The sequence below is a fragment of the Candidatus Tumulicola sp. genome, from assembly GCA_035601835.1.
In the GTDB taxonomy this organism is placed as follows: domain Bacteria; phylum Vulcanimicrobiota; class Vulcanimicrobiia; order Eremiobacterales; family Eremiobacteraceae; genus DATNNM01.
Window position 1 is genome coordinate 1 of the sequence record DATNNM010000010.1, and the last position, 57,252, is coordinate 57,252.

A 57,252-nucleotide genomic window follows, 5' to 3' on the forward strand; every position below is an offset into this window, starting at 1 on the left:
CAATTTCTTGGTACCCGTGCCCGCCTCGGCCAGCACTTTGGTGATCGCCGCCGTCAGCGTCGTCTTGCCGTGGTCCACGTGACCGATCGTGCCGATGTTCACGTGCGGCTTATTGCGCTGATATTTTTCCTTTGCCATTCGTCCTAGTCTCCGCTATCGGGGTTGTGTTTCCGGGGCTAAAGCCCCCGGCACTACAATTCTTGCATGCCACAAAGCGCCATGCTTGCGCACACCCCGGTTTCCGGAATGCGAAAGATGAAAATTCGCGCCCGAGAGGACTTGAACCTCCAACCTACGGCTTAGGAGTCCATCGCTCTATCCAGTTGAGCTACGGGCGCATGCGCTTTTGTAAAGTTTGTCGTCGGAGTCGGCGAGCCCTCGGCGGGGATTGAACCCGCGGCCTCGTCCTTACCAAGGACGCGCTCTACCACTGAGCTACAAGGGCGTCTGTTCGGAGCGGGCTTGAGTATAGTACCCCATGCGGCCCTGCGAGCGCAACCCTTGGGCCGCCAACTGAAGGGAGCCGGACCAAAGTCTGGCATACCACCTTATGCTGATCAAGCCAACCGACGCGCTGGTCGTCGTCGACCCGCAGAACGATTTCCTCCCCGGCGGTTCGCTCGCGGTCGCAGAAGGCGATCGCATCTTCGCCCCGCTCAATCGTCTCATGCCGCGCTTTTCGCATGTGTACGCCACGCGCGACTGGCATCCGAAGAATCACAAGTACTTCCAAGCAGAGGGCGGGATCTGGCCCTACCATTGCCTGCAGGGCACGCCGGGCGCCGAGTTTTCATCACAACTGAATGCGAGCGAGATCGACGCCGTCGTTTCAAAAGGCGTGGATCCCGAAACCGACGGCTACAGCGGCTTTGCCGGCACGGACCTCGAGCGGCGCTTGCGGGCGGACGGCGTCGGGCGCCTTTTCATCGGCGGCCTGGCGACTGACTTTTGCGTCAAGGCGACGGCGATCGAAGCCAAACAGCGCGGCTTCGATGTCGTCGTGCTGACCGATGCTATCGCTGCGGTGAAACTCAAGCCGGAGGCCGAGGACGACGCGCTTCGCGCGATGCGCGAGACCGGCTGCGAACTCGCCACCAGCGCCGAGGTCCGCTAAGCAGTGGCGCAAGCTGACGAAATCGCGACGTTCCATCCTCCGCGAGCCGGACGACCGACGGTCGTGCTGCTCGCCACGCTGGTCGCGGGCGCTTGGGTGTGGACCGATGCCGTTCGCGCGTTGCGCGAACGCGGTTTCGGTTGTCTCGTCCTCAAGCACCCCTATGCGGCCGAGCACGCCAGCGTCGCTCCGCTCGTCTCGCAAACGTTTGAGCTCATGGACCACTTCGAGATCGAGCGCGCGACGCTGATCGGCGCTTCGCTCGGCTCGCTCGTCGCGATCGAATGCGCCATCGCGCATCCCGAGCGCGTCGCGACGCTCGTCATCAGCGGCGCACCCACGCGTGAGCGGCCCGAGCTCGGCATCGTCAACACCGGCAAGGTGACGCTGCCAAATGCGTTTCACATCGCGGGCAAGCTCGTGGCCGATCGCGACTGCGTCAGCCATGCGGTCATCGAGGAGACGTTTCGCTATTTCAGCGACCGGCGGCGTTTGACGAACCTGGTCCGGCTGCTGCGAGAGAGCAGCGAGTACGACACCGCCGTACGCCTGCCGATGGTCCAATGCGACGTGCTGATGGTGTGGGGCGAAGACGACGAGATCAGCAACTGTGAAGGCTTCGCGCGCTTGGCGCCGCTCGTGCGGCGCGGGTCATTCGTGCGGCTGGCCGGCTGCGGTCATTCGCCGATGGTGGAAAGGCCTGACGAGTTCAACGCCGCGTTGTTCACGCATCTCGCGGCTGTGTCGGACGTCAACGTCTCGAGATCGACGTAGTCGAGTTCTTCCGGCTGAAGTCCGCACGCTGAGAAGAAACGCCGGCCGACCACGGCATCCTCGTCGGCGCGGCGCTGAAACTCTCGCGCGAGTCGCGGGTCGTCGTGGATGAGAAGCCATTCGTGCTGGATGAGCAGCGGCCAAAAACGCCGCGTCGGGTCCAAGAGCGCGTGCCGAACGCTTTCACCGTTTGCGGAACTGAGCGCGCCCTGAGCGCGGAACAACTCCACCAGTTCCTGCGCGACGAGGCGCATGACTTTGGCGTGGCGGCCATCGTCTTTTCCCATCCGCTCGGCGATTTCGCCAAGGACGGATGGCATTTCGTAACCGGCTTCCTCATTATAGCTGCGGATCGCGACCATCGCCTCGTATGCGCCCATGAACATCGCGACCAGCGCCGGATGTAATTCCGGCATCTCCGCGAGAAACGCGGAGAATAGCGGACTCTCGCCGGGCGCGGAAATATCGACGTTCGCATACTCCGAATCCGCGCGCGCCGCCAACTCGGTCATCACGGCGGTGTGCGATGCCTCGTCGTTGAGAACGCCGGCGATCGCGCGCTGGGCTGCTCCGGCCAGCCCGCTTGCTTGCGCGAAGGCGAGCAAGATATTCGCAGCGGCTACGGCGACCCGCTCACCCGCGAGCTGCACTCGAATGGCGCGTTTTCCGAACTCGACGAACGCCTGCAAGCGCCTGCCCTTGGCTCGCTGCGGGATGGGCAACAGCGGCAGGGACGACCACGAGAGATCGCTGAGATGCCAGTGATGCTCGAAGATCGCATCCGCCAGGCGATCCAAGTGGAAGGTGCGCGCGGCGCCCAGTTCATGAGCTCCGATCGTTTCGAGGATGCGTTCGCCTAGCGCCATATTTGTCGTGCCCTATTCTGAAGTCCGTGCTATTGGTGAAGCTGCAGCCGGCTCCGCGTGCGCCGGCGCTTTGACCAGGCCGTCGTCGAGACTCACGACGCGATCGACGACGTCTTCGATGCGAGGATCGTGGGTCGCGATGAGAACCGTCGCGCCATTTCGCTTGGCAAGCGTGCGCAGCAACTCGATCACCTTATGCCCGCTTGCGGCGTCGAGCGACGAGGTCGGCTCGTCCGCGATCAGCACCGCGGGTGAGCCTACAAGCGCGCGTGCGATGGCGACCCGCTGCTTCTCGCCGCCGGAAAGGTCACGAGGCCGGCACGCGACCCTGTCTCCGAGGCCGACCTCCTCCAAGAGCTCTCGCGCGCGCGCGCGCGCGGCCTTTCCGCGGATGCCCTTGATGCTGAGCCCGAGCTCGACGTTTTCCAATGCGGTGAGCGCGCTGAAAAGGTTGAAGCCTTGAAAGATGAAGCCGATATTGCGCAGCCGGAAGTAAGCGAGCTTCGAACGCCGCAGTTGCGTCAGCTCGGTCCCAAAAAACGTTACGACGCCGGCGGTCGGGGTGAGAATGCCGCCGAGCACGGAAAGCAGCGTCGTCTTACCGGAGCCCGATGGACCGCTGAGCAAGAGCATCTCGCCGCGATGAACGTCGAGCGAGACGTCTTTGAGCGCGTGCACGCGCTCGGCGCCGGAATCGTAGACCATCTCCACGCCTCGCGCGGTGATGGCTTCGGTGATCGACGCGAGCGGACGAAGGCGCGGTCGCATGCTACGCCTTGAACACGATCGCCGGGTCCACGCTGGTCACGCGGTGGATAGCGAAGAGGCCCGCGATGGTGCACATCGCGAGCGTGACAGCAAAGACCTCGAGCGCCGTGACCGGCGTGATGAGGATCAGAGTGTTGCGGTGGGTCGAGGTCCACCAAGCCAGCCACAGGCACAGCACGGTCCCTGCGATAAAGCCTGTGGCGGCGATGATCACCGCCTGCATTGCGATGAGCCGATAGAAAAGCCAGTCAGATGCTCCCATCGCCTTCAAGGTCCCGTATTCTTTGATGTGCTCCGACACCGACGTGTACAGGATCTGCCCGACGACGACCATGCCGACGAAGATGCCGACGAGGGCGCCGAGGCTGAGGATGAAGCCGACGCCGGTGCGCCCTAACCAGTACGAGCGCGTGTGCTGCGCCATCTCTGCGGCCGTATACCCCTGACTGTTGGGGATCGTCCCTTCGAGCAACTGCTTCATGAGCGCGGGGTCCATGTATCGCCGCATCTTCACGAGCACGTAGCTGATGAGGTCGCGGTCCTTCAGACTCACTCGTGGCGGCGGTGGTTCGCCCTTCAGCGTCGGCGGGCTCAAGTACACCTTGGCGCTTTCGAGCGAGGTGAACACGAACGTCGCCGAGATGATGGGTTGCGTTCCGTGGGTGAGGGCGACGATGCGCACGTCTCGGTTGTCGATCGTGCCATGGCCGCCGACACCCGTGATGCCGAGCGCTTTCAGATTCGCGGCATCGACGATGGCGGTGTCCGGGGCCTTCAACTTGAGCGCGTCCGCGCGCGAGATGTTCTTCGAAGCGAAGAGCGCGCCGTCCGGATCGACGCCGACCACCCGGATCGGCTCGATCGCGTTCTCGCCGTTGCGCCATATCGCCGCGCGAATGATGAGCGCTTCTGCGGAGGCCACGCTGTGCAGCTTGCGTACGGCTCGCAGCGCGCCGTACGGCATCGGAAACGCTATCTCGACGTTGAGCATCTCTTTTGAGGACAGCCAAACGTCGGCGCTCGAGTCATCGATAATGATACCGCTGGACTTGACAAAACCATTGTAGATGCCTGTTTGAATAGTGACCAAACAGACCGCGAAGGTAATACCGGCCAGCGCGACGAGGAAGCGCGCTCGGTCTTCGAGGAGGTTCTTGCGAGCGAGCACTGCCGAGTCCGGTTTCGACCCAGCCGCAGGAGCCGCCTCCGCTCACAGGAGTTTCTCATGGCCACCAGATTCTTGGGATTCGACCACGTGGACACGCGCGTGCCGTCGCTCGCCGCGGTCGAATCGTTCTACGACAAGCTCATGCCGGCGCTCGGCTTAGCCCGAAAACGTTATGCCAACGAGATCGCCGACGGCGAGTGGGACTACCTCGAAGCCGGCGCAGCGCACAACGTCGTCGAGTATTACGAGGAGGCTTCCAAGGGCCGGGCTGCCTTCTTCATCGGCTTCATCGAAGACGCGTCGATGACAGCCACCAAGACCCGTATCGCGTTTCGCGTCGGGTCACCCGATCATATAGGCAATTGGTCCGAGCTGCTGAGCACGATCGGCGCCCGCAACATCGAGCCCTCGGCGTCCGCCGCTTATCCGGCGATTTTTTTCGAAGACCCGGCGGGCACCAAGCTCGAAGTTGTGGCCCGGCTTCCGGAGTAAGGCTGGAGCGGGAGACGGGTCTCGAACCCGCAACATCCAGCTTGGAAGGCTAGCGCTCTACCAATTGAGCTACTCCCGCCCGCTCATATGCGGCTTTAGTCGCGCGCGCTCGCATTCCCTAGTTTCGCAGGGCTGCGCGAATGTGTTCGCGTACGACCCTTGACGAAAGGAGTTCCGCATGAAGGCGGTGCTTGCGTGCTTTTCAGTCGCAGCTTTGATCGGCGTTCCGGTTCTCGGCGCGGCGAAGGTGGAAGCTCCGCCCGTTCATCGGTGGCTGCTATCGCAACGCGTGAACGCGTGCTTCCCGTGGTATCTGTGGGCGCTGCAGCTCTCGACGAGCTCGCCCCCGAACGGCCTCACCGGAGCAAGAGAAGCCACGAGCTACCGCGTGGACGATCCCAACGTCGACCGACTGCTCGTTGGTGCCACGCAAGAAGAACGCCGCAAGCCCAGAAGCGACATGCTCAGCAGCGTGAGCGTCGTCTACGACGCCAAGTCGCACATCGTGCTCTTCCATCAGTTGGGTTACGAGGAAAGCGATATCGTTTTGATGGCGGAGGCGAGCGCACCGCCGCTGCGAGTCACGCAAGCCTCACTTGGATCGTATCACTCGAAGCTCGGCGTCCGGCTCGGCGTGCGCATGGCCGACGTCGCGAAGATCTTCGGCAAGCCCGCCAAACTCGTGCACGCGTGTGGGATGACGGCGTTGGGCTACGCGATTTCCAATCCGCCGCCGGCGCCCACAGGTTGCTTCTTCGATTATCAGTTCGTCTTCAAGAACGACAAGCTGGTCGCGATCTCGTACAGCGAATCGTGCTAGCGCTCATGGAACCTACGAAGAGTCTGGTGGGCAGGGTAGGATTCGAACCTACGTAGCGCTGAGCGCGGCAGATTTACAGTCTGCTACCATTAACCACTCGGTCACCTGCCCGTAATCGCGGGAATTTGACAATCGTGCCGTCACGGCCTTGAAACGAGCACATTGAAGCGGCCCGGCGATGTTGGCGCCGGGCCGCGCAGCTTGGCGTCGTCGAAGCGCTAGTTGAAGACCTGGACAGACAGACTCACGTTGCCGAAGAAGCTGCCGCACTGGTCGTTGTTCCTCGCATAGCCCTCGTTAGGACCGCGGAAGACGAACCCGAAGTTCGGCCGGCTTCCGAGCACCCATGCGCGCACCGCATCGCTCACGTCGATCTGGTAGTTTGTGCTGTTGGCGATCTTCACCGAAGGGTTGTTGACGTTGACGTTGGTCCCCGTCGGAAAGTCGCGGTAAGACTCGCCCTGGATGAGGTCCGTCGAGCCGCTCCAGTCGTTGATGCCGTACATCATCTCCGAGAGACACGTCGCCGGCGCAGCCGCGTTCGCGTTGGTCTTCTGGTTCATGAAGCTCAGCGTGGCTTTCCAGATGCTCTTGCCGGCAAGCGGACCCATGTCGAACTTGATGGCGGTGCGATAGGCGTGATCGATCTTCTCATAGCAGGCAACCGGTTGCGTGCCCGCATCCCAGAAATTTTCGAATCCGACCAGTATCTGCTGCCCCGATGGCGCGAAGCTCGGTCCAAGGCCGCGCGTGTAGAGACAGAAAGTCGAATCGAACCATTCGTGGCTGAAATGGAAGTTGTAGCGATAGCCGTTCATCGGCAGCTTGATGGTCGAGAAATTAACGATGCCGATGGTGGGCGTGCAGGTCGAATTGCTGTCAGCGGATTCGCTGCTGCCCTTGTACGCACGAACCACGTAGCACAGGTTCTTCGCATTGGCGGCCTTGATGCTGAGCGCTTTGCCGGTCATGCCGGACTGATGGTCGACCAGCGTGTGCGTGCCGCCGGAGACCTGATAGATCCGGAAGCCGTCGACCGTGTTCACGTCCGGATAATCCCAGACAAGGACGAGGTCGCCCTCGCTCAGCGCGGCGCCACAGATGAGGCCGCCGAACAACGGCGCCACGTGATCGCCGCAAACGCCCGGATTGGTAGTCGTCTTAAGGTTGGTCGGCGCGGCCGGAGCCGGCGGGGGCGGGGCACCGCAGGTCACCGAGAAATTGACTTTGTTGCTGTAAACGTCAGGCTGGCCGCCTTTGATCCCGTGCACCCATATTTGGTCGAACGTCGAGGCGGTCGCGCTGGCGCTGATGGGTACGGAGTCGTTGATCGAAAAAGTGCCGCCGGCGGGGATGATCTGACTACCCTGGTCGGCTATTTGCTGCGCACCGCTGATGTAGCGGTTGAATCCCAGCGAGAACGTCGTGCCGGACGTTCCCGTCACGGTGCCGTGGAAGGACACCGTCGTCGGGCACGGCCCCGTGTAGGTCGTCGGCGATGTCGCGGTGAGCGAAGCACTTGTGATGCCGGCCGCGGCGGGCGAACGGAGGCCGACGACGAGCGCGGCCAAGACAGCGAAAATGAGCGCGATTCTCAACACGAGTTGACACCCTTTCTTCAAGAAAAGCTAGACCCAGTAATAACGCTCTCAGTCACGATTCGGTTCCGCCTAGTTGCCGCCGGCCGGTGTGTGCCCCTCCCCCGATCCGCCGTCCCGCCGGCGCGGCAACGAATCTCGGCGGATATCCGTTACGCCGGTATGAGACATTTCGCAGCTCTACTCGCCGTCTTGCTGATGGCGGCGCCGGCGTTTGGGAGTCCAATGCCCATGCCGACATCGGACTGTGGATCCACACTCGATGTCACCGGGCAGGGCACCTTTACTCGGCAGCCTGATATGGCCCAGATCAACGTTTCGTTGGTCGCTAACGCGGATTCGGCCGATAAGGCGATGTCCGCGAACAACGCCAAGTACGAAACGCTCAAGTCCCGCGTGCGCGCACTGGGGCTCAGCGACAGCGATGTGAAGACCACCTCGCTGAACATCAATTATTTTCCGCGCCCGTACCCACAGCCGCTCCCCATGTCCGGCTCGGCAGTAGGCTCCCCGCCACCCGCGCCCGCGGCGATCGCGCAACCGGCGCCCGCATACCCATACTGGCAACCGCAGCTAAGCGGTTATGTCGCGACGCGCACCGTCGTGATCACCACACTGAAGCCTGACACCGCGGCGAGTATCATGGATGCGGTCAGCGCGTCAGGCGTCAACGCGGTGAACGTCCAATTCGGCTTGCAAAACCAGCGCGCCCTGTACCTAGAAGCGGTGTCGCTTGCGATGAAAGACGCCAAGCAAGAGGCGCGGGCGCTGACCTCCTCGGGAGATCTTCACCTGGGTCGCGTCAAGAGCGTGCGCATCGAGCCGACCTACGGCTACCCCCAACCGATGATGGGCAGAGCAGTACGTCCGGGCGTGCCGCCGGTCCCGACGGAGATCACGCCGCAGGAGATCACCGTGCGCGCCAGCGTCACGGTCACGTACTACATCAAGTAGCGTCTACTCGGCGAACGTGCTGCTCAAGGTGCCTGACCCGTCACTCGTGGTCGCGCCGTTCTCAAAGAAGCAATCTCCGCCAAATGAGAGTCCGACCGCATTGACTTTCGCAACAGCTTGCGCGAAATCAGCCGGGGCAGTCGTGCCGGATTGGCCGTTGAAGTCCGACCACTGACTCGGGTCACCGAGGCTCGCGGTTATCGTGGCCGATCCGTTGGCAAGCGTGTACGAGATAGGGTTGGACCACCAGAAATTCACAAATTCGAAGCCCGGCGTCGTGAAGAAGAAACGCACCGCCGGAGGGTTGCCGCAGCCTCCACCATTCTGGGTCACGAAGGTTGCGCCCGCCGACACACCGCTCACGCTTATGGTGTCGCTCAACGTGTGACCGCTAAGGTCGCCGGTCAGCGCTTTGTCTTTGGTGGTCAACAGTGCGGTGAAAACACCGCTAGCGAAGTTGAATGAGGCTGTGCCGCCCGAGACGGATGCCGGTTCCGGCGCTAGGGCTCGACCTGATGGATTGTAGACGAACTCGGTCCAACCGCCGGTAGACTTGCTTGAATCCATCGATATGGCTCCCCGGGTAGCGGAGGCCGGAGCCGACGGAGATACGCCTGCGCCACCGCTGCACCCAGCAACGATGATCGCGGCAGCAACGCAAAAAACTAGTCTGCGCATTTCATGCAAACACTTTCAAGACCCAGTAATCGGGTCTACTTTCATTCTACCCCACCGTCTTACGGACTACACTCTTAGATGTGGTAGCGCTGCTCCACCACCAGCAGCGAGCCGCTGAAGTTGGGCGACGGTCCTCCCGGCTGCGAGGGCAAGCCCGTGAAGGTCGTCTGGCGCACTTGCACGAGGAGCGCGCTGCGCGGCGATTCCGCGAACTGCGCGCCGACGAAGGCGACGTTTTGATGATAGTCGACGTTGGTCAGCGCTCCAAACGCCCACGAGCCCCGCATCGCATATCTCCCGTAACCCACCGCCCCCAGCGCGCGCTTTCCAAAAGGACGGGAGTAGGTGAGGACCACCTGCGGCGCTTGATAGGACACCGCGTCTTCGGGGTGGGCCGGCAGAAAATTTCGATGCATGGTGTCGTTGACGTAGTCCAGCGTCACGTCGCCGAATGACGGATGCCAAGCGGTCCACAGCGCGTACTGATGCTGCACGCCAGCCGTCGCCGAATCGTCGAATTGCGGCAAGAAAAAGCCCTCCACGAAGCCGACCTGGCTGAGGTGGCCGAGACTTGCACGCACGATCTGATCGAAATGCGAGTACCCCGCGTGGATCTCGATAGGCCCTTTGTCGAGCGAGTAGCGAAGGCGGAACCCTTGGCGGTTCGCTCCTATCGCGGTGTTGTCGTCGACCTGATAGGTCGACTTGAGCCACTGGCCGGGCCACGACCATGCCACGCTCCAGACATTTTCCGGAACGCCGTACGGCAGGATGACCGTGGCAAAGCGCGGTCCGAAACGATAGAGGTCGGCCGCAACCGCGGCTCGACCAAATGGATGCGTCAACCCGAGATGATAGAAGCCGCCCGGAGATTGGGTCCCAGGCCTCAGCACGTTCTGCGCGTCGTACCAAGCGATCCCAAGCTCAACGATCGCGTCGAGCGATCGGGCGGCGTGAAACGCGCCGCGTAGGCCCGCGAGCGTCTGTTGTTGTCCGCCGAGATCGCTCGTGGGTAAGGGTCCTTGGGGCCCGGGATGCGTCATCGCGTTCGCGCCGAACATCGTCGAGCTCAGCAGCGCGCCGCCGGTCGAGACATGCGCGACTTCCGCGGACCAGCGCGTGCCCTCGCCATGATCGAAGACGAGCGAGCCGATGGTGACGCGCGCTGAGGTGCCGGGCAAAGCGGGCAGCGCCGCGTTGCTAAGCTCCAAGGAGGCGATGCCGCGGCGCGCGACCAGATCGAGACCGTTGAGCGGCAAGCCCGGCAGCGCCGCGGGCCACGCATCCAATGCGGGCGGGCCGTTGCCGAGCGTTTCGGCGGTCTGCAGTCCGATCGACGGCGTCGCGTTGGTCAGCGCCGGCTGGACGAACACGAACTTGTCCGTTTGCGCGAGATCGAACCAACCGCCGCGCAGGACCAGCGAATCGTCCGGCGCGCCGATGGAGCCGGACAGCAATGACAGCCGCGCGGCGTGCCCGTCATCCTGACCCGCGTGCGTCGGAAACGCGACCTGATACGGCAGCGCCTGCGCTCCAAGATGCGGATTGAGAGACGGTAAGAGACTCTCCGTCCAATACATCGCGGCTTGCATGCTGCCGCCGGCGTAGCCGAGTCCGAGCGTCGCCGACGCCTTGATGCCCCGACCCGAATAGAGCGCTCGCAGGTTGAATTGCGCGACGCCGGCCACGCCCGGCGTGAGCGGCGCGCTCGAGAACGTGTCGTACGGTGTCATCGGCGCGAGCGGCGCGCCCGCGATGAAGCCGGGTGCCTCCGGCGGCACAAGACCCGGGCCCGCTTGCGCGACGTCGCCGAACGACACGAAGCCGTCGCCGGAATAGCGCATGCCGTGGATTGGAGTTGGCGATGGGCTCGGGCTAGGCAATGGGGTCGGACTCGCCGGTGCCGGATCGGCGCTCGCGGGCTGGGCCAGGACCGCCGCAAACAAAACCGCGGCGAGCGCCAAGAATCTCACGCAGGCCTCTGCTCTTTTGGTCAGGTCGCGACCTGCCGAATGCCTAGAACAGGAAGAACTTGTCGGACCAGGCCGAGACGCGCTCGTAGCGCTCGCACACTGCATCGTAGGCGCGGAGCAGCGCAGCTGCTGCACGCCGGATCAAAAAGTTGGTCATAACACGAATCTCCGATTTAGAGTACATAAATAAAAACGCCGTTGCGATCCTCGTAACGGCGTGGCTTCACGGAATCTCTTGCCATTATACTCCGCTCGCTCGCTCTGTCAACCCCGACTGTTCTTGGAGGTATCTATACCCGGGTAGGATATACAGTAGAGGCGCCTCGAACGTCAACGCATGAGCCACACCGTACGCAAGAAAAACAAACTGTTGCACCGAGCGCGGCGGATCCGCGGCCAGGTCGAGGCGATCGAGCGGGCTTTGGGGGAAGAGGCCGAGTGCGGCGCCGTTCTCCAACGCATCGCGGCGGCGCGCGGTGCGCTCGACAGTCTCATGTCCGAGGTGCTCGAAGATCACGTCCGCCTGCATATCCTCAACCCGAGCATGCACGGCCGGCGCGAGGCGGCCGATGAACTCGTAGACGTCTTGCGGTCCTACCTCAAGTAGCCGGCGTGCATCAGCAACTGCTGCTGGTGCTCGCGGTCCTGGCCGTCGGCATCTTTCACACGCTGGTTCCCGACCACTGGCTGCCGATCACCGTGCTCGCCCGCCAGGCGAAGTGGAAACGTCTGCAGACAGCTGGGGCCGCAGCGCTGGCCGGCGTCGGCCACACGGTTTCGACCCTCGCGATCGGCGCGCTCATCTGGGCCGCAGGCGCGGTATTCGCCTTGCGCTTCGGGCATATGGTCTCGATCGCATCGAGCGTAGCGCTCGTGATCTTTGGGGCTTGGTTTGCGTTTACTGCGTTGCGCGAGCTGCGGCACGGCGGGGAAGCCGGACTAAAGTCCGGCATACCACATCCTCTCCTCCATCACGACGTCGTCGACACCGAGGCGGCGGCGAAGCTGACCGGGCACTTGAGCGCGAGCAGCCGAGCGCGTCTGACGCTGCTGCTCATCTTGGGCTCATCGCCGATGATCGAGGGACTGCCGGCCTTCCTTGCAGCAGGCCGGTTCGGACCTGGACTCCTGGCGATCATGTCGATCGTGTTCGGGCTGTCGACCATCGCGACGTACGTCTTCATGTGCGACCAATCGACTCGCCTGCTGCAGCGCTTCTCGTTCGGACCGCTCGAGCGCTACGGCGAGGTGATCAGCGGCTGCGTCATCCTCGCCGTCGGCATCGCGTCCTTCTTCTGGCTCTGACCAACAAGAGAAGCACTCGATCAGAGGAAGTCGGGGGAGCTCACTTTCAGTTCGGTGCTGACATTCAACGCGCCGGCCCGGACGCCACGGATTCGGACCGTCGCGATCCCGTCTCTGACGGGTACCGACGCGGTCGTGCCACCCGTAGCCAGATCTGCGGCGCCGCTGACGGAGAAGACCACCACGGCGGTGTCCTGCGGACCCAGACCCTCGATGTGAAGGGTAACGCTGGCGACGCTGCCCTGCTTCAAGGGCGGCAGCGGATCAAATCGCTGCACGACGACCCTCGTCGAAAACGCGTTGAGCGCTCTGCCGTCGGACACCACGCTCACCATTTTCGCCCCGGGTGCAGCGCCGTCGTGGATCTTCCCCACCATGCTGCGATCCGATGCGGCTAGCGTGTCGACATTGTTGTCAGATCCGTCGAGAAGGATTTTCGCGTTCGCGGGATTCGTGCCGCGGGTCTGCAACTGCATCAATCCGCCGCGCGCGTACGACGAATTCGCTTCCAGCACTGCTGGGCCGTTGTTGGGCGCGCGCGCCACTATCTGGGTATCCGTCAGGTGCATCGGCCTGTCGGTGATCGCGCAGCGGACGCCCGGGTCGGGCCGGCCATTTCTGTCGAAATGCCGGAAGACGAACAGTTCCACCAACCCTGGCGCGAGCTTTGCGATATGGAAGTGGCCGAGTCTATCGGTCACGCTCTTGAAGAAACTCTGGCGGCCTGAGCCATCCACCGTTCCGACAAAAAAGTCCGTGGGTCCGGGTTTCTCGTCGGGGCCAAGAACGGTGCCGGAGATCTGGGACGTTGTGCCGGCGATCGACGGGAGCGCGTTGCCGGTTTCAGCGCCCGTGCCATCGCCTGGACTCGCGGGCACCGGTTGATATTTGTCCTCACCGCCGAGCGGGGGCAGCGGCAGCGGAGTGCGTGTCGGCTTGGGCGTCGGCGTGGGCGTCGGTGTCGGCGTCGGCTCCGGCGTCGGCGTCGGGGTATCGGTGGGCACCGGCGTCGGCGTGGGCTTGGGCGTCTTTCGCGGTGGCGGCGGCAAGCCCGGGTCCGTGGGCTCGGGCGTGGCGAACGCTTGGGTGAGTGAGTGAGCGGCGGAGTTTTGCGGGTACAATCCCGGCCCGCCGAGCAGCGCGACTACGAGCGCCGCGCAAACAAATACCATGAATTGCAGACGCATCAATGCACTCCCGGGCGACGCGCGTTATTTGATCGGCCAGTAGATCTCGGTCTTGAAGAGTTTGGGGTCCTTCACTTGACCGGGGTCGTTGGCGTAGACCTCCCACGGCCCGCCTGCGACCTCCTTGCCGTTGTCGACGACCCACTGCGCCGCCGCGCTGTGCGCGTCTTGAAGCCCCTCGTATGGCCCCGTATGAACGGTGCAGGCGGCGCTGACGCCGCCCAGTTGGCCTGCAATAACGCGATCGGTGCCTTGCGCGGGCGCCGCCACCGTCATGCCGGCTTCGATGTCGCAGTCTTGATCGCGCCACGAGGTATAGCGGCAAAAAGGCATGCCCGCGGCTTGGGCGCCAATCGCTTTGATGCGCGCGCCGACCTCCGGAAACAGCTTGGCCATGACCAAGCCGAGTTCGGCCTGCTTGCACGTGTGGCGGATGAACAATGCCGGCTGCGCCGGCACGTCGCGGACTTCGAAGTCGTATGCCATGAAGTTCTCCTAAGCGGCTGCGGCGATGGCGGCGCGGACCATCTCGTTTTGTTCCTTGGGATCTTGCCAGCGCTTTTGCGCAGCTGCGCCCAGTCGATCGATGGGGTCGAAATACAGGAACCATTGGTCGGGCTTGACGCTCGGCGCGCTGTACACGGCGATCCCGTTCTCGCGGTCGTAGTGGTCGAAACTATGCACGTCGCGCTTGCCGCCGCCGCCCGGCGCGTCGCACACGAAGGTCGGCGTGTTGTAGCCCGCCGTCCAGCCGCGCACGTGCTTCTCGATGTCGATGGCGGTCTGCACGGTGGTGCGCAGGTCCTCGACGCCCTTGACCATGTCGTGCATGTACACATAGTACGGGTGCACGTTGAGATAGCCCAAGCGTTTGACGAGCAGGCGCATAGTGTGTTCGTCGTCGTTCACGCCGCGGATCAGCACCGATTGGTTGCGCACGTGGATGGCGCGCTCGAAGAGCACCTGCATCGCCTTCTCGGTGATCCACGTGATCTCGTTGGGGTGATTGAAATGGGTGTGCAAGACGACGTCCTTGCCGACTTTGCGGCCCTGTTCGACGATGGATTCCAGCGCATCCGTCCAGGCGGCGTCGGTGAGGATCTTCATGGGCATGACCGCCGGGCCTTTGGTCGCGACGCGGATGCGCCTTACGTTCGGAATCGCCAGCAGCGCCTCGCCGATGAGCTTCAGGCTTTTGGCCGGCAATTGATACGCGTCGCCCCCGGAGAGGACGATATCCTGAAGCTCTGGGCGCGAGGCGATGTATTCGTAGGCGCGCTTCCATCGTTTCGGATCGGTGGCGAGCTGGGCTTTTTCCACCATATCCGTGTCGCCGCCGATCGCGTACGAGCGCGTGCAGAAGCGGCAGTACACCGGGCACATGTTGGTCGGTAAGAACAGCGCCTTGTCGACGTAGCGATGCACGAGTCCCGGTACGGGTGCGTCCTCTTGTTCGTGCAGCGAGTCAAGCGAAAGGCGCGGATGATCCGGCAGCAGGCGCGAGGCGAGCGGCAGGAACTGCGTGCGGATCGGATCCTTGTATGGATCGCTCCAATCGATCGACGCGATCATGTACGGGGAGATGCGCACCGCCATGGGCGCGCGATGGAACCCGGCGCGCACGTCTTCGTAGAAATCGGCGGGCACGAGGCCGTGAATCGTGGCCATCAGCTCTTCGGTCGTCTTGACGGACTGCTTGCCCTGCCAGAGGTGATCCATGAACGTGGCTTCGTCCACGTCGGCGTAGGCCGGGATGGCTTTCCAGAATTCGCCCTGGCGGATGTTCGTGTGCTCGAATGCCTCCGGCCCGGCCGGCGGCTTGAGCGCTATGACCGGCTCCGTGCCGATCGGAACGGTGGTGGTCGTTTCCGACATGTTGGTCCTCTGGTGTTTTCTGGTGGCTAGCCGACGCTGCGCAGGCGACGCGAAGCCGCCGGCTCGATGTCCGGCAGCGCGACGCCCTGTCGCTCATACGGCGTTGACAGCACGATGGTGGTCTTGGTCCTCACGATGCCTGGAACGAGCTTCATGCGGGAGAGGAAATCATCCAAGTGCGCCGTGCTCTTCGTCATGACTTTCAACAGGAATGACTCTTCGCCGGCGACGCTATGCACTTCGCACACTTCCGGGATCTTGGAGACGTTCTTCGTGAAGTCGTCGTAACCGGTGTCGGCCGAGATGAAGCATGCGACGAAGGCGGTCAGATTCAGACCGAGTTTGCGGCCGTCCAATTGGGCGGCGTAACGGCGCACGTAGCCGCGCGCTTCCAGCCGCTTCACGCGATCGTGCACCGAGGGGGGTTTCAAGCCCACCAGCTCGCCCAATTCGGCAAACGTCGCCCGTGCGTTGCGCTGGAGAGCGTCAAGCAGGCGGATGTCGAGGTGGTCCAAATCCTTGCAGTCGTTCATTCGGGCCATTCCATCACCGGGCATAGATTCGTTAGGCAATAATACTATACCATGCCGGATTCATCGGAACAACCCCTTGAGACGCGCCCGCCTGAGGGACGCCAAAGCCGACGGAGGGACTTGAACCCCCGACCCGCGGTTTACAAAACCGCCGCTCTACCCCTGAGCTACGTCGGCCTCCAGGGCGTGCTTCTTTGTCGTGCGCCGGATTCCCATTTGCGCGAAGGATTCGAGAGGTCGCGCCGGTCGGTCTCGGCGTAAGTCTTCCCATGAGGATCTTTTTGCTAGCGGTCTTTTTGTGCGTGGTTTTCTTGGACTCTGCGCGTCTCGCGTACGCCGCGGCGCCGACGGACGCGCGCGGGCATCTCTTGAGCGCGTACGCGGGCTCCTATCGCGGCTTGGCGCGCGGTCAGATCGAGACGATGGACATCGCGGTCAGTGCATCCCGGCTTTATGCCGCAACGCACGGCCAGTGGGAAAGTTGCTGGATCGCGAAGCCACTCGGACGCGGGATGGCGTTTGTCACCGGCTGGCCTGCGAGCTATGCCGATCAGAACGCGTTTGCGGTCGATACTTTCTGGGAGGTTGCATTGACCTCCACCGGCCTGCGCATCTACGACCAGGAACTTGGCGGCCCGCTGCAGGTGTACGCCCTCAAGCGCGTGGCGAACAAACCGAGGCAAGACATGCTGTGGGCCGGCAAGCCCAAGAAGCGCTGCTCGCCTAAGGTCTAACTCGCCTGTCTACCGTATGGCCATGCCCCAAGGACTGCTGATCCCAGTGGTGACCGAGCCCATCGGCGCGATGTTGCCGTTCGCGGACGACCCGAAAATCAGAACCGCGTTTGCACCTTCGTTGGTCACGAAGATCGTGCTTGCGCGATTGACCTGCACCACGGTAGGGTTAGCGAGCGTTGTCGCAACGCCCTTAATGGCGCGCGCCGGTACGACATTCCCGTCCTGCGTCGGTCCAAAGACCGATACCGCCTGAACGTTGTAGTCCGCAACGAGCAGCTCGCCAGCGGCGTCCACCGCGAGGCCGTAAGGATTGGTCAGCCCGGTGTTTAAGCCGGATATTTTGTGCAGTGGCGTCGGCGTGCCCGTCGCGGTCGCAGAAAAGGCGGCCACGATGCCCGTGTTTTCATCAGACAGCCAGAGGTTGCCGAGTGCATCGAATGTCGGATATTCGGCCCGCGTCATCCCTGCGCCGGCAACGCTAAACGTGCGCACGGGCGTGGCCGCAGCGTCCGCGCCAGGCGCAAAAACATACAGCGTGGTCGTGAGCGAGCCGACATAGGTGTTACCATCGGGCCCGACGCTTACGCCGAGAGGGTTGACCACCGTGGTGATGGTGTGGATCGGCGTCGAGCTGCCGTTCGCGCCGGGGGCGAACTCGAAGACCATGCCGTTGGTATATTGGGCCGCGAAGATATCTCCGGCGTTGTCCATCGCCAGCCCGTGAGCGCACGTAAGCCCTGCGGCGGTGATCGTGCGGGTCGGAGCGGTGTCGCCCGTGATCGCGGCCGGATACACGGTGATCGTATGGCTGAGACCGCAATTGCCGACGATCAGGGACTGCGGCCCTAGCGGTATGATCGGTGGGGTACTGGTGTTATTGCAGCCGGCTATGAAGGCGACGCTTAGAATGAAAAAGGGAGTTTACGCATTAGGTCCTCCATGACACGTAGAAATTAGCGGCCCTCTGAAGGTTTCGCCAGCCGCCGCGCCCACCCCTGCACGTGGAGCTTACAGGAACTGAGCGCTCAGCATCTTCAGGTGAAAGCGCAGCAGCGCCCTGCCAGTCTGCGTGCCCCGCACCTGCAGGCGTACGATGCCGTTCTCGACCGGCTCCGTCGCGCTTGAACTGCCATCAAGCATGAGCGCCGCGCCGCTGATCTCAAAATCCATCTTCGCCTGTTGATCCGGCGCCAGACCGTTCACGTGAATCGTGATCGTCTGCACGATGCCGGGCCGCGACGATCCAACCGGTTCAGGGGCCAACTGCACCACCCACAACGGCACGGCGTTGCTTCGCTTGGCGGCGGATTCCATGACCAGGTGGTGGGCCATTAGGGGTGTGCCGCGCGCGATCCAAAGAACGGCGCTGTTGTCGGATACGCCGAGGATGCGGACGGGCTTGCCGTCGAGCGTGAAACGCGTGTCCAACGGCGTGTTATTGGCGATATGCACGTTGACGATGTCGCCCGCCTGCGCCGCTGAATTTGTCTCCGTGATCCGAAGCCCGTGTGCAGGCGGATGCGCGACGATGTCGGTACCGGGAATGTGGCCGGGGTTGCCGATTTCGCAGCGCGAGCCGATCTCGGGGCGGCCGGCGGCGTCGATGCGCGTGACGAGCGATAAAGCCTTTAGCGCGCTGTGGTGGAGCTCGGCGATGAGAGCGACCTTTCCGGCGGCATCAGGCGTCGCGCGGAAGTAGCGCTTTTGCCCCTGCTCGTCTTCGCTGAGGAGCAACACGCCTTGCGCGCCGCCCTCCGGTGGGTTGGGGTCGATGTAGAACACGATCTGCGCGCGCGGTCCGGCGAACGGCGCCAGCACCGCGCCCTGCGTGTTGCTGGTTCCACCGTTCTGCCGCGGCCTGTCGAGTTTGAAGCCCGGAAGATCTTCGAGCTTGGGAAGCGGCACGGTCGGCGGCGGCAGCGACGGCGGTGGTCCGCTCCCGGTACTGGCTTCAACCGTTGGTTCAAGCTTGGTCCAGCCCGCTACGTCGCGCCAGTCAGGGAGACGCGCGCGGACGGTGCCGGTCGGCGTCGGGGTCGGCGCCGGCGTCACCGTTGGCGTGGGTGCGGGCGTCGGCGTGGCGTAAAAGCGCGTCTTGTCTTTCTTGATGTCGTCGGGCGTGACGCCGCTCAGCTTCTCCTTTGGGCACAGCTCGAAGAGCACCCACGCTGCTTCGACCGTTCTTTTCGCGCCGCCCAGCGTCTTTAACGCCTTTTGGAGTTTCGCACCGATCTCGGCCGTGCCGGCGGCGCTGTCCGCCTTGCTCAGCTCGTTTTGCGCGTCCGAAGCCCCCTTCTCGGTGTTATCCTCCGCTAGTTTGTACTCGCGCAACAAGCTCTTGAATCTTTCATAATCGCACTTCTTTGCCGCTTCCGAGAGAAGGTCGGAGTATTGGTCCGCAATGCCGGCATGTATCGCAGCAGCGCTAGCAGCGTCCTTCGCCTTGGCCGCGTGCGCGGCCGCGTCGCCCTCGTCGGAGGAAGCACCTGATATCGCTGCGACGACCAGAAAGGACGCTAGCGCGATGCACGTGGTGAGTCGTTTGACAAAGCTCGGCCGCAAGGCGGTGCCCCCGAAAAGCGGACTTACACGGCTCCTCGAAACGGTGAGGCCGTGGATGCGGACGTTCTAGGCGCCGGTCCGCCCATACCTGCGGCCAAGGCTCACCGTGCGTGACGACCGAACCGGCAGGCATGTCGCTATCAGTCGAGCAGATCGTGCCGATCGGATCGCTTCTGATCGCTTTCGCCACCGTGGTCTTCACCACGATCATGCTGGCGCGGCAATCGCGGCAGATGGAGCACGAGCGCAACGCGCTGGCGATGCTGGAAGCCATCGACCGCCTCTCTTCTGTCCACGTCGTGACCGTCTTCGAACATCTCAAAGGTGTCGAGGCACGCTACCCGACCGACAAGGACATCGCCGAGAAGTTTGTCGGCTCAGAGGATGAGCGTGCGTTCTTCGTCGTGGGCCAATACGTCGAGACGATCGCCTGCTTGGCGCGCCGGCGCGTTCTCGACGCTTCGCTGCTCGTGGACGCCATCGGCTACATGCTGCGTTTCCGCTGGGCGACCATCGAGAAGTTCGTGGCGCATTGGCGGCGCTACAACAACAACGAATTTCTGTTTGAGAACTTCGAGTGGCTAGCGCGGTACAGCAATTGGTGGAAAGACACTCCCAGGCCGCGCGACCCGAATTACGACCCCAATCAGTTCAGCAAATGAAAAACTGAGGCGCCCTTGCGGGCGCCTCAGTCGATTCTAGTACAGCTCGACTTCGCTGAGATTCTTTTCGATCTTGCGCTTGACGCGCTGCAGCGCGTTGTCGATCGACTTCACGTGGCGATTCAGATCGCGCGCCATCTCTTGGTACGATTTGCCCTCGAGATAAGACAGCAGCACCTGCGACTCGAGGTCGCTAAGGTTCTCCTGAATCCGCTCCTTGATGTCTTCCGACACTTCCTGGTTGATGACCAGTTCTTCCGGATCCGACATCTTGGCGCTGGCCATGACGTCGAGCAGCGTGCGCTCGCTGTCCTCATCGTAGATCGGCTTGTTCAAGCTGATGTACTGGTTCAACGGGATGTGCTTCTGGCGCGTCGCGGTCTTGATGGCCGTGATGATTTGACGCGTGATGCACAGCTCGGCAAACGCTCGGAACGACGATAGCTTGTCTGCCCGGAAGTCGCGCACGGCCTTGTAGAGGCCGATCATGCCTTCCTGGATGATGTCTTCGCGATCAGCGCCGATGAGAAAGTAGCTCTTGGCCTTGATGCGGACGAAGTTCTTATATTTGTTGAGCAGGAACTCCATGGCGAGATTGTCGCCACACTTCGCTGCATTGACGAGTTCTTCGTCCGCTCGCTCGCTATAATCCAGTGTATCTTCCGCTTGGCGGAGTGCTCCCAAAGTTTTTTCCTTGACCCCCGATTTTTGAGTATTACGCACCCTTAATGTCCCTACCGATTATAGGGTCCGTCCCTCATTTCGTCAAGGATTACCGGGACAATAGGGGTGTGCTATGTCGTAGCGGCCGTTTTGGAACGCTGACGCACTACCTCGTATAATACCACAGCCCCAGCGGATGCTGCGTTGAGCGACGCCACGCGTCCCAAAACCGGGATCCGGACCAAGCGGTCGCAGCGCTCGGCCACCAGCCGCGAGAGCCCCTTGCCCTCGGAACCGACCACCAGGGTGCACTTCCCTAGATAGTCGGCTAGGGTATAGGGAACGGCAGTCGGCAGAGTGGCCAAGCCGACGACCCAGTGGCCGTCTTCTTTGAGGTCTTCCAACGCTCGGACCAGGTTCGGCACGCGCGCGATCGGCAGGTGCGAAGCCGCTCCGGCAGCCGCCCTTCTCGCGGCCGCCGTGACGCCCGCGCCGCGCCGCTCGGGGATCACGACTGCTTGCGCCCCGGCGCATTCGGCATTGCGCACGAGCGCGCCGAGATTGTGGGGATCTTCGATGTGGTCGAGCGCCAGCACGAGCGCGCTCTCGTTTTTGCGCAGCGCGTCGCGAGTCGCGCGCCAGTCGGCGTAACGGAACGCCGGCAGCAGCGCCGCCACGTGCTGATGCCTGGCGTTTTGGAAGCGCGCGAACCAGCGCTCGTCTTCGATCGCGATCTCGATCTTATTCCGCTTTGCGGCGGCGACGATCTCGGCCAGCGCCTTGTCATGTTGCCGATGCGACGCGATGATGATCTTGCGCACTCGCTCGCCCGCCGCGAGCGCCTCCGCTACCGCATGCACGCCGACGATGACTTCGTCATCGCCCGGCATCAAACGACCATTCGGAGCCTGCCGGCGTGTCCTTCACCGAGATGCCCGCCCGGCTCAACGCATTGCGCAGCGCATCGGATTGCGCGAAGTTCTTGGAGGCGCGCGCGACGTTGCGCAGCGCGATGACGCGCTCGATCAGCGCGGTGTCGCTGGAAACGGCGTCACCCGCGATCTTGCGCAGCATCGCCCTGGCCTCGTCGCTGAGATGCGCGACGGCGGATTTGCGCTCGAGATCTGCTTCCGCAGCGCTGCGCGGCAAGCCGAGGATATCGAGGCAGCGCTGGACGACGCCGAGGATGCTTGCATCGCCTTTGCGGCGCGCATCGCGCACTTGGGTCTGCAGCCACGCGACCGCGCCGCCGGTGTTGAGGTCGTCGTCGAGAAATGCGTCGAAGTCTTCCGGGGCTAAAGCCCCGGCACTACGAACGTGGCTGGGAGTGGGTAACTTTCGCAGATCGTCCAGCTCCTGATACAGCCCATGCAAGCCTTTGGCCGCGGCGTCGATCGCCTCTTCGGTGAAGTTGGTGGGCTTGCGGTATCCGGTCTGCAGGAACAGGTAGCGGACCGCGGCCGTCGAGTGCCGTTCGAGCAGCTCGGTGAGCGGGATGAAGTTGTTCAGCGACTTGCTCATCTTCTGCCCGTCGACCATCAACAGGCCCGCATGCATCCAGATGTTCGCCATCGGGTGTTTGCCGGTGAAGCATTCGGTCTGCGCGACTTCGTTCTCGTGGTGCGGGAATATCAGATCGGCCGCGCCCCCGTGAATGTCGATTTGATCGCCAAGGTAACGGCGCGCCATCGCTGAGCACTCGACGTGCCACCCCGGGCGGCCCTCGCCCCACGGACTCGGCCAGGTGGGCTCGCCCGGCTTGGCCTTCTTCCACAAGGCGAAGTCGAGCGGACTGCGTTTGTCCTCGCGCACTTCCATGCGCACCCCGGCGCGCAGGTCTTCGATCTTCTGCCCGCTCAGCTCGCCGTAGTGCGGATCGGATTCCACGGAGAAATAGACGCCGTCGCCCGACTCGTACGCCGCGCCGCGCGCGATCAATCCGGCGATGACCTCCACGATCGCGGGGATCTCCCGCGTCGCTCTGGGCTCGACGTCAGGCGGCTTCAGGCCGAGCCGCTTCGCGCAAGCCTCGTATTCGCCGAAGAAGCGGTTCACCACCGCGTCCCAACTGGTGCCGTCCTTGCGCGCGCGATCGATGATCTTGTCGTCGATATCGGTGACGTTCTGCACGTACGTGACGGCGAGACCCTTGGCGCTCAGGTGCCGGCGCAGCACGTCGAAAGTCAGAAAGGTGCGCGCGTGGCCCAGGTGCGGATTGGATGAAGGCGTCATCCCGCACACGTAGATGCCGACCAAGCCCTGGACCAGCGGCTTGAGCTCGTCGAGCTTGCGGGTCAGACTGTTATAGAGTCGGAGTGCCATTGCGCTGTTCGAGTTGGCGAACCTGCGCTTCGAGCGCCTCGATGCGGCCGCTCATCGCGGCCAGCGTTTCGACCAGCGGGTCGGGCATGTCCACTTGCGGGATGAGGGGTTCGGGATGCGCGCCGTCTTTCACGCAGCGCCCGGGCACGCCGACGACGGTGCAATCGGGCGGCACGGACTTGACGACCACTGCGCCGGCCGCGATCTTCGAGCGCGCGCCGATGACGATCGCTCCGATGACCTTCGCGCCTGCGCCGACCACGACGTCGTCTTCCAGCGTCGGGTGCCGTTTTTCACGCCGCAGGCTCGTGCCGCCGAGCGTGACGCCCTGATACAGCGTGCAGTTGCGGCCGACTTCCGCGGTTTCACCAATGACGACGCCCATGCCGTGATCGATGAAGAGGCCGCTGCCGAGCTCCGCGCCCGGGTGGATCTCGACGCCGGTGAGGAAGCGCACCCAGTGCGAGAACAAGCGCGGGATGACGGGCACGCCCCAGCGCTGCAGCGGGTGGATGAAACGGTGCGCGACGACGGCGTGGAAACCCGGATAGCAGAGCAGCACTTCGAGCCAGTTGCGCGCCGCCGGATCGCGCTCGAAGCACGCGTGCCAATCTTGACGGATCTGGTGGAAGATGGATTCTCTGGACATTGCGGCGTGCTGTGTTGTTATGACAGCGGCCCCTTGCTCGCCTCTTGCGTCTGCGCGAGCGCGTTGCGGATGCGCGCGGCGAGGCGGCGTGGCCCGAGCAGGGGCAATAATAGGGCAAGTTCGATGCCGTGCTCCCGACCCGTCGCGGCGATGCGGATGGGCCGATACAGCGCGCGCCCCTTGAGATCGTGCTTCGCGCCGAGCAGCGCCAGCGCGTCTTTGCTCGTGCTGGCGGCCAGCGCGGTGCGATCCGCGCATTTCTCTGCGGTTTCTGCAAGTTCGGCCACGAGCGAGCGCGCTGCTGCGCCGGTCAGCGCATCCTGTGCGCTGTCTTCGATGACGATTTGGTCGGTGAGCAGTTCGGCTGCAAGCCGCGGAACCTCACCGAGCACTTCCACGTGGTCGCTGAGCGCGTCGACGAGCAGCCCGCGCCACGCTTCGTCTTTGAAATCGGACGCAGCGGCGACCTTCTCGTCCTGCGCGGCCCACTGCGCAAAAAGCTCGCTGCGCTTCTCCTTTGGTAACGCGCGCAGGTAGTGCGCGTTGAACCAGCGCAGCTTCGCGTGATCGAAGACCGCGGGGCTTTTGGCCACGCGATCGAGCGAGAACGCTGCGGTCAATTCCTCGAGCGTGAAAAATTCGCGATCGTTGCCCGGCGCCCAGCCCAGCAATGCGAGATAGTTGAGCAGCGCCGGCGCAAGATAGCCGCTCTCTCGATATTCCGCCACCGAAGTCGCCCCGTGACGTTTCGAGAGCTTCGTATGATCCGGCGCCAGGATCATGGAGACGTGTGCGAACAGCGGCAGCGGCAGCTCGAGCGCTTCGTACAAGGCGACTTGGCGCGGTGTGTTGGGAAGATGCTCGTCGCCCCGGATGACGTGACTGATGGCCATATCGCTGTCGTCGACGACCGCGGCGAAATTGTACGTCGGCCCGCCTTCTGACTTCATGATGACAAAATCGCCGATCGAACCCGCTGGGAAATGCACTGACCCGCGCACGAGATCTTCGACGAACACGTCGCGCTCGGGCATCGTGAACCGGATGGCTCCCTTGCGTCCTTCCGCCTCGCGCGCGCTGCGCTGCGAAGGCGTGAGATCGCGGCACTTGCCGGAGTATCTGGGCGCCTTGCCGGCTTGTTCGGCCGCCTTGCGTTCCGCCTCGAGTTCCTCGGGCGTGCAGTAGCACGGATACGCGGCGCCGATCTCCAGCAGGCGCGCGGCGGCAAGACCGTAGCGATCCCCGCGCTCCGTCTGACGATAAGGCCCGAACGATCCGCCCACGTCCGTGCCTTCATCCCAGTCGAGCCCCAGCCAGTGCAGGTCGTCCTGGATGATCTTCTCCGATTCGCCGGAGGAGCGCGCATAATCCGTGTCCTCCGAACGCAGGATCATGCTGCCGCCGTGCTTGCGCGCGAAGAGATAATTGAAGAGAGCGGTGTGGGCGCCGCCGACATGCAGCGTGCCCGTCGGCGCAGGCGCAAAGCGCACGCGCACGGAGGCCGTCCTCTGCTTCATCTCTTCGTCGTCTCGATGGCGGCGATGACGCAGGCCGCGATGCCGGCGCCTTCGCCGGTGAATCCGAGGCCTTCGGTGTGCTTCGCCTTCGCGCTGCACCGTGACACGTCGATCTCGAGCGCTGCGGCGAGCGCCGTGCGCATGCCGTCTAAGTGGGGCGCCAGCGAGGGGGCCTCAGCCAGGATCGTGCAATCGATATTGGCGACGCCGTAGCCCGCGCCGCGCAGCAACCCGACGGCTTTGCGCAAGAGCTGCATGCTGTCTGCCCCGGCGTAGCGCGAATCGCCCGCGGGAAAATGCGTGCCGCAATCGCCGAGCGCGGCGGCGCCGAGGATCGCGTCGATGGTGGCGTGCGCGACCACGTCCGCGTCCGAGAAGCCTTCGAGGCCGCGTTCGAATGGAATGCGGCAGCCGCCCAGAATCAGCGGGCGCCCGGCAACCAAACGGTGCGCGTCAAACCCGAAACCGACTCTCAACGACGCGTTGCCAGCAGACGTTCGGCGATGCGCGCCGCGACCTCCAAGTCATCGGGCGTGGTGATCTTGAGGTTCTCGTACGAGCTTTCGATCAGGGCGATGGGCGTGCTCTGGTAGCGCTCGACCAGCGCGGCGTCGTCGGTCGCTTCGAAACCGTCCGCCTGCGCGAGCCGGTGCGCCTCGAGCAGCGTCGCGTACGAGAAGACCTGCGGCGTTTGCGCCGCCCACAGGCGCTCGCGCGGCACGGTGCCTTCCACCGTGTCTTTGTCGGTGGCGAGCTTGATCGTGTCCTTTACCGGCACGGCGGCGATCGCCGCGCCCACGCGCGCGGCCGCGCTGATGACTCGACCGGTGAGCGCGGAGTCGATGAACGGTCGCGCGCCGTCTTGCACCAGCACGTAGTCGCAGGTCGCCGGCACGGCGCGCAGCGCTACGTGGACTGAATCCTGGCGTCTCGGGCCGCCGCGCACGATCGAGCGGACTTTGCCGGCCCCGAAGCGCTCGGCGAGTTCATCGAATTCGGTCCGCTCGTCGTTCTCACAAGCGATGACGATGCCTGACACTTCAGGCGTGTCCGCCAGACTCTCGAGCGCCCATGCGACGACGGGCTTGCCGGCAAGGTCAAGCAGCTGTTTGCGCCGGCCGAATCGATCGCCGCGACCCGCGGCCGCGAGAATCGCAAAAACGTTCAAGAGCGCCCCTTACGTCTTCTTCAGGCGCGCGAAGATCATGCGCCCGGCCGCGGTCTGCAGCACCGACGTGACATGCACGCCGACGGTTTCGCCGATGAGGCGCCGGCCGTTTTCGACCACGATCATCGTACCGTCGTCGAGATAGCCCACGCCCTGGCTTTGTTCCTTGCCGTCCTTGACGATATTTACCGACATCTCCTCACCAGGCAGCACCACCGGCTTCACCGCGTTCGCCAATTCGTTGACGTTGAGAATCTGGACCCCCTGCAATTTCGCCACGCGATTGAGATTATAGTCATTGGTCAGGATCGGCGCGCCCATCTGCTGCGCGAGGCTGACGAGCTTGCTGTCGACGTCGCGTTCGGGAGAATCTTTCTCGAGGATCTCAAGGCGCCCGGAGATGTCACGCAGCCGATTGAGGATCTCGAGGCCGCGCCGGCCGCGCGCTCTGCGCATGGCGTCCGCCGAATCCGCGATCGTCTGCAGTTCCTTCAAAACGAACTTGGGCACGAGCAGCCTGCCTTCTACGAATCCGGCCTCGACGATCTCCAGGATGCGCCCGTCGACGATGACTGACGTGTCCAGCAGTTTCGGCGGTGCTTCTCCGCCTCCGCCCTTGGCTAAAGTGACGAGGCGCTGGCGAAGGCCGACGCGCAGTCCCGTGTATCCGAAGAACAGCGTGATCAGCGAGTAGATGACGATGGAGACGATCGGGCCATAGCGGGGCAGTTGGCGCACCGGTAAGAAAATGTCGCGGATCAAGAAGGCGACCACGAGCCCGGTGATGAGGCCGACCGCGCCCGAGAGCGCTTCGTTGGCCGAGAGGCCCGCGATCTTCTCTTCGAACTGCGATTGCGTGCGGTCGAAGAGCCTGTAGAGCATCGGCGAGATGAGCACGCCGACTGCGAAGCCCAGCAACGGCAGGCCGATGTCGCGCACGCGCGCCATGACGCCCGTTTCCTCGGCGAGGAGCGGCGCGTGCAAAGAAGCTTCAACACCCGCGGCGACGCCGAGGAGGCCGAAGAGCAGCGCAAAGATGATGCGTAAGACCGTTTTGCTCAAAGTCCGGCAGGGGCCGGGAAGAAAGGATGTAAGAATTCCGTGCACACGCTGTTGGCCAGCAACCGACCGCGTGGCGTAAGCCTAGCCCCCGAACCGTCCACTTCGAGCAAGCCTGCTTCACAGCATTTTTTTCGCGCCGCGGCAAATATCAGTGGCGGATCCACTCCGAAGCGGTCCCGGAAGTCCTGGTCCACGATGCCTTCGGCGGTGCGCAAGGCCAACATGGCCGCCTCGCCGACGCGTTCTGGCCAAGCCAGGGTTTCCGTGTCCTCTGTCGCGCTTTGACCTGCCTCGATCGCCGCGCAGTACGCCTCGTAGGAGCGGGCGTTGCGCGTGCGCGCGCCGTCGCGGTATCCGCAAGCGGACATACCGAGCGCAAGGCAGTCTCTTTGCCGCCAGTAACCGATATTGTGCGCGCACTCGAAACCCGGCTTGGCGAAATTCGAGAGCTCGTAGTGCTCTAGCCCGGCGGCGGTCAACAGGTCGTGTGCGTTTTCGAGTTGTTCGGCCATCGCATCGTCGTCGGGAAAGGCTTTGGAATCTTTTTGAAACCAGGTCGCATAGGGCGTGCCTTGCTCGATGGTCAGTGCATAGACCGATACGTGGCCGGGTTCGCAGCTCAGCGCTCTTCGCAGGGTGCGACGAAAATTGTCGGCGCTTTGACCAGGCACACCGGCGATGAGATCGAGGCCGATGTTGTCATGTCCGGCTCGTCGCGCTTCTTTTATATAGCGTTCGGCCTCGGCGGCGCTATGGGTCCGCCCGAGCCGGTGCAACTCCTGGTCTTCAAAGGATTGCACGCCCACCGACAGCCGCGTGATTCCGGCCTCGCGGTAGGCTGACAGATCGACGCTATTTCTCGATGGATTCGCTTCTAGGGTGCATTCGATGCTGCCCGGCGCGAGACCAAAGCGTTGGAACAGCGCTGCCAGGAGCGTGTTGATCTGCTCCGCCGACAGCGCGGACGGCGTACCGCCGCCCAAGTAGATCGTCTGAACCCCGCCGGGCGGAATGTCCGCTCGCTCGAGTTCGGCATGCAGCGCGTTCAGATATCGCAGCACCCGTTCGGCTTTGAACTCGACGACTGCGAAGTCGCAGTATGGACAAATGCGATCGCAAAACGGCAGGTGCACGTAGCACCCTGCGCCTTTGTCGCTGGTATCCCAATGTGGCATGTACGGTAATGGTTCGATGCACGGACCTAAAGGTCCGTGGCTACGTTCGTTTTCGTTTTTACATTACGGGGTGAAGAAAACGCCCACGGCGCCGGGGCCGGCGTGCGTTCCCACCGTGGGGCCTGCGTTGCAGATGATGAGGAACACCGGATCGACCCGCTCGCGCACGCGCTGTGCGACCGACTCCGCCAACTCAGGCGCAACGGTGTGCATGATCGCGCAGCGCGCGCTCCCTTTCTTGGGCGCAGCGGCCACCGTGAGATCCACCACTTTGTCGACCGCGCGCGCAAACGTGCGCACCTTCGAGTGCTCGGCGACTAGCCCGTTTGCCAGCGTGATGATGGGGACGATTTTGAGCACGTTGCCGAGCAGGCCTTGCATCTGACCGATGCGCCCGCCGCGCGCCAGAAACGTCAGCGTCGGGATGGCTGCATATAAATGAAGGTTCTCGATGTCGCTGTGCACCGCCGCCAAGATCTGTTCGAGCGACTCGCCGCGCGACGCCCGGTCTCGCGCGTTGAGCACGAGCAGCCCGAGGCCTGACGCGACCCAGCGCGTGTCCACGACCGTGATGCGCGCGGGATCGACCTGCGTGGCGGCGATGACTGCCGAGTTGTACGTGCCCGAGAGCGCAGATGAGAGATGAAGCGAGAGCACGTGCTCGGCGCCGGCAGCGAGCAGGCGTTCGTAGGTTTGCGCGAAGAGCCCCGGCGGCGGTTGAGCGGTGATGGGATGATTCGGGTTCTTGCTTAGCTTCGAATAGAATTGGTCGGGTGTCAGGTCGACGCCGTCTTGGAACTGCTCGGATCCGAAGGTGACGGAAAGCGGAACGACGGCGATATCGTCACCGGCGAGCGCGCCGAGGTCGGCGGTCGAGTCGGTGACGATGGCGATCTTCGAGCTCACGAAGAGGCTTGCGCGGATGCCGGGGGTTCGAGCATGCGCGCGATAGACCCGACAAGATCCTGCCGCACGGCGCGCAGGGCCATGCGCACCGCGCTGTGCACGGTGTGGGCATCGGCGCGTCCGTGCCCGACGATGCAAATGCCGCGCACGCCGAGCACCGGCGCGCCGCCGTGCTCGCGGTGGTCCATGCGCTTGCGCACCGCGCGGAACTGCGGGCGCAGCAACGCGGCACCGATCTTGGCGCGCGTCGATTTCTGGATCGCCTCCCGCAGCAAGGTGAAAATGTACTCGCTGGTCCCTTCCGCGGTCTTCAGCGCGACGTTGCCCACGAAGCCGTCGCACACGACGACATCGGCCTCGCCGAGCAAGAGATCGCGGCCCTCGACGTTGCCGATGAAGTTGATCGGCGCGGCGGCCAACAGCGGAAACGCCTCGAACGTCAGGGCGTTGCCCTTGGTCTCTTCTTCTCCCACGGACAACAAGCCGACCTTGGGATCCGCAACGCCCAATACCGCGCGCGAGTACGCCGTGCCCATCAGCGCGAATTGCACGAGCCATTCGGGCTTGCAGTCCACGTTGGCGCCTGCGTCGACGAGCAGCATCGGACCGCGGATGGCGGGCCAAGCGGTCGCGAAGCCGGGCCGCGCGATGCCAGGCAGCGTGCGCAAACGTATCTGCGCCGTGGCCAAAAACGCGCCGCTGTTGCCCGCGGAGTACGCTGCGTGCGCGAGGCCCTCGCGTACGAGGTCGACCGTCTTCCCCATCGACGTTTCTGCGCCGCGGCGCACCGCCGCGGTCGGCGCTTCGTCCATGGCGACCACGCCCGGCGCGTGGACGGTCGAAACGTTGAGCGGATTGCCCTCGCGCTGCAGCAGCGGCTTCACGCGCGCTTCGTCGCCGACGAGCAAGATGCGGCAGCCGAACGATTTGGCAGCCGCGCAGGCGCCGGCGACTATTTCTTCCGGAGCGCGATCGCCGCCGAGCGCGTCGATGGCGATGATGACGTCTTTATCGTTCAACGGCGATCACATAATCCGATGAGGTTTGGCCGCCATAGTAGGCCTCGACAGTCGCATCCGGGTACGATTCGCGCAGCGCTGCGACGACGCCCTCCGCATCTTTGTGTTTGCGTGCGATGCCGTAGTACAGCGAGATCAATGACGCATCCGACGCACCGGCATCGCGCACCAGCGCGACTGCTATGCCTGCGGCGTTGCGCCCCTCAACAAGCCGCTCCGAGGTGCCGTCGCGCGCTTCGATGGCGCCGACCAGCTGACCCCGCTTGACCGCCACGCCGCCGATCGCAGCTTCGCGGCCGGCGGAGAAAATCGAACCGCTTGCCACGACCGATGACTCGGCGAGCAGCGCCTCTGACGTAACCGTGGCGTCATCGGGGTGATTGACGAGACCGAACATCGCGGCGATGCCGTCGGCGACCGTTTTTGTCGGCACGACGACAACGCGGCGTTCGGTGAGCGCGTCGATCTCTTTTGCGGCAAGGATGATGTTCTTGTCGTTAGGCAGCAGATAGACGACCGGCGCGAGCACCTTGTTGACCGCCACGAGCAGGTCTTTGACGGAAGGATTCATCGTGGCGCCGCCCACCACGACCACGTCTGCGCCAAGCTCCTTGAAGATCTTAGCGAAGCCCTCGCCCGGCGCCACCGCCACGATGCCGCGCGGCTTTGACTCGCGGTCCACTACGAGCACATTGTGCTGCTCTTCCATGTTGTCAACTTTGTAGCGCTGCACGTCCCCGAACTCGCGAGCCATATCCGCGACCTTATCGGGGTAATCGGTGTGGATATGCACGCGGATGGTGCCGTCGCCGCCGGCGACGATGAGAGAATCGCCGTGGGGCACGAGCATCGTGCGCATGGCGTCGGCGTCGGTCGTGGCTTTGGCGAGCACGAATTCGGTGCAGAAGCGATGCGTCTCGACCTTCTGCTTCGTGGTGAACGTCGTGCGGCGCACGGGGCGGCGCGGAAACGCGGTCGTGTAGGGAGCGCGACCCGGCAGCATGCGGATCACGCCTTCCATGAAATACACGAAGCCTTGGCCGCCGGCGTCCACCACGTTTGCTTCTTTGAGCACGGCAAGTTGATCGGGCGTTCTTTCCAGCGCCTCGTTGGCGGCACCGACCACGGCATGCAGGAGTGAGAAAAAATCGGGATCGCCGACCGCGTTCTTGAAGGCGGCGTTCGCGGCTGCGCCGGCAACGGAGAGGATCGTGCCTTCCACCGGCTTGAGCAGCGCTTTGCGCGCGGCTTGCACGGCTTCATTCATCGCGGTCGCGAGTTCGCGCGTGTTGATCGCGTCGCGGTGGCGCACTTCGTAGGCGAAGCCGCGGAACATCTGGGAGATGATGACGCCGGAATTGCCGCGCGCGCCCATGAGCGAGCCCTGCGCGGCGGCCGCGGCGACTTCAGAGAGGGGCTTCGTGCGCACCTTTCGCGCTTCGACCATCGCCGCGCGCACCGTGAAGAACATGTTGGTGCCCGTGTCGCCGTCGGGCACAGGGAAGACATTGAGATCGTTGATCACGGACCGGTACTTGCGCAGAAAATACGTGCCGGCAACCACAAAATCGGCGAACGTCTTTCCGTCGCAGCGGGTTATCTCCACCAGTTTGTTGACCCCATAACGGCGTTATGGTACGATAGCGCGGTCATTCTTGTTACTCGGAGAGGAACCCCTCATGGCCAAGCGATGCGATATTTGCGGCAAAGGGCCGGCGGCGGGCAACAACGTGAGCCACTCGATGCGCAAAACGCGCCGTCGCTGGCTGCCGAACCTGCAATCCGTGCGCGTGAAGCAAGCGGGATCGGTGAAGACCATGAAGGTCTGCACGACCTGCTTGAAATCGAACAGAGTCACCCGCGCCGCGTAATTTTTGGATCTAGAGTTTTTTAAAGTGATCGTAGCCGCCGCGCGGTAGCGGCTCGCGACGATCGCCGTCCAGCAGCCACACGTTTCCGGCGCCGCTCTCGAATCGTCCAACCGCGCAAAGCGGCCGGCCGAACTTCGCTTCGAACGAGCGCGCGACGTGCGGATATGCGCGCGTTTCCACCGCGACCAGCAATTCGTAGTCATCGCCGCCGTCGAGCGTGAGCGAACGCGCGTCAACGCCTGCGGCGCGTGCCGCCTCCGCGACCGCAGGATGCACCGACAGCGACGCGGCATCGACATGCGCATCGAGCGCCGATGCGCGCGCCATTCTCGCGACGTCGGTCGACAAGCCGTCGGAGATGTCCATCATCGCGTGCACCGCGCGGCGCGATCCCAAGAAACGTCCCTCGCGCAAGCGCGGCTCCGGCGTGAAGTAAGCGCGCATCAAGAGCGCGCGGCTCTCCGCCCGCAGCGTGTCGGTTTTTCGCGCATCCGATACGCGCAGCGCCGCTGCAGCCAGCCCTAACGGCCCCGTGACAACGATGACGTCGCCGGCGCGTGCGCCCGCCCGGGTGCGCAGATTGCTGCGCCGCACTTCTCCGACGATCGTCGGGGCGATCGTCAGCACCGGCGCGCGCACGATATCGCCGCCCGCGATGGCGCATCCGGTTCGTCTGCCCAGCCCCGCCATGCCCGTGTAGAATTCGCGCGCCCATGCCTCATCGACATCGGCCGTGATGCCGAGAGCGATCACCGCGACGCAGGGCCGGCCGCCCATCGCGGCGATGTCCGAAAGATTCTCGGCTAACGCTTTGTGACCGAGCGCCTGCGGTGAAGTCTCGTGTAGTCGGAAGTGCACGCCGTCCACCAACATGTCGGTCGTGACGAGCGAAAGATGGCTTGCCTTTGTCTTCCACACCGCGGCGTCGTCGCCGATCCCCACGCGCAGCGATCGCGGAGACTCGCCCAACGCGCCGGCGATCGCCGCCACGAGGTCGTCTTCGGTTAGAGCCTCGCGCTTTAGCGCGCGCATGCCTCGCGCACCCGGCCGATCGTCTGGTCGGGCGCCGGCGTGCCGAAAATGCCCGCCCCCATGACGACCGTATCGGCGCCGGCTTTGGCGACGGCCGCCACGTTGTTGAGCGTGATGCCGCCGTCGACTTCCAATTCGACTGAGAGGCCGCGCTTGTCGATCATGCTGCGCGCCGCAGCGATCTTCGCCGTCGAAGATTCGATGTAGCTCTGGCCGCCGAAGCCCGGGTTGACGCTCATGATGAGCAGCAGGTCGACGTAGGGCAAAATCTCTTCGAGGACGTTGAGCGGCGTCGCCGGATTGATCGACAGCCCGGCACGTGCGCCGGACTCTTTGATGTGATGCATCAAGCGGTTTGCGTGCACCGTGGCTTCCCAGTGGACCGTGATGATGTCTGCGCCGGCGGCCCGGAAATCGTCGACGTAGCGTTCGGGTTCGACGATCATCAGATGGGCGTCGAAGGTCAGGCGGGTGAGTTTGCGCAGATCTTTGATGATCTTCGGGCCCCATGTGATGTTGGGGACGAAGCGGCCATCCATCACGTCGAGATGGAGATAGTCGGCTCCGCCGCGTTCAACCAGCGCGATCTGCTCGCGAATGTTCGCGAAGTCTGCGGACAGCAGCGACGGTGCGACTTTTAGGCGCCGATCAGGCTGCCCGTCGCGAGCGGTGGTCATGAGGGAGGGTTCTCGGCGCGATTGCGCGTTTCCTCAAGACGCCCGAGCTAGCGCTCGGGACGGTACACCCGAACTTCGTTCGGGTCGCTACATTCATCCGGGGCTAAAGCCCCGGCACTACATTTGCGCTGTGGATCAAATCGGGGTGGAGTTCACCAGTTCGCCGTTCACGTAGGTCTCGACCGTGCCTGCGCCGGTGACGGTGACGTCGAACGACAACGTGAACCCGCCCGTCGTCATCTGATCGTACAGGTCGCGCGAGCCCGATGCGTCTTGCAACACCACTTTCACGCGCTTCGATTTGGCCGAACCCGGCAGCTGAACGGCGATGCGCAGGGTTCGCGCCTCGTTCGGTGAGGGCAGCGCGCTGGTCGGCGAGGGGCTTGGGGTGGGCGTCGGCGTCGGCGTTTGTTCTGGAATCGCGGTCGGCTCCGGCGACGGCGTTTCCGTGGGCCTCGGCGTCGGCGTGGCCGGCGGGCCCTTGCTCACCTGCAACGCGATGCGCTCTCCGGGGATGAGCGGCTGTCCGGGCAGCGGCTGCTGCGCCACGATGGTATCCTTGGGCCTCGCGCCTGGCGTGATCGGCAAGTAGGTCGGTGGATCGATGGTGAGATGGTACTCGTGCGCAATGGATTTCACGAAGGTCAACGACAGACCCACGAAGTTCGGCACGTACGATCCCTCTCGCCCCGTCGCGATCGTCACGTCCACCTTCGTGCCGATGGGAACCACCGTGAACGGGTCGGGCCGCTGCGACGTCACCGTGCCGGCGATCACGCTCGTGCTGTGCTCTTGCGTAGCCGTGCCGAGCTGCAGGCGCGCGTTCGCCAACTCGACGCGCGCGTCGCGCAGGGATAAGTTGCTGAGGTTCGGCGTGGCGATCGTCGTCGGTCCGTCGGAAACGATCACGTCGATCGCGCGGCCCTCGCGCACGCGCACGCCCGCGGCGGGGAACTGGCCGAGGACCGCACCCTTGAGGGCTTTGTCATCGTTATGGTGCGCCACGACGCGCAAGCTGACGTGGGCCCGCTCGGCGACCGACCCCGCCTCGTCGAATTGCAAGCCGACGAACTTGGGCACTTCGACCGGGTTGCCGGAGGGTTCGAGCCAATGAAATGCCGCCCAGACGACCCACACGACGACCACGATGAGCAGCACGACCGCCGCGGGAAGAGCGTAGAGGCCCAGCCGGCTCTCGCGGCGCGGCGGCAGCGCGAAGGCCTCGACGCGCTTCTGGCGTCGCGGTTTGTCAGAATCGCTCACGCCAGCGCTTCGAGCACGGCATCGGGGATATCGGCGTTGGAGTACACGTGCGTCACGTCGTCATGCTCCTCCAGCGCGTCCAGGAATTTCAATACGGCCGGGGCGTCTTCGCGCGTGACGTCCGCTTGCGTCTTCGCGACCAGTTCGAGCCCGGCTGATTCGACCGCGAGATGCCGCGGCCCGAGCAAGGTCCGCTCGATCATCGCGCGCACGTCGCTTAGCGCGGGCGGTTCGGTCACGATCTCCGCGCTCTGATCCTCGAGCTTGACGTCGAGCACCCCGTCCGCCACCGCGCATTCGAGCAACTGATCCTCGGTGATGCCTGCGCGGGGGATGCGGATTACGCCGCGCTGCTCGAAGAGCCATCCGACCGAGCCTGTTTCGCCGAGGTTGCCGCCGTTGCGCGAAAACGCGTAGCGCATCTCGGAGGCGGTGCGGTTGCGGTTGTCGGTGACCGCCTCGACGATCACCGCTACGCCACGCGGGCCATAGCCCTCGTAGCGGACCTCTTCGAAACTCTCGCTTTTGCCCTCGCCGCTCGCCCGCGCGATGGCTCGCTTGATGTTGTCCATCGGCATGTTGTTGTCGCGCGCTTTAGCGACCGCCATCTTCAAGCGGAAGTTGGCCTCAGGATCGGGCGAACCGGCGCGCGCCGCCACGATGATCTCCTTGCTGAGCTTCGTGAAGAGCTGGCCGCGCTGCGCGTCCACCTTGCCCTTCTTCAGCCGGATGTTGTGCCACTTGGAATGTCCGGACATGACGCCTAGAAGATCCTCATGCTTTCGCGCCGTCGGGCTTGGGCGCCGGGTTCAGCGGCAAACCGAAGCGCAGGCGCAAGATGTCGCGGATGGTGCGCATGATCACGCCGACGGTCGCGCCCTTGGACTGTCCGGTGGTGCGCGGGTAGTGGTGCACGCCGATCTCGACCATCGACACGTTGCGCCGGCGTAATTTTATGAGCAGTTCGGAGCTGATGAACGCGCCGTTGGATTCCAGCTCGATGCCGTCCAGCGCCTCTCGCCGGAACATCTTCCAAGCGCAGTCGATGTCCCGGACGCGCAAACCGAACACGAGCCGAATGATAAGCCGATACGTCCTGGCGATGAACAGGCGATGCGGCGGATCGCTGCGCTTGATGCGGTAGCCGGCCACCACCGGCGCACTTGAAAGCAGCGCAAGCGTTTGGGGCAATTCTTGCAGATCGAATTGTCCGTCCGCGTCGGAGAAAAAGATCACCTCTTTGCGCGCGCCGGCAAAACCGCTGCGCAGCGCCGCGCCATAACCCTTGTTGACGCCGTGCTGGATGAGGCGCACGCGCCGATCTTCAGCGGCCAGGCGCTCGACGATCTGAGCCGTCGCATCCTTGCTGCCGTCGTCGACTACGATGACCTCAAAGTCGCTCTCGAGCGGAGCCACCGCCGCGATCGCCTTGCGCACGGTCTGCTCGATAATGCCTTCCTCGTTGAACGCCGGGAAGAACACCGAAAGCGACACGTCAGATCCAGCCCCACCAGCCGGGCGCGCCGCCGGACAGCCACATGCGCGACTGCCATTGCGCTTGGGTGATATGCCCGCCCGACAGCAGCGGATAGAAGTACATGAACATCCACAGGCACGCCACGAGGTAGCCGCCGACCGCGAGCTGCGCCGTCAAGCGCCAGGTGCGGTCCTCTTGTGAGACTGCATCCGCCCAGATCCAGAAACGCTGCAAGACGTAGGTCGTGCACAGACAGATGATCGCCAAGTTGTTAAAGACATTGTATTGGAAATCGATGCGCGGCGAACCCATCCACGGCAGCCAGTGCACGAAGTATGCGAAGACCACGAGGAGCATGCCTTTGTGCCTTGCCCGCCACGCCAGCAGCCCCGCGAGAGGAACCGTGATCACGCCGGCAATCCAGACCGCTGGGTTGGGCAGCGCCAAGATCTCGGCCACGATCTGCACCGGGTCTTTCGGACCGGTGAACGTCTTATAGTAATAGGAGACTGGGCGCAAGTCGAACGGCCAGGTCCACCACTTCGAGCTGTACGGGTGCGTGGCGGTGGCGACCGTGTCGTGGTGGTACACGTACATCGAGTGTTGCAAGATCAGCAGGTCTTGGAAGGTCTTGCCCAAGCTGAAGTACGGGATGTAGGTCAGGACATACACGCCAAAGGCGAGCGCGAGCGTCGCGCCCAGGAACAGCGGCAAGCGCCAGCCGATCGGATTGCCCCAAACGAAGCGGCGCGGCGCACTGCTCGCATCGCTCTTGCCCGCCGATTTCGCGGGGTTCGCCGCGAAGAATTGCTGCGCGATGACGAATCCGCCGATGCACCAGATGGCGAAGAGATCGAACGCGCCGTACCACTTGCTCGCGCCGGCGCAACCCAGCGCGAGTCCGGTGAGCACCAGCCACACGCCCCAGCGCTGCTGATCCGCGATCGGTTCCGTCTTGGTCGAGCCGGAGATGGAGCCCTCGACCCACCACGTGACCTTGTCGCCGCCTTCGACCGCCTCAGCCCCGTCGGGATTCCACGTCACCCGTTGCTCGCCGTCGTTGAGGGTGGCGCCTTTGAGCGAACGCTTCTCGCCGCTTGGGAACGTCACGTTGGTGCCGTCCGCCCATGTGCCGTCGGGATAGACGACGTTCTTGCCGGTCTCGCGCTGGGTGCGCTCGCGCAGCGCCCTCCATACGCATACTCCACCCATGGCGAGCATGAACGCGATGAAGATGCCCAGGGGAACAGCCTGACCGGATGCCGTTTGATAGAAATTCGTCTCCAGCGCCACGAACGAAACGATGGCGAGCAGCACGAGCGCGGCGATGAAGTTGTTGGACGCCGGATACGTGATCTTGTCGACACGCCTTACGATCTGGACCGACGTCCAAAAGCGATAGCCGCAATACAACGCCGCGAGCGAGAACAACGCGACGTAGATCTCGGGCACCGCGATGCGCGAATGCACGTAGAAAAAACCGCTCGTGAGCAGCAGGAACACCGCGACGAGCGCCGCGGCGGTCGAGCTGAAGAGCCGCTTGGCAAAGGCGTACAGCAATGGGACTAGCAGCGTGCCCGCGAGCACCACGGCAACGCGCGAACTCACCGGATCGCCGACGCGATTCTTCACGAAGAAGGCCCCAAAGGCCATGCTGTGATTTACGAGCCACGCACCGAACGCCGGAAGGAAGATCTGGAAGAACCACGCGGTAGCGGCCATCGCGAGTTTCGGCAGCGGTGGATGCGTCCACTCGAACACGTCTTTGTGTTGGAGATACTCTTGCGCGGAGCGCGCGTAGTATATCTCATCGAAAATGCGCTCGTTCGGGTTTGACAGACCGTAGAACAACCACAGACACGTGCCTGCGGTGAGGCCCAGCACGATCAAGCGATCTGCGCGCGCGAGCGCCACCAACCCCTCGACCAGTTGCGGCGCGGTCCGCCCGGCGAGTCGCACCCCGCGTGCAAACCATGCGTTGAGCCCGGCGCCGAACTCTTCGACGAGGAACGTGGCCGCGAGCACGAACAACACCAGCACGTTCAGCAGCGAAAGCGGATGGACGAGCAGCGGATTGAGATCCTGGCTCGGGGTCTTCAGGTACTGGAGCGCGTAGGTCAGGTTGACGAGGAACGTCACCGACAGCACGGCCGTGGAAATGCGCGTGATCGGCCCCAGGTTCCACACCAGCGGCGCGAGCGCGATCGCCGAGAACAAGTAGCGCTCGTGCATGCGCGTGAGAACCATGAAGTAGCCGAGCATCGCCAAGAAGCAAGCGAATAGGAGCACCCGCTCGCTCTGCTGTGGAGCGGGGCCATTTGAATCCTGCGTGCCGCGCCACTGCCGGAACATGATGGCGAGCATGAGTCCGTTGAAGATGATCAATCCCCACAGCCACTGCGGGCCGCCTTTGGCGCCGAAGAGCGTCGGGAGCCACGACAGCCAAGGAACGGTGCCAAGCATGGTCGGCTGGTTGTCAGGCTGCCAGAAATCGTGCGCGATCGAATAGAGATTGAACGCGTTGACCGAGTTGAACGGATAGACATCGCGTCCATGACCGTATTGGCCGTATAGCCACGCTAAGGTGTCGAGCGGATGCGCGTTGGGCGCGAAGGGCGCCGAACCGAGATACGCAACGCCGAGTCCGATAATCGGGATGAGCGCCAGGCGCCAGTGCAACCCTTGGCGCCGGATCTGCCATAACAGCAGCAGCGGCGCCACCGCGATCGGGTGGGGCTTGATCAGCACGGCGAACGCCAGCGCCAACCAGGCGAACTCAAAACGGTCGGTGAGCGCGAGGTAGATCGCCCATGCCAAGAAGACGGCGGCGACCGAGTCCGCCTGCCCCCACACCGCGGATACGAACCAAATCGCGGGGTTGAATGCGATGATGCCGGCCGCGAAGAGCGATGCCGAGGTGTTCCACATGCGGCGCGCGATGAGGAACACCAAGTAGCACAGCCCGAGATCCGCGATGACGGCGGGCAACTTGACCAGGTACAATAGCAAGTCGAAATGGGGTCCGGCCAAGCCTGCCAACGCGTGGTGCAGGCCGGCGACGCCCCATAAGATGAGCATGTAGCCAGGCGGATAATCGACGAATCCGGCGTGGCTATAGAAACCGTGCAGGCCATAGATGCCGATGGCGTTGGTCCAGGCCTCGAAGGTTCCGATGTCGGTCGTGTGTCCGACGGCCGGCAGAAACAGCAGCCGCAGCACGAAGGCGCCGGCCAAAAGACCGGCGATACCGAGGATCTCATTCTTGGCCAACGGCGATCCAGCGGCGCTCCCCTTGCCCTCAGAGGGTGCGGCCAAGGTTGAACCCGGCCGGGCTGTTAGCGATTGAGCCGCCGGCGTTGCGGGGGCGGGATTACGTTTTGACACTGGATGCCATCGTTCTCCCCTGCGGACGGGGCGGCCCTGCTGCTACGCGCTGCGCTCCCGCCACTGCTGCACGAAATCGGCGAGCGGCGGCAGATCTCTTGCGCGATCTGCTGCGTCGTCGAAGTGCTGCGCGGCTGCGCGCGCGGCCGCGACCCGAGCTCCACAGCGTTCTAGCGCGATGCGAAGTTCCGAAACTTCTTGCGCTTGCGCTTCTGGGACTTGCGCCTCGGAACGCGTGAATGCACGTCGGATGATCTCGCCCGCCCCACTCGGATCATTTTCGAGCGCCCACACGATCGGATAGGTCATCTTTTGGCGCGCGATGTCGCTGCCGGCAGGCTTGCCGGTATGCTCCGTCGCTCCCCAGATGCCCAGCACGTCATCTTGGATCTGAAATCCAAGGCCAAACGAACGACCGATGCTCGAAGCCTGTTGCACGGCGGCCTCGCTCGCGCCGGCGCAGCGCGCTCCGAGGCGCCCGGCGCACGCGAAAAGCGCGGCCGTCTTGCCGCCGATCATCTCGAGGTACGCGGCGACGTGCAGCGCCGCGGCGCCTTCGGCATCCAGGTCGAGTGCCTGACCTTCGCACATCTGCACGTTCGCAGTTGCCAGATCCAGGCCCATATCGCGCGCCGCCTGTGCGCTCACGCCGGCTTCTTCTTCCACGCTTTCGAGCGCGAGGTGCGCAAGCGCACCGACCGCATCCCCCGCATTGATGCCGTGTGCGAGCCCGTAACGCGACCAAATCGTCTCGCGGCCGTGGCGCAGCGTGTCGCTGTCTTCGATGTCATCGTGGATCAGCGAGTAGTTGTGCAGCAATTCGATGGCGGTGCATGCGCCGTACGTCGCCGGCGCCGGTGCGCCGTGCGCCGCGGCTGCGGCGAGCACCATGCGCGGACGCAGGCGCTTGCCGCGCCGCGGCTTTTCGCGGCCTGCGTCGAGGTAACCGAAATGGTACGCGATCTGCGCAAAGACAGGGTTGTCGCGGGCGTGGCGCCGGAGAAAGGCTTCGAAGTATGCTTCGAAGGCGTCGAGCATTTTCCGGGGCTAAAGCCCCGGCACTACAGGCCCCGCCGTTGAATAGGCCGGTTCCGGGAACCAGTCGCGCAGGGTCTGCTCGATCTCATCGGCGAGGAAGCCGGGCGTCGACGCGCCGGTCGCGATACCCACGCGCTCCGAGCCGTCGAACCACTCGCGCTTGAGATCGGCGACGCTCTCGACGAGATGCGCTTTGGCGCCTTCGACTTCGGAGATCTCGGCGAGATGGCGCGTGTTGGCCGATTTCGTACCGCCGACCACGACCATCACATCGACGTCGCGGGCGAGCTGCCGCGCGGAGAGCTGACGGCCCTGGGTGTCGGGGCAAATCGTGTTGTAGATGCGCGTCTCGTAATTAATCGCGGCGATCTTCGCCACCAACTCTTTGAACTTGTCTTCGTTGAGCGTGCTCTGCGACACGATCGCGATGCGCCGCATCCGCCGTATCGGCGTTTCGTCTTGCGGCCATTCGTTGAGGATCAACGCGCCAGGCACGTGACCCGCGATGCCGCGCACTTCGGGATGATTGGGATCACCGAGGATGATGACGCTACGGCCTTCGTCTTGCAGCTTCTTGGCGAGTTTCTGGGTGCGCGTCACCATCGGGCAGGTCGCGTCCACGACGCGCAGGCCCTTGGCTTCGGCCTTTTCCAGAGTCTGCGGCGGCAGGCCGTGCGCGCGCACGAAGAGCGTGCCGGCATCGATGTCGTCAAGGGATTCGGTGTTCTTGAGACCGCGATCTTCCAGCTCTTTGACGATGAGCGGATTGTGGACGATATTGCCCATGGTGTACACGTCTTCGCGCTCCGCCGTTTCGGCCAACGCGCGTTTGTACGTCAGCTCGACGCCGAAACAGAACCCCTGAGTGCGCGCCTTGAGTATCTCCACGAAGCTCCTTACTCGGCCGCCAGCGCATCGATCGCTTGGGTGACCTGGCCGGTCCACTGCTCGATTTCCGCTTTCGTGGCTTTTCTTTGGCTTCCCTGGAGAAGCATGGGCTTGCCTATGCGCACGCGCACATGGCTGCCGCGAAACCGTCGCATCCCGAATTGGGTTCTGACGAGCGCGACGGGAATTAGCGGCACCTTTGCGGTGGCCGCGAGCAGCACGGCGCCGCCTTTGGCTTGGACATCGCCTGTGAGGTTTCGCGTGCCTTCGGGGAAAATGCCGACCACGCCGCCGGCGTTGAGTATCTTCAGCGCGCGGCGCACGGACGCTAAATCCGCTTTTTCTCGATCGACCGGAAACGCATGAACGTGATCGATGATCCAGCCGAGCACCGGGATCTTGAACAGCTCTTGCTTGGCCATGTAGTGGATCGTGCGCGGAAACCACGTGCCGAGCAGCGGCGGGTCGAGATACGAGCGATGGTTGGCGGCGACGACAAGACCGCCTTCGGGGGGCACGTTTTCGGTGCCCTCGACCTTGGCGTCGAAGAGCAGGCGCGTGGTCGGCCTTAAGGTCGTTTTGATGACGTTGTAGAGGCTCACAACTTTGCTGCCGCCGCTCTGACGCCGCGCTCGAGCAGCTCGACGACCTGATCGACCGAGAGCTTCGACGTATCGACTTCGACGGCGTCCGGCGCTTTGACGAGCGGCGACGTCTTGCGCGCGCGATCGCGTTGATCGCGGCGCTCGATCTCGGCGCGCAGCGCCACACGATCCATCTGGATCCCCTGCTCGCGAAGCTCGCTCAGACGCCGATCCACGCGCGCGTCAAGCGTGGCGGTCAGGAAGAACTTCACCGTCGCGTGCGGCAAGATGACGGTGCCGATGTCGCGGCCGGCCATGACGACGTCGCGCTCGTCCGCGAAGCCCCGCTGCGTGGGGACGAGGCGTTCGCGCACCCCTCGCATCGCGGCGATCGACGAAACCGCGCGCGACACCGGCGGCGCGAACAGCTCCTGCGCGACTTCCTTGCCCGCGACTCGAATGGTATATGCTCCACCTGACGGACCGCCCTCGCTGATTTGAGGCGGTTCGCGTTCGAGCAGCGCGACTACGGCCGCCTCGTCGTCGGTGCTGACGCCCCGCTCGAGCGCGAGCAGCGCGACAGCGCGATACAGCGCGCCGGTGTCGAGAAAGGTGCAGCCCAAGCGCTGCGCGAGCCGAGCCGCGACGGTGCTTTTGCCGGATGCGACCGGACCGTCGATAGCGACTTGCAAAGGTCTTTTCAAGCGTGGCCGAGTTTCGCTCGGAAGACGGTGCCCGACCTCCGGGGCTAAAGCCCCGGCACTACATTTGAGCGGAGCCGGAAAGGCGGACGGCGGCGCCGCTCCCTCGAACGCCCGTCTGCGATGCCAAACGCGCCGATTGTGCACATCGACGGGACCAATCTGACCATTCCGCTCGTCAATGCGATCGCGGCGGGTGGCGTCAATGTCCGGCTCGCCGATTCCGTGCGCCCCCTCGTGGATGCCGGCCGGCACATCGTGGAGCAAGCGGTCGCAGCCGGGGAACGCATTTATGGCGTCACGACGGGGTTCGGCAGGCTGAAAAGCGTCAAGATCGAGCCGCGCGATGCACTGGCGCTGCAGCGCAACCTCGTGCTGAGTCACTCGACCGGTGTCGGCCCGCCGCTGCCCGAAGGCGCGACGCGTGCGAGCGTCTTGCTGCGCGCGCATTCGCTCGCACGCGGCTACTCCGGCGTGCGCGTCGATGTCATCGACTTGCTTTTGGAACTTATCAATCGCGACGTGCTCCCCGTGATCCCCTCTCAAGGCTCGGTGGGTGCCTCTGGGGATCTCGCGCCGCTGGCGCACATGTCCCTCGTGCTCATCGGCGATGGCGAGGCATTCGTGCACGGCAAGCGCATGGATGGCGCCGCCGCCTTGAAGGCGGCCGGGCTTTCTCCGCTCACCCTTTCTTATAAGGAAGGTTTGGCTCTGGTCAACGGCACGCAGGTGATGACCGGCATCGGCGCGCTGGCCGCGTTCCGGGCCGAGAATGCCTGCAAAGCCGCCGACATCGCTTCGGCGATGAGTCTCGAAGCGTTCATGGGCACGGATGCCGCATTCGACGAGCGGCTCAACGCGCTGCGGCCGCATCCTGGTCAGACGCGCGTCGCCGCGAACCTGCGCCGCTTGCTGCGCGGCTCGGGCGTGATGGAATCGCATCGCGATTGCGACCGCGTGCAGGATCCATACTCGTTCCGCTGCATACCGGTCGTGCACGGCGCGGTGCGCGACGCGCTGCATTTCGTCCAGAACACGCTCGAGATCGAGATGAATTCGGTGACCGACAACCCGATCGTGTTTCCGGAAGACGGGTCGTTCGTCTCCGGCGGCAACTTTCACGGCGAGCCGGTCGGCTTGGCGATGGACTACCTCGGCATCGCCATCGCGGAACTAGGCTCGATCGCCGAGCGGCGCATCTACAAGCTGCTCGAAGGCCTCGAGGGGTTACCCCCGTTTCTGAGCGAACGGCACGGGCTGCATAGCGGCTACATGCTGGCCCAATACACGGCTGCCGCCCTCGTGTCCGAAAACAAGACGCTGGCGTTTCCCGCATCGGTCGATTCCATTCCGACGTCGGCCGGCCAAGAAGATCACGTCAGCATGGGCACGATTTCCGCGCGCCAGTGCGCGCAAGCTATCGAGAACGTGGAGAACGTGATCGCGATCGAACTGCTGGAAGCGGCGCAAGCGCTCGATTTTCGCCGGCCGCTCGAATTCGCGCACGGCACTGCTATTGGTCACCGCCTCGTGCGCGAGCACGTACCGCACCTGGACGTCGACCGCAACGTGAGCTTGGAGATCGCGGAGATCCGCCGGTTGGTTTCGAGCGGCGAGTTGGTGCGCGCGGTGGAATCGGAAATCGGAGGCTTGTGATTCCTTGACCGTCTCATTGCCGCGCGTGGTGCGTGCGCCACGCGGCCCGCAACGTACCTGTCTTGGCTGGGGCCAAGAAGGCGCGATGCGCATGCTCATGAACAATCTCGATCCCGAGGTCGCGGAGCGGCCGCAGGATCTGGTGGTGTACGGCGGGAGCGGACGCGCCGCGCGTTCGTGGGAGGCCTTCGACGCGATCGTGCGGACGCTGCGCCGGCTCAAGAACGACGAGACGCTGCTCGTCCAGTCGGGCAAGCCGGTCGCCGTCTTTCCGTCGCACGAAGCGGCGCCGCGCGTGTTGATCTCCAACGCCATGCTGGTGCCAGCGTGGGCGACGTGGGAGACCTTCCGCGACCTCGAAGCGCGCGGTCTGACGATGTTCGGTCAGATGACGGCCGGCTCGTGGATCTACATCGGCACGCAAGGCATCTTGCAAGGCACCTACGAGACGTTTGCCGCGCTTGCGGACAAGCATTTCGGCGGCTCGCTTTCGGGGCGCATCGTGCTGACGGCCGGCCTGGGAGGCATGGGCGGCGCGCAGCCGCTGGCGGTCACGATGTGCGGTGGTGTTTCGATCGTGGTGGAGGTCGACCCCGAGCATATCGAGCGCCGCATCAAAGCCCGCTTTTGCGACGTCTCCGCGATGACGTTGGACGAGGCGCTGACTTTAGCTCAGGGCGCCGCGCGGGATGGCCGGTCGCTTTCCATAGGTCTGCTCGGCAACGCCGCTGAGGTGTTCCCCGAAATGCGGCGCCGCGGCGCGGCGATCGACGTCGTCACCGACCAGACCGCTGCGCACGACCTGCTCGCGGGATACGTGCCGGCGGGTTTCGATTTGGAAGGCGCCGCGGAACTGCGGCAAGCGGATCCGGCGCAGTACGAGCGCCGCGCTCTTGAGTCTATCGCCGTGCAGGTGAGCGCGATGTTGGAGTTCCAGCGCGCCGGCGCCGTGGTGTTCGACTACGGCAACAACATCCGCGCGCAAGCGCGGCGCGCCGGAGTGAAGGATGCGTTTGCGTTTCCTGGTTTCACGCCGGCGTTCATCCGTCCGTTGTTCTGCGAGGGCAAGGGGCCGTTTCGCTGGGCTGCGTTGTCGGGCGACGCGAAGGATATCGCGAGTCTCGATGACGCCCTACTCGAGACGTTTCCGCACAACGTCCGGCTGCGCCAATGGATCGAGATGGCGCGCGAGCGCGTGACTTTCCAAGGGCTTCCGGCCCGGACCTGCTGGCTGGGTTACGGCGAGCGGCGCGAGTTCGGTCTGCGCATCAATGACATGGTCAAACGCGGCAAACTTGCGGCGCCGATCGTCATCGGCCGCGATCATCTCGACACCGGTTCGGTGGCGTCACCCTATCGCGAGACTGAAGCGATGCTTGACGGCTCCGATGCTATTGCGGATTGGCCGATCTTGAACGCGTTGATCAACGCCGTCGGCGGCGCGCATTGGGTCAGCGTGCATCACGGCGGCGGCGTGGGCATCGGCTACTCGATCCACGCCGGCATGGTGGTCGTGGCCGACGGCTCGGCTGATTCAGAGGCGCGCCTGTCGCGCGTGCTGACGAGTGATCCCGGCATCGGCATCGTGCGCCACGCCGACGCCGGCTATCCCCAGGCCATCGCGGCCGCCGACCGGCACCACCTGGATTGGAGATTTTGATGGAAACACAACGCGCCGTGTTCACCGTTCAGCGCTCGGACGATCGCTATTGCGCCGATCATGGCTGGCTCAAGACGTGTCACTCCTTCAGCTTCGCCGACTACCAGGACCCGAGCAATCAGAATTGGGGCGCGCTGCGCGTGCTCAACGACGACACGATCGCGCCGGGTGAAGGCTTTCCGGCGCATCCGCATCGCGACATGGAAATCCTGACGTACGTCCTTGACGGCGAACTGGAACATCAGGACGATATGGGCAATCGCGGGGTCGTCGGCCCCGGTTCCGTGCAGTACATGAGCGCCGGTACCGGCGTGAAGCATTCCGAATTCAACCACTCCAAGGAACGCCCGCTGCATCTCGTGCAGATGTGGGTGTTGCCGGGCCAGCGGAGCGTGAAGCCGTCGTATGGTCAGCGCGAGTTCACGCTCGACGATCGGCGCAACCGCTGGCTGCTGGTTGCGAGCGGCCGGCCCGGCGAGGGCGCGCCCGTGAAGCTGATGCAGGACGCCAGTTTCAGTGTTGCGCGGCTCGAGGCTGCATCTCTTTCGCACGAATTCGCGCCCAGCCGTTTTGGATTTCTCTTCGTCACCGACGGCACGCTGTCGGCGAATGATGAACAGCTCAAAGCGGGCGACGCGGTGCGCATCGCTGGGGTTCCGTCGCTGAAGATCGCAGGTAGCGGCGAACTCCTTTTGTGGGATCTGCCGCCGCTATAAGCGTTTCGATCGCAGATGCGCTTGGAAATACTTGCTCGTGGGGGCATGATCGAGCGCGTCTGCCAGCAATGACGTAGCCGCGACCACCTTTTCGAGCGAAGCGCCCGTTTCGATGCCCATCCCCTGAAGCATATACAGCAGGTCCTCGGTGGCCAGGTTGCCGCTTGCGCCGGGGGCGTACGGGCATCCGCCGAGGCCGCCGGCGGACGAGTCGAATATCGCTATGCCCATCTCAATCGCAGCGACGACGTTCGCCAGCGCGGTTCCCCTCGTATCGTGGAAGTGCATCGCCAGCCGTCCACGATCGATGCGCGCGAGGAGCTCATCCGTCAATTCATAGACTTGCTTGGGCGTTGCGACACCGATGGTGTCGCCGATGCTCAACTCGTCGATGCCCAGCGCCACGAGCCGGCTCGCGACGTCAAGAACTTTGGCCGGCGCGATCGCACCCTCGTAGGGACAACCGAAGCACGTCGAGATGTAGCCGCGCACGCGGATCTTATGGGCCAGGGCCTTTTCAACGACCGGCTTGAAGCGCTCGATCGATTCGGCGATGGTCGCGTTGATGTTATGTTTGTTGAACGTTTCGGATGCGGCGGTGAAGACCGCGATCTCTTGCGCGTTCGTCGCAAGCGCGCGCTCTAGGCCTTTTTCATTCGGCACGAGCACGGAATAGCGCACGCCGACCTTGCGTTGGATACGCCGCATGACTTCGTCGGCGTCGGCGAGTTGCGGAATGGCGCTTGAGCTGACGAACGAGGTCGCTTCGATGACCGGCAGGCCTGCGTCTGAGAGCGCGTCGATGAAGCGCACCTTGACGTCGGTCGGGATCTGCGCCTTTTCGTTCTGCAGGCCGTCGCGCGGACCGACCTCGACGATTGTGACGCGCTTCGGCAACTTTGCGAGCAACTGCGCCATATCGAGCGAGTTCGGATTAGCCGGACTAAAGTCCGGCATACCACATATCACGATACCACACCGGGGCTAAAGCCCCGGCACTACAATCAACCTTGTCAAGACGGGGTCACTTCGGCGAGCGTGGTGCCCGCGTCTACGCGATCTCCGGATTTGACGTTCACCGCCGCCACTATTCCGTCATACGGCGCCGCTACCGCGTGCTCCATCTTCATCGCTTCCATGACGACCAGGACTTGATGCGCCTTGACGCGATCGCCCGGCTTCACGGTGACCTTCACGACGGTGCCGGTCATCGGCGCGACGGCGCCGGTGCCGCTGCGGGAAACGGATCCGTGCGTCTCCGCGTCCATCACGTCCGGCGGTGCAAACGTCAACTCGCCGCAATAGACGTCGGATACGAAAATGCCGTTGGCGGTCGGCGCCGCCGCGAAACTTCTTTCCGAACCGTCGAGGGTCAAGCTGAACACGTACGGCGCGCGCTTGCGCACCAAGGCTTCTTGGTCCCCCGCTTTGCTGCGCCAGGCGGCTGCCTCCCAATCGTAGCTCAGCGCGACTTCGCTTGTGCGCGGCCGCTGGAAACGCACGACTCTATTTTCAAACGTTTGTCGCCACGCGCCGCCCAAAAGCATCAACGCGCCGGCGCCCGCCAGCATCGCCCTCGCGAAGCTCTCGTCGTCGTATAACCGCTCCGGCCGGAAATGTTCTTCGAGAAAGCGCGTCGTCGTCGCGCCTTGTGCGAACGCGGGCGTTGCAACCAGCCAGCGCAAAAATGAGATGTTGTTCGACACGCCCAGGATCGTGTAGTCGGCGAGCGCCGCGCGTAGTCGGGCGATGCACGCGGCGCGCGTTTGATCGAAGACGATCAATTTCGCCAGCAAGGGGTCGTAGTGAACGGACACCTCGCTGTCCGCTTCGATCCAGGTGTCGAGCCGCACGCCATCATCGTGCGGCTCAAAGACGTGGATGATGCGACCGCTCGACGGCAAGAACCCGTTGGACGGATCTTCGGCATAGACGCGCACTTCGATGGCGTGGCCGCGCGACGCGACTTCTTTCTGCTGGAGTTCCAGCGGCTTGCCGGCAGCGATGTCGATCTGCTCCCGCACCAGGTCGACACCGGTCACCGCTTCGGTGATCGGGTGCTCGACTTGCAGGCGCGCGTTGATCTCCAAGAAATAGAACTCGCCGTTCGCATCGAGCATGAACTCGACGGTTCCGGCGTTCGTGTAGCCGACGGACTTTGCGATCGCGATCGCGGCTTCGCCGAGGCGTGCGCGCAGGTCGGGCGTCACCGCGGTTGACGGCGTTTCTTCCAGAACTTTCTGGTGGCGGCGTTGGATCGAGCATTCGCGCTCGTTGAGATGGATGCAGTGACCGTGCGCGTCGGCGAGGATCTGCACCTCGACGTGCCTTGGATCGGCGATGTACTTCTCGAGGAACACTGTGTCGTCGCCGAACGCCGCTTTTGCTTCGCGCTTGGCGCTCTCGAGCGCATCGTCAAAAGCCGTCAGCTCGGTGACGAGGCGCATGCCTTTGCCCCCGCCACCAGCCGCCGCCTTGAGCATGAGCGGTGTGCCGATGCGCTTTGCCTCGCGTGCGAGCGCGGCGGGAGATTGGTCGGCGCCGAGATAGCCCGGAACGGTCGGCACGCCGGCCGTTTGCGCGGCCTTCTTCGCCGAGATCTTGTTGCCGGCGGCGCGCATGGCGGCGGCGCTTGGCCCGATGAAGACGATGCCGCTGTTTTCGCACGCCTGGGCGAAGTCGGGGTTTTCAGATAAGAACCCGTAGCCGGGGTGGATGGCGTCCGCCCGGCTCTCGCGAGCAACCGCGAGAATGCGCTCGATGTTGAGATACGAGTCGCGCGCCGGCGCCGGCCCGATGAGCAGCGTCGTGTCGAGTTCGCGCACAAGTCGCGGGGAGAGGTCCCCTTGGGCATACACGCCGATGCTGTAGATCTTCATCGCGCGGCACGTGCGCGCGATGCGCAGCGCGATCTCGCCGCGATTAGCGATGAGCAGTCGCTTGATCGGCCGGAGCGCCGCGGTCGCTTTGGTTTTAGCCTTTACCGCCAATTCGGCTTGCGCTTTTCGATGAACGCGCGCAGGCCTTCCTGACCTTCGGCGCTGGCTCGGCGCTCAGCGATGCGGCGTGCCGTCCATGGCTGCGCGTCCGAGAGCGGCATCGAGCCGACGGTTTTCGCGATTTCCTTCGCCGTCCGCGCCGCCTGCGGGCCGGCGCTTAGCGACTCTTCGACCTTCCGCTGCACCGCTGCATCCAATCCGGCGGCCGGCACGACTTCGTGCACCAAGCCGATCCGTAGGGCGCGCGTCGCATCGAAGCGTTCACCGGTGGTGAACAGCGCTCGTGCGTGCGTCTCACCGATCTTGCGCACGACGAAGGGCGAGATGACCGCCGGCACGATGCCGAGTTTGACTTCCGTGAATCCGAAAATGGCGTCATCGCTTGCGATGACGCTGTCGCATGCCACGAGCAGACCTGCTCCGCCGCCCAGCGCCGCGCCTTGAACCTTTGCGAGCACCGGAACCGGACACTCGTTGATGGCGCGGAACATGTGCGAGAGGCGGAGCGCGTCGTCGAAATTCTCTTGCTGCGACCATGCGAGGCTCGCTTGCATGTACTTGATGTCGGCGCCGCCGCAGAACACGCTTCCCGCTCCGTCGAGCACCACGAGGCGCAGCGCGTCGTCGCCCGCGAGGTCTGTGAAGATCTTCGTCAGGGCGGCGATCGCCGGCTGATCGAGCGCATTGCGCACCTCCGGGCGGTTCAGCGTCACCCGGGCGATCGGGCCCTCTCTGGTCAGCACGACGGTTTCCATGATCACCTCTCCGAGCTCGCTTCGCTCGCTCGGAACACTACATCCCGGGGCTAAAGCCCCGGCACTACATCCGAGGAGTATTTACATTCGGAAGACGCCGAAGCGCGTCGCGGGCAACGGCGCATTCGCGGCGGCCGAAATGCCGAGCGCCAGCACGGCTCGCGTATCCGCCGGATCGATGATGCCGTCATCCCACAAGCGCGCCGTGCTGTAGTACGGGTTGCCTTCGGCTTCGTAGCGCTCGAGGATGGGCCGCGTGAACGCCTCGCGCTCCTCGTGCGACATCGTCTTGCCCTGTTTTTCCAACGCTTCCAGGCGCACGGTCAAGAGCACGCTGGCCGCCTGCGCTCCGCCCATGACCGAGATGCGCGCGTTGGGCCACATCCATAACTGGCGCGGCGAGTACGCGCGACCGCACATCCCGTAGTTGCCCGCGCCGAACGAACCGCCGATGATCACCGTGAACTTCGGCACCTCCGCGTTGGCCACGGCCATCACCATCTTGGCGCCGTCCTTGGCGATGCCGCCCTCTTCGTATTTCTTGCCGACCATGAAGCCGGTGATGTTCTGCAAGAAGACCAGCGGCACGCCGCGCTGGCAGCAGAGCTCGATGAAGTGCGTGGCCTTCAGCGCGCTCTCAGAGAACAAGATGCCGTTGTTGGCCAGAATGCCCACCGGTTGGCCTTCGATGTGCGCGAACCCGCACACCAGCGTCTGCCCGTAGAGCGCCTTGAACTCGTGAAACTCGCTCGCATCGACGATGCGGGCGATCACCTCGCGCACTTCGTAGGACTTGCGCCAGTCGCGCTGCACGATGCCGTAGAGCTCTGCCGGATCGTATTTCGGCGGCCGAGCTTCGCGCACTAGCCAGGGCACGGTCTTGCGCTTGCTCAGGTGAGTGACGATCTCGCGGCACATCGCCAATGCGTGCTCGTCCGAAAGCGCGTAGTGATCGGTGACGCCGGAAACCCGGGAATGCACGTCGGCGCCGCCGAGCTCTTCAGCGGTCACGATCTCGCCCGTCGCCGCTTTCACGAGCGGCGGCCCGGCGAGGAATATCGTGCCTTCGCCTTTGACGATGATCGTCTCGTCCGACATCGCCGGCACATACGCGCCGCCGGCCGTGCACGATCCCATCACCGCCGCGATCTGCGGGATGCCCTTGCTCGACATGCGCGCCTGGTTGTAGAAAATGCGCCCGAAATGCTCGCGATCGGGAAACACCTTGTCTTGCAGCGGCAAGAACGCGCCGCCCGAGTCCACCAGATAGACGCACGGCAGATGATTCTGCTCGGCGATCTCCTGCGCGCGCAGATGCTTCTTGACCGTGATCGGGAAGTATGTTCCGCCTTTGACGGTGGCGTCGTTGGCGATGACCACGCACTGGACGCCTTCGATGACCCCGATGCCGGTGACCAGGCCTGCAGCGGGCGCCTCGCCCTTGTACATATCCCACGCAGCCAGCGAGGATAGCTCCAGGAACGGGCTCTGCGGATCGAGCAGCCGCGCCACGCGTTCGCGCACCGGCAGTTTCTTGCGTGCGACGTGTTTGGCCATCGCCTCTGCGCCGCCGCCGTGGCTGACGAGTTCGTGTCGCCGGCGCAGCTCTTCGAGCAGCGCTAAAAAATACGCGCGATTATCCGCGTACTCTTTGGAAGCTGGATCCACGCGCGATGCGATGACGGCCATCTGGTGCGCCCTTGAGATTACCTTTCGCCAGGGACGGCGCCTGCTCGGGGCCAACGCTATCAGCGCAAATGGCCAGCGTCTTCGAATGCGTGCCCAACGTTTCCGAAGGCCGGCGTCGCGACGTGATCGAGGCGATCGGCGCCGCCGCTTCTGACGGGCCCGGCGTCGTGCTCGTCGACACGCAAAGCGATGCATCGCACAATCGCTCCGTGTACACACTCGTCGGCACGGCTGACGGCGTCCTTGACTCCGCTTTGCGGCTTGCCGGCGCCGCCATCGAGCGCATCGACCTTCGCACCCAACGCGGCGAGCATCCCCGCATGGGTGCGGTGGACGTGATCCCGTTCGTGCCCTTGAGCGGGGCGAGCATGGATGAAGCCATCGAACTCGCGCGCCGCTGCGCGAACGAGATCTGGCAGCGTCACCGTGTGCCTTCCTATTTCTACGAGCGCGCCGCGACAAAACCGGAGCGGCGCGATCTGGCGGCGATCCGCAAGGGGCAATTCGAAGGCTTGCTGACCGCGGTGAAGGACCCGGCGCGCCACCCCGACGTCGGCGAAGCGGAGCTCCATGCCAGCGCCGGTGCCGTCGCCATAGGCGCGCGCGATTTTTTGATCGCCTACAACGTCAATCTCGCGACGTCGGATCTGAAACTCGCCGAACGCATCGCCGTCGCCGTGCGCCAGCGCAGCGGCGGACTGCTGGGCATCAAAGCCCTTGGCTTCACCTTGACCAAAGACGTCGTGCAGGTCTCGATGAACCTCGTCGACATCAACGCGGCCCCGCTGCACCGTGTGACCGAACTCGTGCGCCGCGAGGCAGCGGCCGCCGGCGTCAGCGTGTGCGGTTGCGAACTTGTGGGCCTTGCGCCGCTCTCGGCGATCGCCGCGGCTGCCGCGTACTACCTCCATCTCGAGCGCATCGATTCAGCGCAGGTCACGTGGTAGCGTCTCTTTCCGGAGCGTCGACCTACGCGCTTTTCAATGCCACGCTCGTGACGCTCGCGCCGCTTGCCGCGCGGCTGCCCAAGGGCGGGCCGGTTTCAGAAGATGACCTCGGTCTCGTCAAAGGTGGCGTGCTAGTCGTTGAGGACGGCGTCATCAAAGCCGCGGGCTCGCGCGAGGCGTGCGCGCAAGCGATCAGCGAGCTGCTCGTGCGCCAGCGCGCCAGCCTGCCGGAGATCGACATGCGCGGCGATGTGGTCATGCCGGGATTTGTCGACGCGCACACGCACGCGCTCTTCGCCGGCAATCGCATCGCCGATTTCGACGCGTTGATCGCCGGCGAAAAGCCGCTACTCGGCATCCGCTACACGGTCGAGCAGACCAGGGCCTGCGGCATCGAAGCGCTCGTCGCGATCGGGCGGCGGCACTTGGGGCTCATGCGCGCGCACGGCACCACGACTGCGGAGATCAAGAGCGGCTACGCGCTCACCGCCGAAGGCGAAGGCGCGATGCTCCAGGCGATGCGCATGCTCGACCAGGACAACGCGATGCCCCGCGTGGTGGCAACGTTTTGCGGCGCGCACGCGCTGCCCCCGGAATTCGAGGATTTCGATGCGTTCACCGATGCGCTCGTCACCGACTTCCTGCCGGTGGTGTCGGATCTCGGCATCGCCCGCTTCGCCGACGCTTTTTGCGAAACCGGATTCTTCAGCGTGGAGCAGAGCCGGCGCTTCCTTCAGGCCTGCGCGGCCAAAGGCATGGGCCTGCGCATTCACGCGGACGAGCTCGCCGCGAGCGGCGGCGCTAAGCTCGCCGCGCAACTCCACTGCACCTCCGCCGATCACCTCAACTACATCGGCGAGGACGACATCGCTGCGCTGCGCGAGAGCAGCACGACCGCGGTGCTCTGTCCGACCACCGCTGAGTTTCTCGGTCTTGCGCGGCGTGCGCCGGCTCGAGCGCTGATCGAAGCAGGCGTTCCCGTCGCGTTGGCCACGGACTTCAACCCTGGCACGTCGCCTTGTTACTCGCTGCAAGCGGTGGCGCACAGCGCTCGGCGCTCCCTGCACATGAGCAGCCCGGAAGTCATCGCGGGACTCACGCTGTATCCGGCGCTCTCACTCGGGCTGGGGCAAAAAGTTGGAGCGCTAGCGCCCGGCCGGCTAGCGGACCTCGTGGTCTTGGACACCCCCGACTATCGAGAGTTAAGCTACTTTTTTGGCGGCAATCTTGTTAGAACGACCCTGTGCGGGGTAAAAAATGATTAGTGAACGCGCTTGGAATGGGAAAAACGACGAGGGGTGGGGCGGCGCAGCCGTTTCGAGCGACGTTTCCAAGCGCTTACCGCTCGGTCGCCGAAGCCCGGCATGCCGCGACTGAATTCGCCATTCAATGCGGTTTCTCGCTCGCCGATGTCTGCGACATCGCCCTCGCGGTCGGTGAAGCGTGCAATAACGCCGCCGAGCACGGCCACGTCGAGCAAGGTCACTTTTCGGTTGGTTGCTCGTTCGACGGACAAGATCTGCGCGTGCAGATCGCGGATGGCGGCTGCGGCTTTGATCTCGCGGGCAAGGGCCTGGGGCAGCTCGGCGAGCCTGCCCAGCGCGGGCTCGGCATCTTCATCATGCGGGCGCTCATGGACGATGTCAGCTACGACATGACGGATCGCGGCACGAGCGTCGAAATCGTGAAGCGTTTGTCGAAGAATGGAGCTAGCGCGGGACCACGCTCCTGAAGCGCGCGGTGAACGCCGCGGGAGTGAGTCCTGCCGCGGTCGCGAGTTTTTCCACGCGCGGCGTCTCGAAGTCGGAGTTTTCAAGCCTGATCATGTATTTGCGCCCAACTTCGTACGCCTCGGTCTTGGTGTCGACCAGTCGAACCCGCACCCTGCCTGTCTGAGGATCGAGCATGTCCTCAAGCGTCACAGGTTCGACTTTGCCACCGCGCAGCGCGACCATCGCCCCGGATCCGCCGCCGAGCAAGTAGCGCACCGCGCCGTAGCCGAGCGTGCGCGTGTACTCGAGATCGAACGGCAGCGGTTTGGCGCAGCGCAGCTCATAGCCGATGTCCTTCATCACCACGGTCATGTCAGCAAGCGACAAATCCTGAACGCGCTTGCGGATGACCGTACGCAGTTGATCGCCGAGGTCGACGTCAGTGAGGCGGATGTGACCGTATTGGTCGCGGGGCATGTCTGCAAGGGCCGCAAGCGTGCTCTCGTCCAGTCGCTCGACGACCCCCTCTGCCACGACGGCAACCCCGTGGTCATGACCCATCGCTCGTCGCTTGATCATGGCACCGATGATGATGTCGGCCACGGCCTCCAAGGAAAGCGCGCCTGCGGCGAATTCTTCGGGGATCACGGCGAGCGTCGCCCCGGCCGCCTTGCAGATGCCGAGCGACAGCGCGCCGGACTTGCGTCCCATGCAGATGACGATGTACCAGCGCGTGGTGGTCTTGGCGTCTTCCATCAGGCTCTCGACGATGTTCGAGCCGACGGCGCGCGCGGTTTCGAACCCGAACGCCGGCATGTTGTCGGGTAGCGGCAAGTCGTTGTCGATCGTCTTCGGCACCGTCGCGACCTGGAGCTTGCCGCCGGCCGCTTCCGCGATCTTGGCCGCGCCGAAGGTCGTGTCGTCGCCGCCGATGCACACGAGATGCGTGACGTCAAGCTCGCGCAGCGTCTTCACGCAGTTGCCGAGCGATTGCGCGTCTTTTGCCGGGTTGGTGCGCGACGTGCGCAAGATCGAGCCGCCCGTCCAATGGATGCGGCTCACGTCCTCGATCTGCAGCTCGGTGGTGTGCGTCGCGTCGCCGAGCACCAGCCAGCGATAGCCATCGTAGATGCCCACGACGCGACAACCTTCGTTCACGGCCTCGATGGCGGCAGACGCGATGACGCCGTTGATTCCCGGTGCAGGTCCGCCGCCGACGAGGATGCCGAGCGTTCGCGCCATGTCAGCTCTTGTCGAGATCGGCCATACGCGGAAGGCCGCGGCGCCAGTTCCCGTTGGGGTAGCGCCGGTTCCATAGCGTGGCTCGGACGGCTAGGTACTCGAAGTTCTCAAACGTCGCCTGGTTGCCATCGCTATTGCGCCGCGCCGCGACGATCGGCTCCAGCACTTGCCACGAGCGCAACACTTGCGCACTGGCGATATCGAGCCACGAAGCTTCGTCGAAGAGACCGTGTTTGGCGTATGCGCCGATTTGCTCCCAATAATCCGCGACCAGGAGCTCGGGGTGATCCGTCCGGCTCAACGCGCCGGCGCCGTATACCGCAAGGAATTCCGGATCCTTCAGCTTCTTCGGCAGCTCGTTGAACGTGTACTGGAAGTAGCGCTGCATCTCGGGCGACTCCCATAGCTGCATCA

At 64.0% G+C, this 57,252-nt stretch carries 57 protein-coding genes and 5 tRNA genes (1 of these 62 only partly in view); 16 read left to right on the forward strand and 46 right to left on the reverse strand.

Annotated features, from left to right (window positions below):
* From VN934_04095 to VN934_04105, 3 genes are all read right to left on the reverse strand, one after another.
* The coding region (locus tag VN934_04095) for a GTP-binding protein (protein HXM17974.1) at positions 1-138 on the reverse strand (138 nt) is incomplete at its 3' end.
* A 126-nt stretch (positions 139-264) separates the two neighbouring features.
* Positions 265-338, reverse strand: a tRNA-Arg gene (locus tag VN934_04100).
* A 35-nt stretch (positions 339-373) separates the two neighbouring features.
* Positions 374-445: transfer RNA gene (locus tag VN934_04105), tRNA-Thr, on the reverse strand.
* Positions 446-550: 105 nt separating this feature from the next.
* Here VN934_04105 and VN934_04110 point away from each other — a divergent pair.
* Both VN934_04110 and VN934_04115 read left to right on the forward strand, forming a co-directional pair.
* On the forward strand, positions 551-1,114 hold the full coding sequence (locus VN934_04110; GenBank protein ID HXM17975.1) for an isochorismatase family protein: 564 nt from the start codon (positions 551-553) through the stop codon (positions 1,112-1,114).
* A gap of 3 nt (positions 1,115-1,117) precedes the next feature.
* Positions 1,118-1,888 (forward strand): alpha/beta hydrolase, encoded by a 771-nt coding sequence (locus VN934_04115; GenBank protein HXM17976.1) that lies wholly within the window; start codon positions 1,118-1,120, stop codon positions 1,886-1,888.
* Here the strand turns inward: VN934_04115 and VN934_04120 are convergent.
* From VN934_04120 to VN934_04130, 3 genes are read right to left on the reverse strand one after another with little or no spacing between them, the layout of a single operon-like run.
* Entirely contained in the window at positions 1,792-2,754 is a 963-nt protein-coding gene (locus tag VN934_04120; protein HXM17977.1) for a hypothetical protein, read from the reverse strand. The two genes, VN934_04115 and VN934_04120, sit on opposite strands and share 97 nt — an antisense overlap.
* A gap of 12 nt (positions 2,755-2,766) precedes the next feature.
* Entirely contained in the window at positions 2,767-3,522 is a 756-nt protein-coding gene (locus tag VN934_04125; protein HXM17978.1) for an ABC transporter ATP-binding protein, read from the reverse strand.
* 1 nt (position 3,523) lies between these two features.
* Positions 3,524-4,690 carry an FtsX-like permease family protein gene (locus tag VN934_04130; protein HXM17979.1) on the reverse strand — a complete coding sequence of 389 codons (1,167 nt, stop codon included), beginning with the start codon at positions 4,688-4,690 and terminating at the stop codon, positions 3,524-3,526.
* A gap of 57 nt (positions 4,691-4,747) precedes the next feature.
* Here VN934_04130 and VN934_04135 point away from each other — a divergent pair, with 57 nt between their 5' ends.
* Positions 4,748-5,182: a VOC family protein gene (locus VN934_04135; GenBank protein HXM17980.1), complete on the forward strand. Its 435-nt coding sequence runs from the start codon at positions 4,748-4,750 to the stop codon at positions 5,180-5,182.
* A 3-nt stretch (positions 5,183-5,185) separates the two neighbouring features.
* Here the strand turns inward: VN934_04135 and VN934_04140 are convergent.
* Positions 5,186-5,261 (reverse strand) — tRNA-Gly (locus VN934_04140).
* 99 nt (positions 5,262-5,360) lie between these two features.
* Between VN934_04140 and VN934_04145 the strand changes: the two genes are divergently transcribed.
* Positions 5,361-6,002: a hypothetical protein gene (locus VN934_04145; protein ID HXM17981.1), complete on the forward strand. Its 642-nt coding sequence runs from the start codon at positions 5,361-5,363 to the stop codon at positions 6,000-6,002.
* 24 nt (positions 6,003-6,026) lie between these two features.
* Here the strand turns inward: VN934_04145 and VN934_04150 are convergent.
* Positions 6,027-6,113 (reverse strand) — tRNA-Tyr (locus VN934_04150).
* Positions 6,114-6,220: 107 nt separating this feature from the next.
* Positions 6,221-7,600, reverse strand: a complete 1,380-nt coding sequence (locus tag VN934_04155; protein ID HXM17982.1) for a DNRLRE domain-containing protein — start codon at positions 7,598-7,600, stop codon at positions 6,221-6,223.
* 231 nt (positions 7,601-7,831) lie between these two features.
* On the opposite strand from VN934_04155, the gene VN934_04160 reads away from it, so the two are divergent.
* The gene (locus VN934_04160; GenBank protein ID HXM17983.1) at positions 7,832-8,554 is read left to right on the forward strand and encodes an SIMPL domain-containing protein; all 723 of its coding nucleotides are present in this window, start codon (positions 7,832-7,834) and stop codon (positions 8,552-8,554) included.
* Between the two features lie 3 nt (positions 8,555-8,557).
* On the opposite strand, the gene VN934_04165 is transcribed toward VN934_04160, so the two are convergent.
* Both VN934_04165 and VN934_04170 read right to left on the reverse strand, forming a co-directional pair.
* Positions 8,558-9,121 carry a hypothetical protein gene (locus VN934_04165; protein HXM17984.1) on the reverse strand — a complete coding sequence of 188 codons (564 nt, stop codon included), beginning with the start codon at positions 9,119-9,121 and terminating at the stop codon, positions 8,558-8,560.
* A 185-nt stretch (positions 9,122-9,306) separates the two neighbouring features.
* Positions 9,307-11,205 carry a hypothetical protein gene (locus VN934_04170; protein ID HXM17985.1) on the reverse strand — a complete coding sequence of 633 codons (1,899 nt, stop codon included), beginning with the start codon at positions 11,203-11,205 and terminating at the stop codon, positions 9,307-9,309.
* A gap of 337 nt (positions 11,206-11,542) precedes the next feature.
* On the opposite strand from VN934_04170, the gene VN934_04175 reads away from it, so the two are divergent.
* The gene (locus tag VN934_04175) at positions 11,543-11,812 is read left to right on the forward strand and encodes a metal/formaldehyde-sensitive transcriptional repressor (GenBank protein ID HXM17986.1); all 270 of its coding nucleotides are present in this window, start codon (positions 11,543-11,545) and stop codon (positions 11,810-11,812) included.
* Positions 11,813-11,817: 5 nt separating this feature from the next.
* Positions 11,818-12,510, forward strand: coding sequence for a hypothetical protein (locus VN934_04180; protein HXM17987.1), 693 nt, complete (start codon positions 11,818-11,820; stop codon positions 12,508-12,510).
* Between the two features lie 20 nt (positions 12,511-12,530).
* On the opposite strand, the gene VN934_04185 is transcribed toward VN934_04180, so the two are convergent.
* The 5 genes from VN934_04185 to VN934_04205 form a co-directional block, all read right to left on the reverse strand.
* Entirely contained in the window at positions 12,531-13,697 is a 1,167-nt protein-coding gene (locus VN934_04185; GenBank protein ID HXM17988.1) for a hypothetical protein, read from the reverse strand.
* Positions 13,698-13,721: 24 nt separating this feature from the next.
* Entirely contained in the window at positions 13,722-14,183 is a 462-nt protein-coding gene (locus tag VN934_04190; protein HXM17989.1) for a GyrI-like domain-containing protein, read from the reverse strand.
* Between the two features lie 9 nt (positions 14,184-14,192).
* A complete protein-coding gene (locus VN934_04195; GenBank protein HXM17990.1) occupies positions 14,193-15,572 on the reverse strand; it encodes a KamA family radical SAM protein in 1,380 nt (459 codons plus the stop codon).
* A gap of 26 nt (positions 15,573-15,598) precedes the next feature.
* A complete protein-coding gene (locus VN934_04200; protein ID HXM17991.1) occupies positions 15,599-16,105 on the reverse strand; it encodes an Lrp/AsnC family transcriptional regulator in 507 nt (168 codons plus the stop codon).
* Positions 16,106-16,210: 105 nt separating this feature from the next.
* Positions 16,211-16,282 (reverse strand) — tRNA-Thr (locus tag VN934_04205).
* A gap of 92 nt (positions 16,283-16,374) precedes the next feature.
* Here VN934_04205 and VN934_04210 point away from each other — a divergent pair.
* Positions 16,375-16,839: a hypothetical protein gene (locus tag VN934_04210; GenBank protein ID HXM17992.1), complete on the forward strand. Its 465-nt coding sequence runs from the start codon at positions 16,375-16,377 to the stop codon at positions 16,837-16,839.
* Positions 16,840-16,848: 9 nt separating this feature from the next.
* Here the strand turns inward: VN934_04210 and VN934_04215 are convergent, their stop codons facing one another.
* Both VN934_04215 and VN934_04220 read right to left on the reverse strand, forming a co-directional pair.
* The gene (locus VN934_04215) at positions 16,849-17,637 is read right to left on the reverse strand and encodes a hypothetical protein (GenBank protein HXM17993.1); all 789 of its coding nucleotides are present in this window, start codon (positions 17,635-17,637) and stop codon (positions 16,849-16,851) included.
* A 213-nt stretch (positions 17,638-17,850) separates the two neighbouring features.
* Complete coding sequence (locus tag VN934_04220; GenBank protein HXM17994.1) at positions 17,851-19,404, reverse strand: hypothetical protein; 1,554 nt, start codon at positions 19,402-19,404, stop codon at positions 17,851-17,853.
* A 110-nt stretch (positions 19,405-19,514) separates the two neighbouring features.
* Between VN934_04220 and VN934_04225 the strand changes: the two genes are divergently transcribed.
* Entirely contained in the window at positions 19,515-20,066 is a 552-nt protein-coding gene (locus VN934_04225) for a DUF4760 domain-containing protein (protein HXM17995.1), read from the forward strand.
* A gap of 36 nt (positions 20,067-20,102) precedes the next feature.
* On the opposite strand, the gene sigH is transcribed toward VN934_04225, so the two are convergent.
* The 12 genes from sigH to VN934_04285 form a co-directional block, all read right to left on the reverse strand.
* Positions 20,103-20,750, reverse strand: coding sequence for an RNA polymerase sporulation sigma factor SigH (gene sigH, locus VN934_04230; GenBank protein HXM17996.1), 648 nt, complete (start codon positions 20,748-20,750; stop codon positions 20,103-20,105).
* 110 nt (positions 20,751-20,860) lie between these two features.
* Positions 20,861-21,619 (reverse strand): 23S rRNA (guanosine(2251)-2'-O)-methyltransferase RlmB, encoded by a 759-nt coding sequence (gene rlmB / locus VN934_04235; GenBank protein ID HXM17997.1) that lies wholly within the window; start codon positions 21,617-21,619, stop codon positions 20,861-20,863.
* On the reverse strand, positions 21,606-23,051 hold the full coding sequence (gene cysS / locus VN934_04240) for a cysteine--tRNA ligase (GenBank protein HXM17998.1): 1,446 nt from the start codon (positions 23,049-23,051) through the stop codon (positions 21,606-21,608). Before cysS ends, rlmB begins: the two co-directional genes overlap by 14 nt.
* Positions 23,032-23,811 (reverse strand): serine O-acetyltransferase, encoded by a 780-nt coding sequence (gene cysE / locus VN934_04245; GenBank protein ID HXM17999.1) that lies wholly within the window; start codon positions 23,809-23,811, stop codon positions 23,032-23,034. The genes cysS and cysE overlap by 20 nt, the downstream gene beginning before the upstream one ends.
* Positions 23,718-25,217: a glutamate--tRNA ligase gene (gene gltX / locus VN934_04250; GenBank protein HXM18000.1), complete on the reverse strand. Its 1,500-nt coding sequence runs from the start codon at positions 25,215-25,217 to the stop codon at positions 23,718-23,720. The genes cysE and gltX overlap by 94 nt, the downstream gene beginning before the upstream one ends.
* Positions 25,214-25,693, reverse strand: coding sequence for a 2-C-methyl-D-erythritol 2,4-cyclodiphosphate synthase (gene ispF / locus VN934_04255; GenBank protein ID HXM18001.1), 480 nt, complete (start codon positions 25,691-25,693; stop codon positions 25,214-25,216). The genes gltX and ispF overlap by 4 nt, the downstream gene beginning before the upstream one ends.
* On the reverse strand, positions 25,690-26,385 hold the full coding sequence (gene ispD, locus VN934_04260) for a 2-C-methyl-D-erythritol 4-phosphate cytidylyltransferase (protein HXM18002.1): 696 nt from the start codon (positions 26,383-26,385) through the stop codon (positions 25,690-25,692). The genes ispF and ispD overlap by 4 nt, the downstream gene beginning before the upstream one ends.
* Positions 26,386-26,394: 9 nt before the next feature.
* The gene (locus VN934_04265) at positions 26,395-27,447 is read right to left on the reverse strand and encodes a PIN domain-containing protein (GenBank protein HXM18003.1); all 1,053 of its coding nucleotides are present in this window, start codon (positions 27,445-27,447) and stop codon (positions 26,395-26,397) included.
* Entirely contained in the window at positions 27,444-28,622 is a 1,179-nt protein-coding gene (gene hemW, locus VN934_04270) for a radical SAM family heme chaperone HemW (protein HXM18004.1), read from the reverse strand. The genes VN934_04265 and hemW overlap by 4 nt, the downstream gene beginning before the upstream one ends.
* A gap of 63 nt (positions 28,623-28,685) precedes the next feature.
* Positions 28,686-29,528, reverse strand: a complete 843-nt coding sequence (locus VN934_04275; protein ID HXM18005.1) for a DegV family protein — start codon at positions 29,526-29,528, stop codon at positions 28,686-28,688.
* On the reverse strand, positions 29,525-30,547 hold the full coding sequence (gene plsX / locus VN934_04280; protein HXM18006.1) for a phosphate acyltransferase PlsX: 1,023 nt from the start codon (positions 30,545-30,547) through the stop codon (positions 29,525-29,527). Before plsX ends, VN934_04275 begins: the two co-directional genes overlap by 4 nt.
* Positions 30,537-32,153 (reverse strand): DAK2 domain-containing protein, encoded by a 1,617-nt coding sequence (locus VN934_04285; protein HXM18007.1) that lies wholly within the window; start codon positions 32,151-32,153, stop codon positions 30,537-30,539. The genes plsX and VN934_04285 overlap by 11 nt, the downstream gene beginning before the upstream one ends.
* A 73-nt stretch (positions 32,154-32,226) precedes the next feature.
* Here VN934_04285 and rpmB point away from each other — a divergent pair, with 73 nt between their 5' ends.
* Complete coding sequence (gene rpmB, locus VN934_04290; GenBank protein HXM18008.1) at positions 32,227-32,418, forward strand: 50S ribosomal protein L28; 192 nt, start codon at positions 32,227-32,229, stop codon at positions 32,416-32,418.
* A gap of 9 nt (positions 32,419-32,427) precedes the next feature.
* Here rpmB and thiL read toward each other — a convergent pair whose 3' ends face one another.
* The 10 genes from thiL to cmk form a co-directional block, all read right to left on the reverse strand.
* The gene (thiL, locus tag VN934_04295; protein HXM18009.1) at positions 32,428-33,450 is read right to left on the reverse strand and encodes a thiamine-phosphate kinase; all 1,023 of its coding nucleotides are present in this window, start codon (positions 33,448-33,450) and stop codon (positions 32,428-32,430) included.
* The gene (gene rpe / locus VN934_04300) at positions 33,438-34,127 is read right to left on the reverse strand and encodes a ribulose-phosphate 3-epimerase (protein ID HXM18010.1); all 690 of its coding nucleotides are present in this window, start codon (positions 34,125-34,127) and stop codon (positions 33,438-33,440) included. Before rpe ends, thiL begins: the two co-directional genes overlap by 13 nt.
* 135 nt (positions 34,128-34,262) lie before the next feature.
* A complete protein-coding gene (locus tag VN934_04305; GenBank protein HXM18011.1) occupies positions 34,263-35,390 on the reverse strand; it encodes a PASTA domain-containing protein in 1,128 nt (375 codons plus the stop codon).
* Entirely contained in the window at positions 35,387-36,148 is a 762-nt protein-coding gene (locus VN934_04310; protein ID HXM18012.1) for a YebC/PmpR family DNA-binding transcriptional regulator, read from the reverse strand. Before VN934_04310 ends, VN934_04305 begins: the two co-directional genes overlap by 4 nt.
* 16 nt (positions 36,149-36,164) lie before the next feature.
* Positions 36,165-36,884, reverse strand: a complete 720-nt coding sequence (locus VN934_04315; protein HXM18013.1) for a glycosyltransferase family 2 protein — start codon at positions 36,882-36,884, stop codon at positions 36,165-36,167.
* A 1-nt stretch (position 36,885) separates the two neighbouring features.
* Positions 36,886-40,137: a phospholipid carrier-dependent glycosyltransferase gene (locus VN934_04320; protein HXM18014.1), complete on the reverse strand. Its 3,252-nt coding sequence runs from the start codon at positions 40,135-40,137 to the stop codon at positions 36,886-36,888.
* 156 nt (positions 40,138-40,293) lie between these two features.
* On the reverse strand, positions 40,294-41,289 hold the full coding sequence (locus VN934_04325; GenBank protein ID HXM18015.1) for a polyprenyl synthetase family protein: 996 nt from the start codon (positions 41,287-41,289) through the stop codon (positions 40,294-40,296).
* A 9-nt stretch (positions 41,290-41,298) separates the two neighbouring features.
* Positions 41,299-42,177 (reverse strand): 4-hydroxy-3-methylbut-2-enyl diphosphate reductase, encoded by an 879-nt coding sequence (gene ispH / locus VN934_04330; protein ID HXM18016.1) that lies wholly within the window; start codon positions 42,175-42,177, stop codon positions 41,299-41,301.
* 8 nt (positions 42,178-42,185) lie between these two features.
* Positions 42,186-42,779: a lysophospholipid acyltransferase family protein gene (locus VN934_04335; protein HXM18017.1), complete on the reverse strand. Its 594-nt coding sequence runs from the start codon at positions 42,777-42,779 to the stop codon at positions 42,186-42,188.
* Positions 42,776-43,465, reverse strand: coding sequence for a (d)CMP kinase (gene cmk / locus VN934_04340; protein HXM18018.1), 690 nt, complete (start codon positions 43,463-43,465; stop codon positions 42,776-42,778). Before cmk ends, VN934_04335 begins: the two co-directional genes overlap by 4 nt.
* A gap of 120 nt (positions 43,466-43,585) precedes the next feature.
* Here cmk and hutH point away from each other — a divergent pair, with 120 nt between their 5' ends.
* Genes hutH through VN934_04355 form a run of 3 tightly spaced genes read left to right on the forward strand, consistent with a single transcriptional unit; the run spans position 43,586 to position 47,494 of the window.
* The gene (gene hutH / locus VN934_04345) at positions 43,586-45,118 is read left to right on the forward strand and encodes a histidine ammonia-lyase (protein HXM18019.1); all 1,533 of its coding nucleotides are present in this window, start codon (positions 43,586-43,588) and stop codon (positions 45,116-45,118) included.
* A gap of 4 nt (positions 45,119-45,122) precedes the next feature.
* On the forward strand, positions 45,123-46,778 hold the full coding sequence (hutU, locus tag VN934_04350; GenBank protein ID HXM18020.1) for a urocanate hydratase: 1,656 nt from the start codon (positions 45,123-45,125) through the stop codon (positions 46,776-46,778).
* Positions 46,778-47,494 carry a pirin family protein gene (locus tag VN934_04355; GenBank protein HXM18021.1) on the forward strand — a complete coding sequence of 239 codons (717 nt, stop codon included), beginning with the start codon at positions 46,778-46,780 and terminating at the stop codon, positions 47,492-47,494. Before hutU ends, VN934_04355 begins: the two co-directional genes overlap by 1 nt.
* On the opposite strand, the gene VN934_04360 is transcribed toward VN934_04355, so the two are convergent.
* From VN934_04360 to VN934_04375, 4 genes are all read right to left on the reverse strand, one after another.
* A complete protein-coding gene (locus VN934_04360; GenBank protein ID HXM18022.1) occupies positions 47,489-48,451 on the reverse strand; it encodes a hydroxymethylglutaryl-CoA lyase in 963 nt (320 codons plus the stop codon). The two genes, VN934_04355 and VN934_04360, sit on opposite strands and share 6 nt — an antisense overlap.
* Positions 48,452-48,507: 56 nt before the next feature.
* On the reverse strand, positions 48,508-50,484 hold the full coding sequence (locus VN934_04365) for a biotin carboxylase N-terminal domain-containing protein (GenBank protein HXM18023.1): 1,977 nt from the start codon (positions 50,482-50,484) through the stop codon (positions 48,508-48,510).
* Positions 50,475-51,248: an enoyl-CoA hydratase-related protein gene (locus VN934_04370; GenBank protein HXM18024.1), complete on the reverse strand. Its 774-nt coding sequence runs from the start codon at positions 51,246-51,248 to the stop codon at positions 50,475-50,477. Before VN934_04370 ends, VN934_04365 begins: the two co-directional genes overlap by 10 nt.
* 81 nt (positions 51,249-51,329) lie before the next feature.
* Positions 51,330-52,937, reverse strand: coding sequence for a carboxyl transferase domain-containing protein (locus VN934_04375; protein ID HXM18025.1), 1,608 nt, complete (start codon positions 52,935-52,937; stop codon positions 51,330-51,332).
* Positions 52,938-53,005: 68 nt separating this feature from the next.
* On the opposite strand from VN934_04375, the gene ftcD reads away from it, so the two are divergent.
* Genes ftcD through VN934_04390 form a run of 3 tightly spaced genes read left to right on the forward strand, consistent with a single transcriptional unit; the run spans position 53,006 to position 55,616 of the window.
* A complete protein-coding gene (gene ftcD / locus VN934_04380; protein ID HXM18026.1) occupies positions 53,006-53,884 on the forward strand; it encodes a glutamate formimidoyltransferase in 879 nt (292 codons plus the stop codon).
* Complete coding sequence (gene hutI, locus VN934_04385) at positions 53,878-55,149, forward strand: imidazolonepropionase (protein HXM18027.1); 1,272 nt, start codon at positions 53,878-53,880, stop codon at positions 55,147-55,149. The genes ftcD and hutI overlap by 7 nt, the downstream gene beginning before the upstream one ends.
* Entirely contained in the window at positions 55,149-55,616 is a 468-nt protein-coding gene (locus VN934_04390; protein HXM18028.1) for an ATP-binding protein, read from the forward strand. Before hutI ends, VN934_04390 begins: the two co-directional genes overlap by 1 nt.
* Here the strand turns inward: VN934_04390 and pfp are convergent.
* Both pfp and VN934_04400 read right to left on the reverse strand, forming a co-directional pair.
* Positions 55,594-56,838, reverse strand: coding sequence for a diphosphate--fructose-6-phosphate 1-phosphotransferase (gene pfp / locus VN934_04395; protein HXM18029.1), 1,245 nt, complete (start codon positions 56,836-56,838; stop codon positions 55,594-55,596). The genes VN934_04390 and pfp overlap by 23 nt on opposite strands.
* A gap of 1 nt (position 56,839) precedes the next feature.
* On the reverse strand, positions 56,840-57,252 hold the 3' portion of the coding sequence (locus tag VN934_04400; GenBank protein ID HXM18030.1) for a hypothetical protein. The gene runs 130 nt beyond the window's last position; only the last 413 of its 543 coding nucleotides appear in the window; its start codon lies beyond the right edge, outside the window; it ends in the stop codon at positions 56,840-56,842.

Bases quoted from the DNA above. Each gene is read 5' to 3' on its own strand.
- VN934_04110 (HXM17975.1), top strand. From the start codon at position 551: ATGCTGATCAAGCCAACCGACGCGCTGGTCGTCGTCGACCCGCAGAAC.
- VN934_04120 (HXM17977.1), bottom strand. From the start codon at position 2,754: ATGGCGCTAGGCGAACGCATCCTCGAAACGATCGGAGCTCATGAACTG.
- VN934_04125 (HXM17978.1), bottom strand. From the start codon at position 3,522: ATGCGACCGCGCCTTCGTCCGCTCGCGTCGATCACCGAAGCCATCACC.
- VN934_04135 (HXM17980.1), top strand. From the start codon at position 4,748: ATGGCCACCAGATTCTTGGGATTCGACCACGTGGACACGCGCGTGCCG.
- VN934_04145 (HXM17981.1), top strand. From the start codon at position 5,361: ATGAAGGCGGTGCTTGCGTGCTTTTCAGTCGCAGCTTTGATCGGCGTT.
- VN934_04160 (HXM17983.1), top strand. From the start codon at position 7,832: ATGCCGACATCGGACTGTGGATCCACACTCGATGTCACCGGGCAGGGC.
- VN934_04165 (HXM17984.1), bottom strand. From the start codon at position 9,121: ATGGATTCAAGCAAGTCTACCGGCGGTTGGACCGAGTTCGTCTACAAT.
- VN934_04175 (HXM17986.1), top strand. From the start codon at position 11,543: ATGAGCCACACCGTACGCAAGAAAAACAAACTGTTGCACCGAGCGCGG.
- VN934_04185 (HXM17988.1), bottom strand. From the start codon at position 13,697: ATGCGTCTGCAATTCATGGTATTTGTTTGCGCGGCGCTCGTAGTCGCG.
- VN934_04190 (HXM17989.1), bottom strand. From the start codon at position 14,183: ATGGCATACGACTTCGAAGTCCGCGACGTGCCGGCGCAGCCGGCATTG.
- VN934_04195 (HXM17990.1), bottom strand. From the start codon at position 15,572: ATGTCGGAAACGACCACCACCGTTCCGATCGGCACGGAGCCGGTCATA.
- VN934_04200 (HXM17991.1), bottom strand. From the start codon at position 16,105: ATGAACGACTGCAAGGATTTGGACCACCTCGACATCCGCCTGCTTGAC.
- VN934_04210 (HXM17992.1), top strand. From the start codon at position 16,375: ATGAGGATCTTTTTGCTAGCGGTCTTTTTGTGCGTGGTTTTCTTGGAC.
- rlmB (HXM17997.1), bottom strand. From the start codon at position 21,619: ATGCCGGGCGATGACGAAGTCATCGTCGGCGTGCATGCGGTAGCGGAG.
- cysS (HXM17998.1), bottom strand. From the start codon at position 23,051: ATGGCACTCCGACTCTATAACAGTCTGACCCGCAAGCTCGACGAGCTC.
- gltX (HXM18000.1), bottom strand. From the start codon at position 25,217: ATGAAGCAGAGGACGGCCTCCGTGCGCGTGCGCTTTGCGCCTGCGCCG.
- hemW (HXM18004.1), bottom strand. From the start codon at position 28,622: ATGCCACATTGGGATACCAGCGACAAAGGCGCAGGGTGCTACGTGCAC.
- rpmB (HXM18008.1), top strand. From the start codon at position 32,227: ATGGCCAAGCGATGCGATATTTGCGGCAAAGGGCCGGCGGCGGGCAAC.
- thiL (HXM18009.1), bottom strand. From the start codon at position 33,450: ATGCGCGCGCTAAAGCGCGAGGCTCTAACCGAAGACGACCTCGTGGCG.
- rpe (HXM18010.1), bottom strand. From the start codon at position 34,127: ATGACCACCGCTCGCGACGGGCAGCCTGATCGGCGCCTAAAAGTCGCA.
- VN934_04310 (HXM18012.1), bottom strand. From the start codon at position 36,148: ATGTCCGGACATTCCAAGTGGCACAACATCCGGCTGAAGAAGGGCAAG.
- VN934_04325 (HXM18015.1), bottom strand. From the start codon at position 41,289: ATGCTCGACGCCTTCGAAGCATACTTCGAAGCCTTTCTCCGGCGCCAC.
- hutH (HXM18019.1), top strand. From the start codon at position 43,586: ATGCCAAACGCGCCGATTGTGCACATCGACGGGACCAATCTGACCATT.
- VN934_04355 (HXM18021.1), top strand. From the start codon at position 46,778: ATGGAAACACAACGCGCCGTGTTCACCGTTCAGCGCTCGGACGATCGC.
- VN934_04360 (HXM18022.1), bottom strand. From the start codon at position 48,451: ATGCCGGACTTTAGTCCGGCTAATCCGAACTCGCTCGATATGGCGCAG.
- VN934_04370 (HXM18024.1), bottom strand. From the start codon at position 51,248: ATGGAAACCGTCGTGCTGACCAGAGAGGGCCCGATCGCCCGGGTGACG.
- VN934_04375 (HXM18025.1), bottom strand. From the start codon at position 52,937: ATGGCCGTCATCGCATCGCGCGTGGATCCAGCTTCCAAAGAGTACGCG.
- ftcD (HXM18026.1), top strand. From the start codon at position 53,006: ATGGCCAGCGTCTTCGAATGCGTGCCCAACGTTTCCGAAGGCCGGCGT.
- pfp (HXM18029.1), bottom strand. From the start codon at position 56,838: ATGGCGCGAACGCTCGGCATCCTCGTCGGCGGCGGACCTGCACCGGGA.